This window comes from Microcoleus sp. Pol8_D6 (assembly GCF_036700965.1).
Lineage (GTDB): Bacteria > Cyanobacteriota > Cyanobacteriia > Cyanobacteriales > Microcoleaceae > Microcoleus.
The window spans coordinates 1-42,981 of sequence record NZ_JAUBPW010000063.1 but is presented as its reverse complement, the minus strand read 5'-3'; the positions used below and the strand labels follow the sequence as shown (position 1 = coordinate 42,981).

The window sequence follows — 42,981 nt, the reverse complement described above, 5'->3', positions numbered from 1 at the left end:
GTCGTGGGGGTAAATGTCCAGTTACCATCGGCATCCGCTGTGGCAGTACCTAGTGCAGTCGTGCCTTGTAAGATGTTAACTGTACTGTTCGGTTCTGCCTTACCCGCCAGAGTGCCTTTGGTAGTCCCAGAAGTTGTGATCGTGGGGGCTGTGGATGCTGTGGCATCTACGATGAGATTAACTGGAGTTGAAGCCTCAGAAACATTACCCGCAGCATCGGCGGCTGTAGCAGTGAAGGCATAAGTGCCATCGGCTAAAGCTGTCGTGGGGGTAAATGTCCAGTTACCATCGGCATCCGCTGTGGCAGTACCTAGTGCAGTCGTGCCTTGTAAGATGTTCACGGTACTGTTCGGTTCTGCCGTACCCGCCAGAGTGCCTTTGGTACTCCCAGAAGTTGTGATCGTGGGTGTTGTGGGTGCTGTGGTATCTATGTCGGTGTTGGTGACAGCTACATCGGCAGGTTTGAGATTTTTGTAGTTGGTATCTGTGGTAGTTGTATCAGCAGCGGTGATGATTTGGTAGGCTTGATTGCCGTCAGCAATTGAGTCATCTACTCCTGTAACTGTGACTGTTTGGGGAGTATTCCAGTTAGCAGAAGTGAAGGTTAAACTGGATTTATCTACAGTACCTTCGGTAGTTTTGCTGCTGGTTAATGGAATGGTGACATCGGCTGTTGGTTGCGTATTTAACTTGACGGTGAATGTAGCAGTTCCACCCGCTTCTGTGGTAGTTAAAGGTGTCGTAGGTGTGATGGTTACTCCCGCAGTATCATTGTCAGTAATCGTCACACTTTGGTTAGTAGTAGTTCCTAATGATATGCCTGTTGACGGCTTGCTAATTGTTAAAGTAGCTGTTTCCGTACCTTCGATAAAATTATCATCATTAACTGTGACAGTTACTTGTCCCGTACTACTCCCATCTGCTATAGTTATTTGAGCGGGGATAGTACCAGTAAAATCAGCAGCACTAGCAGTACCAGTTAATGCTAAATCAATGGTTTGAGCGCCGACGACATTACCTTCGGCAGTGGCGGTAAAGGTAATAGCTGTTGTCCCGGCTTCGCTGGCAGTAGTTGTGCTGGCAGTGAGGTTAACTTTCGGTACGGGAATGGTAATATTAAATGATGTGGCTGGGCTGGAAGTGTCAACACCACCATTCGCTATGCCGCCGTTATCTTGGAGTTGCACGTTAACGGTGGCGGTACCGGGTTTACCACTGGGAGTGTAGGTCAATGTGCCATTGGCTGCTACACTTGGTTGAGTTGTAAATAAGGTGTTGTCGTTGTTAGTAACGGTGTAGTTGCTAACTGTTTGAGTGGCTTCATTTGCGGGACCGAAGATAACAGTATTTGCCCAGTTGCTAACTGTTTGAATTGTGTTTGTCCAAGCTGTTAGGGTTTGATTTCCTAAGTTACTGAAACTGGGTTTATCATTGACGGGGTTAACGGTAATGGTGAAGGTTTGGGTAGTCGAGGTATCGACGCCGGGGGTGCCACCGCTGTCTTGGACTCTTACATCGAAGGTGGATGTGCCGAAGGCGTCAGGGGCGGGTGTGTAAGTGAGGTTGCCACTGGCATTTACGGCAGGTAATGTGGCAAATAAGCTGGGGGTGCCGATGTTGCTGACGGTGTAGGTGGCAGTTTGGCCGACTTCGTTGGCTGCGCCGGGGTTGAAGGTAGCCCAAGTCGTTAATGTTTGCGCCCCGCTGTCTTCGTTGACAGAGGCTGGGTTGGTGGCGGTGAAACTGGGAATGTCGTTGACAGGGGTGACGGTGATGGCTGCGGTGTCGGTGGCAGTGCTGAAGGCAGTGGAGCCGCCGTTGGTAGTGGTGTCCCCAGTCCCACCATTAGCACCCGCCGTTTGATCCCAGGCGCGGAAGGTGATAGCGTTGGTGACGGGGCCGTTGTAGTTGGCGCTTGGTCGGAAGTAAATACGGGTATTGGCATCGGCGGCGAGTAGGCGAGCGTTGGTATTGGATACTGCGCCCAAGGCATTCCAATTAGTACCGCCATTTGTGGTGTAAAACCAACTGCCGTTGGTTGTGTCGGCGGCGGTGATGGCTACACCTGCTACTGCGCCAGTGTCGAGGTCGGTGATGTTATTTGGCCCCGTGCCGATGGTAGCAATAGAAGAGATGAGGGTACCGACAGCGCTAGTGGGTGCAACCGCATCTTCTAGGACAGAATTGAGGGTGACGACAACCGTATCGTTGAGGATGGGGGCGATAGTAGGGGTCTCGTAAATGAGATTGCGGATTTCGTGAATATTTGTAGCAGCTCCCGTTGAGCCGGCAAAGCCAAATTTGAAGGTAGTTGGTACAGCGCCATTGCTAGTAGTAATGTCGAAGGGAGCGATAATGGTTTCACCCGCATCAGCAAAGCTGCCATTGTTATTAAAATCCATCGCTACCGACAGGCGATTTGGCTGGGCTGCGTTACTGGGCGTTAAGATAATCTGCGCCCGTCTTAAGGCGGCGTTGCGGTTAGCTACACTCCCAGCATCTATACCACCTTGACCAGCCACACTCACGGATTGTAAAAGAGGGTTGGCAGTGCCTGTAGATCCGCGAACCGCTACTGAATCTCGTCCGGTGCTGCTAAAACTGCCAAACTCATCGAAACCGATTCCTACATAGCCACCACTCAAATTGGTGTAACCAAGACCCGCTCCATTGCTTCCAGCCGAAGTCGGGTTAGCTGTCCCATCAACTAGGAAGAAGCTGAGCCCATCCCCCGGCGAGCCAAAGGCAGCGATACCATTGTAGGCAAAGAAGTCAAAGGTAACTTTAACGCCTGCGGTGGAAGTAATCGGGGTGTTGTAAAGAACAAAGCCGGCTTGAGTTGTGCTGGCTGAAGTTAATCGCAAAGCACCATTACCCGCCGTATCTAGGTTCAAATTTTGCAGGGGGGTGTTAGAACCAGGGCCAGCAGTTAAACCAGGGGGGTTGGAAGCACCAGTCACCGCCCAAATCCAAGACCCAGTAACGCTCGACCCTGTAAAAGTTTCGCTAACAAGAATAGGGAGGGTAGACTGGTAATCTTTCAGCACCGTTGACTCAAAGGCTAAGGGGCTTTCAATTTTTCCGGTGCTGTATTCCAAATTCCAGTCGCCGCCTAGTGCCGCAGAACCCGTTAAGTTGTTGGAAGCTGCTACATCTGCGCCAGTGAGTTCGCTCAATCGCTTGACAAAATTCTTGCCAGTTTCTCCGGCGGCTACATCGCATCCATAAAGTAGGATATCGCCATTTGCTGTCAGGGCATTTCCCCACTGTTTTAGCTGAGTGTTGAAATTTTCGATGTCATTCCCATTGAGTACGTCTGCACCGAGTTTTAAAGTGCCTTGGTTGCCGTGAGAAACTACATGAACAGCTTGAATGCCACTTTCACTAGCCAGTGCTTGGGTAATTTGTTCAATGCCACTACGCTTGTCATTTAAAATGACTATTTTGGCGTTAGCATCTGCGCCCTCTATCAGGTTTTGATAATCTTGTACAGAAGAGTCTACGAAAATAATTTGCTTGTTCATGGTTGGTACGTTCATAATTGCTGAAATTCTTTATATTGATCGTTTACATCCAAGTCCGGCAGCGGTTGAAACCGCCGCGATTAAGTCCTCGCTATGAGGACTGAAGAATTTATTAGTCCTATTGCTCAAATCTATCGGGCGGTAAAATTGTTAGCCCGTTCCGCTAAAGCAGTAAATAACCTGGAAACATCAAAGGCATTGCGCCGAATTAGTAGCTCGATGCTGTCCATAATCCAAGCGAGGTTTCTGACACAGCAGATAACTTTGGCTTCGGGAAATAGTTCCCGAATTAATGGCAATTTGCTGCATCACAGGCGATTGGTGTCGGAGATCACTTCTCGATCAGTTGGCGGGTGGTAATAAGCTGTGCCCGTTTTTGTTCAGGGGAAATGAACACGGAAAACTCATTGTCTTCGCTCACGGTTTCCAGCATTTGATCGACTTGCGCCCCCAACAGGGGAAGTCATAGCGCTGTAAAACCGGGGGTTTTGTCGTAGTAGTGCAGCCAGTAAAGTAGAGCCTGAGCGGGGTAGTCCTGATATGAAGTAGGCTTTCACTGGCCTGGCGTGGGAATGAATGTTTATACCTTAGATACAACTTTAATGTATCCCCCTAAAGACATATCTTTTATAGCATATTTTTATTTAACATTTCGCAACACAACATCCAGGTTTACGATCTCTTTACAATCTAGACATCGTGGGTTGGCTTTCCCTATCTCTAATCATTGCTTCGGGCCCCTGCCTCTGTAAAGTCGGAAAAGTCGGATCGTAAAGTCGGAAAAGTCGGATCGTAAAGTCGGAAAAGTCGGATCTTTGTCTTTGTGATGAGTAGATAATAAGGTTTACGATATCTTTACAATCTAGATACCGCTGGGTTAATTACTTAGGTATTTAAACCGGATATCTCAGGAGATATACGCGGATATAGGCAGATGAAGAGATGTTATTTGATGAGTTCTTCGAGGGATGGAAAAAGCAATTTTTCTGCGCTCACTTTTTCGCAATCACAAGGCTGTTGACTGGCGGATATTGCTGATACTTTTCCTAGCAGCAATTGAATGCTTTCGATTAGTAATGGTAGAGTTAATAAAATTATTGATGCCGACACCAGCAAGCTAATTAAGCCGTCAGCCCAATTCCAGTGTAGCCACGCTACGGCGATCGCCGCTAAAATTACTCCAGCCGATGAAAAAATGTCGGCGACTGCGTGCAGAAACGCGCTTTTGAGGTTCAAGTCGCCGTGACAGCAGGAATGCAAGCAACAAGCATTAATCGAGTTGATGCTTAAACCGACTATGGCGGTAATTAACATCGGGAGCCCTTCTACTTCGGGAGTTGGGGACTGCAAACGGGCGATCGACTCAGCAGCAATCCACAGGGCGATCGCAACTAAACTGATACTATTAATTAAAGCAGCAATGATTTCTCCTCGTTCAGGGATTGACGATTGTGCGATCGCACAATCTACGGATTGACTTTTGCGTTTGACTGAGGAGTACCAAGTCGCTGTCAAAGTTATTGCTAAAGCTGCTACATCTGAAAAAACGTGACCCGCATCTGCTAATAGAGACAAACTATGAGAATTAAGTGCAGCGATTAACTCTGCTACAAAAAAGCTGCTAAGCAATACCAATGCTGTTTGTAAAAGTCGCACTTTGGCAATTCTGGGATTTATATTCTCGCATTGTGCGGTATCCTTGGCGTTTTCAGAGTCAAAATTTTCCTTAACTAGAAATGTCATGCAGCAGCCCTTAAGGTTAAACTCGATTTTAAATTAAACATTAAATTAACTATCAATGACCGATTATATACCAAATCCGAACCAAGATCCGGAAAATTTGATCGAAAATTCCCCAAATTCGGGAATAAACGATCGTCCAATTAGCGACAATCACGCAAATATTTTAACAGGGGAATCTTTGGTTGATTTGCGGAAGTACGATCAATCAAAGTTCGATCGAGGAAAGCCTACTTGGCTAATTTTGCTTTGGTGGTTCGTCCAGGCGATCGCATTTCCTCTCACTCCACACCCTTTTAACGGCATCAGAAGCGGCTTGCTGCGGTTATTTGGAGCGAAAATAGGTTGTGGTGTGATTATCCGCCCTACGGCTCGTTTTACCTATCCTTGGAAAATTGCAATCGGAGACTACAGTTGGATCGGAGATGATGTTGTATTGTACAGTCTCGATCGAATTGCGATCGGCAAACACTGCGTCATTTCTCAAAAAAGCTACCTCTGCACCGGCACTCATGACCTTCAAGACCCAGCCTTTGGCTTAATCACAGCACCTGTGGTCATTAATAACGGCGTTTGGATTGCCGCCGACTGCTTCGTTGGCCCTGGTGTAGAAATCGGTGCTAACGCCTTAATCGGAGCTCGCAGTAGCGTATTTAAACATATGCCCGCTAGCTTTGTTTGCACGGGAACACCTTGTCGTCCCCGCTATCGGCGAGAAATTAACCAAAGTTCATAAGAGACATTGCATCGGGAAACTAAGCAGCTTGAATAGCTTGTGGCCGAATTGGAATTTCAATGACGAATTCTATTCCCTTTCCTTCTGTAGGCTGGCAGTATAATCTGCCCCCATGCTTTTCAACGATAATTTGGTAACTGATAGATAACCCCAACCCAGTTCCCTTACCGATAGGTTTGGTGGTAAAAAAAGGGTCAAATAGTTTCGGTTGTAAACTTTCGCAAACTCCCCGACCGTTGTCACTAATATGAATAGCAACCCAATTATCGTGAATTACTTTTGTAGAAATTTGAATGCGGTTCGGGTGTTGTTTGATTTCTGCAAACGAACGCTGCTGATTAGATTCATCCAAAGCATCAATGGCATTGGAAATAATATTCATGAACACTTGATTTAATTGTCCAGCATGGCATTCTACTGGTGGAATGTGGCCGTAATTTTTTATTATTTCAATCTCAGGATGCTCTGGTTTTGATTTTAAACGATGATGCAGGATGGTGAGTGTACTATCAATTCCTTCATGAATATTTACTGCTTTCACGTCTGCCTCATCTAGGCGAGAAAAGATTCGCATAGACTTGACAATCTCCTGAATGCGCTGCGTTCCTAAGTTGATTGAGTTAAGAACTTTTATAAAATCTTCCTCCACAAATTCTAGTTCTATTTCATCCATAGCTGCTTGAATTCGAGGGGTGGGATTTACATAATCTTCTTGATATATGTGTATAATTTTTAGTAAGTTATGAGCGTACTCTTGGGCATAACCCAGATTGCCAGAGATGAAATTTATAGGGTTATTTATTTCATGAGCAATCCCAGCCGCCATTTGCCCTAAGCCGGACATTTTTTCGCTTTGGATTAACTTAAGTTGCATTTGTTGTAAATCCTCGTAGGCTTGGCTGACTTCTCTAACTTTTTCCTCCAATAATATGTTTTTTTCTTCTAATTTATCAGCAAGAACATGAAGCTTTAAATGCAGCTTGACGCGAGCTAATACTTCCTCCTGTTGGAAGGGTTTAGTAATATAATCTACAGCCCCAAGCTGAAAACCTTCAACTTTATTTGCCGTATCCGAGAGGGCAGTCATAAATATAATGGGAATCTGTTTAGTTTCTGGATTAGCCTGTAATCGACGACAGGTTTCAAATCCATCAATCTCTGGCATCATGACATCTAACAAGATTAGATCTGGGAGAGCATATTTGACTCGCTCTAGTGCCATCTTTCCAGATTTCGCGACCCGAACTTCAAATCCTTCCTGACTTAAGGCATCAGATAAGACACCCAAGTTGGCTGAATTGTCATCAACTATAAGAATTGTACCATTTGCTTTAATCTCTGAATTCATAAACCTTACTTGTAGGACTGAATAAACGTTAAAATCTCTTCGTCTTGAAAGTCCTTTGCCATCTGATGCAATCTTTTAGCAAAGGGAATATATTGGGGATCTATTTCTTCAAGTAATACCGCCTGCTTAACTATTTCTAGGAAATTTCCTTTCATAGCCAGTTCGTATAGAATTTCCATTTCTTTAGCTGGCGGGGCAATTAGCTCATCGGTGTCTGAGCCGATCGCCAGGGGATCTTCATTAGCTTCATAAACCCATTCTAAATCAAGATACTGTTGTAATTTTTGCAGGAGTTCCGTGGCTTGAACAGGTTTGGGAATAAAAGTGTTGCCTCCTGCTTCTAAACTTCTGTATTGATCGGCTTCAAATACGCTGGCAGAAGAGACAATAATGATGATGTCTTTGAAGTTTTCCGATTCTCTAACCCGCTTAATTAGCTCGAAGCCATCTAGTTCGGGCATTAATAAGTCGGTAACGATTAAATCTGGCTGTACCTCCAGAATTTTTTCCCAGCCTTCCTGCCCATCGTTTGCTTCAGACACCTCAAAGCCGAGCGGACTGAGCAAATTGCTAACTACCGAACGGTTAGCCCATTTGTCATCAATAACCACAATCTTAGGTTGGCGGTCTTTGATGCCGATAATCTGCCCGTGATGGTCGATTTGAGACGTTTTCACCCATTCATCGGCTTGAGGCAGACTAACATCAAACCAGAAAATACTGCCAACATTCATCTCACTTTGAACCTGAATGGTACTGCCCATTAGTTCTACAATCCTTTGGCTAATTGCCAATCCTAGCCCAGTACCCTCCGTCTGCCGTTTGCGATCTCCAACCTGCTCGAAGGGCTGAAAGATAGCTTGGAGTTGCTCTTGGGCAATGCCGGTACCTGTATCGCGTACTTCAAAGCGAATTTTTCCTTCTGTTGCAAAACTGACTATAAAAGTAACACTGCCCTGATCCGTAAATTTAATAGCGTTGCTCAAAAGATTAAATAACACTTGTCGCAAGCGTTTTTCATCCGCACGAATACCGATTGGCAGTTCGGGGCTTGATGGAAAATGAAAGTGAATTCCCTTAATTTCAGCTCGGATGCGACACATTTCTGCGACACCTTGCAGGAACGCCGGGAAATGAAAATCCGTGGGCATGAGTTCCACTTTCTGTGCTTCAATCTTCGACAAGTCGAGAATATCATTGATTAAGGTCAGTAAATGCGAACCGCACTGATAAATGACATCAATGCGCGATCGCTCTTCTTCATTCAAGACTTTGGAACGCTGAAGAATCTGGGCGTATCCCATAATCCCATTAAGCGGAGTCCGCAACTCGTGGCTCATGTTAGCAAGGAATTCACTTTTGGCCCGACTAGCTGCTTCTGCTGCTTCCCTGGCTTTTGCCTGTACGAATTCTGCTTGTTTGCGATCGTGGATATCGGTGCAAGTGCCAACCCACTCCCGGATGCTGCCATCTTCATTAAGAATGGGTACGCCTCTAACTTGAAAATAACGATAATTTCCATCCGCTGCGCGGATTTGGTATTCTATGTCATACAGGGTTTTCGTTTGCGCTGCTTCCATCCACACCTGAGCGGTTCGTTCGCGATCGTCCGGGTGAATTGCATCTAACCAGCCCAAACCAATTACCTCAGTTTCGGTTTGTCCGGTGTAAGCTCTCCAACTCGGTAGATCCGGGCATCTTCCTTCACCATCCGCTGTCCATACAATTTGGGACGTAGCAGCGATTAGCGAACGATAGCGTTCTTCGCTTTGTTTTATAGCATCTTCGGCTTGTTTGCGATCGTGGATATCGGTGCAAGTGCCAACCCACTCCCGGATGCTGCCATCTTCATTCAGAATAGGTACGCCCCTACCTTGGAAATAACGATAGTTTCCATCCGCTCCCCGGATTCGATATTCTATGTCATACAGGCTTTTCGTTTGCACTGCTTCCATCCACGCCTGAGCGGTTGATTCGCGATCGTCCGGGTGAATTGCATCTAACCAGCCAAAACCAACCACCTCCTCTACGGTTTGTCCAGTGTAAGCTCTCAGAGTCGGCATATCCGGGCATCGCCCCTCAGAATCCCCTGTCCAGACAATTTGGGACGTAGCAAGGATTAGCGAGCGATAGCGTTCTTCGCTTTGTTTGATCGCATCTTCCGCTTGTTTGCGATCAGTAATATCTCGCACCACAGATAACGCATACAGCTTGTCATCCTGCCAATAGGGGGTTGCTGTAACTTCCACATCAATGCACTTGTTATCCTTGTGGACATCAATGGCATGACAGAAGAACTGCTTACCTGCCTTCACAGTTTCTAAGAAGTCCACAAATAGGTGGTAACTATCTGGGTGTATGAAGCCTCCAGGTGGTAGTTGAGCGAACTCCTCATAAGTGTAGCCGTGGATTCTGGCTTGCGCCGGATTGATGGCGACTACTTTTCCGGTTTCTAGTTCTGTGATAATAATGCCATCGTTCACCGACTCAAAAATACTGCGATACTGAGTTTCTTTATGTCGCAACGCTTCTTCCGCTTGTTTGCGATCGGTAATATCTCGCGTTGTGGCGATGAGGCCGAGGATATTGCCATTAGCATCCCGCCAAGGAGCTTTTGTAGTTAAAAAGGTCCTTGGGGTTTCATCACGAGAGATATCTTCCTCGTAACTCTCAGTGATTCCTGTTGCCATGATTTGACGATCTTTTGCCATCATTTCACGGGCAGCGTTAGGCAGTAATTCCCAATCATCTTTGCCGATGATTTCCTCACTTGGCTTGCCCAAGAAGTTTGCCAAATTGGAGTTAATGGCAACATAACGCCCTTCTCGATCTTTAACGACAATGAAGTCGGGTGTACTTTCCAAAATAGAGTTTAGCAGTGCATTACGATCGCGCAGAGCTTCTTCAGCTTGTTTGCGATCGGTAATATCTCGTGCTATGGCGATCATGCCGAGAATATTGCCCTGAGCGTCCCGCCAAGGGGCTTTTGTCGTTAAAAAAGAAGTGGTGATCTTACCATTAGAAACATCTTCTTCGTAGGTTTCAGTAGTGCCTGCTTCCATGATCTCGCGGTCTTTTGCCATTATTGGAACGGCAGCAGCAGGGGGAAGGAGTTCCGAATCATCTTTACCCAGGATCTCCTCAATGGGTTTACCGTAAAAGGAGGTTGCCCCATTGGAATTAAGGGCAACATATCGGCCTTCCCGGTCTTTAACAACTATTATGTCTGGCGTACTTTCCAAGATAGAGCTCAGCAAGACGTTGCGATCGCGCAGCACAGCTTGCTGTTCGCGCAGAGCTTCTTCAGCTTGTTTGCGATCGGTAATATCTGTATTAGCTCCAATCCATTCGCGAATTGAACCATCCGCGTTCAGAATTGGTACACCACGACAACTCATGTACCGATATTCGCCGTCATACCGGCGCATACGTAATTCATCTTCATAGAGCGAGCGATTTGCCACGGCAGCCGACCATATACTACCAACATGAGCGCGATCATCTGGGTGCATGGCATCTAGCCAGCCCCATCCTTTATACTCCTCAAATGTCTGTCCTGTAAATGCACCTAAAGTAGGTTGTTCGCTGGCCAATTCGCCATCAGCATTACCGATCCAAATAATTTGAGCGGTAGCTTCGATTAAAGAACGAAATCGTTCTTCATTTTGTTTGAGGACATCTTCTGCGTTTTTGCGATCGCGAATATCCCGCGTAATAGTGGCAATCCCTACCGGTTCATTAGTCTCTGGATGTCTAATCAAAAATAGGGTGTAATCTACCAGGATGGGTTGACCTGTCTGGAAATGTCTGAAGCGGAAATCACTCCGCCAACTTCCCTCTTGCATCAGCGCAGGCAGAATAGACTGCTGTACAAAGTCCAAATCTTCTGCCATAAAGAAGTCGGTAATCTTTTTGGTTCTGGCTTCCCCCAAACTACTGAGTCCCACTAAATCCAGACCCGCTTGATTCACTAGCATCGGGCGACCATCCATTGAGGCCACGCCAATAAAGTCACGGCTATTCTCGATCGTGGTAGCGAGCAATTGCCGTTCTTCCTCTGCTTTTTTGCGATCGCTAATATCCCGCGCAATAGTGGAAATAAACTCGACTTCACCCGCTTCGGTTTTGTGGACGATCAAAACCTGGGAGACTGGAATTTCTTCCCCATCGCGTGACAAAAACAGGGTTTCACCAGCCCACCTACCCTCTCGCAAGGCGGTGGGAATTATTTCGTTGTGGAACTTTGCTTTAGCCGAGGGAGTTAATACAGAATCTATAGTAAACGGCGATCGTGCTTCTTCTGGGGAGAACCCCAGCATTTCCTGTCCGGCTTGGTTGAGATAGACGCTATGCCCAGCCGCATCACAAACTCCTACTAAGTCGGAAGTTGCTTCCAAAATTGCCGTCAGTCGTGCCTGCTTTTGTTCTGCCCGCTTGCGATCGGTAATTTCAATTACAATCCCACCAATACCAAAAACGATACCATTTTCATCCAACAAAGGATAGTAAGATGCTTGCCAGTAGCGCAGGATGCCCGGTTCTTTCGGCGTTTCACCTACTAATTCATAGTCGAGAATGGGCTTGCCTGTATCCAGAATGCCTTGCAGCATCGGTTCCACAGTCGGAGCCAATTCTGGCAGCACTTCACGCACTGACCTACCAATATGGTCTGCCACACAAACGCCATTGGTCTGGGCCAAAACTTCGTTAATTTGGACATACCGGAGTTGGCGGTCAAAAATCAGCATTCCGGCGTTGGCACCTGCAAAAAAAGCGTCGAAGTGAGCCTGTCGCAATGCCTGTGCTGTTGTGCTCTCTTGCTGTGGCGGTTGGGTTTTCTTTGGTGGGAATTTGCTCATGTTGGCTCGTGCATTTCAGCTATAATTCTAGAACTTCTTTCCAATTACGGGTTCGTAAGGTTTTCGTTTTCTCCTATTTTGGTACTGAATAAAACGTTCAGTAGGGCGACAATTAGGTTTTCAATCGGCGATATATGTATCCCTTGCGACAATATTTCCGTTAATTCTTCAGATGTATCGCCAAGCAGTTCTATTGCTCATTAATTCTATTCCTAATCAATCCTATCGGTAGAACATTGGTAACACCATAAGCTAGGGAAGCATTTGTCAATCAGCAATTATGCTCATAATTTACTCAGATTTTTGGGGGGAAACTAAGATTTGGGCGATCGAGCAATCATGGCGATCGCCATATTTATGACCACCTACCCCCAAATCGCCAATTTTCCACTCCTCAACAAGCAGTATTTTAAGTAAAATTACGGATTGACAAATGCGATTAAATTATAGTTTTCCCCCATGTCAGTAGAATGCCAAGTATTCTTGGAACGTTATCAATTTTAGCTAGATGCGTTAAATTTTGACTTAGATATACAGAAGAGGGACGCAACTGGCAGAGTAATAGCAATATCTCTCCCACCAGTCTAAATCATTGTAATACTTGGATATTTGACTTGTCCACTTAAATAGTCATTGAATAATCTCTGCTTAAGTTGATAACGGGACTTCAAAAAAAAATAGTGGAGAGTATGATAAACTCGAATCGAGTTAATGTTGACTAAAGTTAGTAGAGCGATCGCTTTAACAATAGATGAGTCGGCTCTCGGATCGCGAAAAAGTGGCACACTAACCACAGGCCTGCGAAGACCAGGTATCCGAAAAATTGGCAAGAGGGATAACAGCGTATTATGAGGAACCACATCTATCTAACGACTTCACTTTTTTACTCTAAAAACAGGTTAAAATTTATGATAACGCTCTCAGTATTGTATTTTGACATTGGGTACTGAGAACTTTATTTCTTACTACTTTTCTTAAAAAATGACCACACAAAAAACCTTCTTCCCTGAATTTAAATTGAATACAATCCCCGAAGAAGTATTGACACAGATATCGCAAATATTTACAGCTACCCTATTTAAAATAGGTGAAAATCCAGTATCGTTGCAGTCACTGGTGGAACTGATTATATTGTTTATGGCTATCCTTGTCATAGCACGCTCTTTTACAAACTTTCTTAAGGAACGCTTGCTAGTCAGACTAGGAATTGACGAGGGAAACCGGGAAGCGATCGCAGTAATTATTGGGTATTTGATAGTAGCTTTGGGGGTGATAGTCGCCATCCAAAGCATCGGTTTCAACCTCGCTTCTTTTGCAGTAGTTGCGGGGGGATTGGGAGTCGGAATTGGCTTCGGAATCCAAGATTTAACAACTAATTTTGTCAGCGGCTTAACGCTGCTTTTAGACAGACCTGTGAAAGTCGGAGACTTTGTGGAATTAGAAGGATTAATGGGAATCGTCAAAAAAATATCGATTCGATCTACCATCCTCCAAACCACTGAGGACTCAAGCGTCATAGTTCCCAACAGCAAAATGATTAGCAACAAAATTGTTAACTGGAGTTACGAAAACTCCCTACTCTGTCTGCGAGTTCCCGTAGAAGTAGCCGAGAATAGTAACCCGCTGTTAGTGACAGAAACTCTGTTAAATATTGCTTACAAAGAAGCAGGAGTTTTGTACGAACCGAATCCGAAAGTATTGTTTGTCGAGTTTGGTGATGATAGTTTTAAATTTGAACTTTTGGTTTGGACGGACAAGCCGACTGAAAGAGAAATAATTAAAAGTTCTTTAAATTTTGCAATTGAATACAATTTCCGCCACCAAAAGATAGAATTTCCGTTCAATGACAGAGAAATTTATTTGCAAAACCCCGAAGTTCTGTTGTCAATGTTCAACAAAAAAGAAACTGCAATTGACCTCCCGAACAGTTACTCGGAAAATGAGCAAAAACAGCCAATTTTTGCAGAGAAACTGAAAAAGCCATCGTCGCTTAGCTGTTTGCTGCGAGAGGTGGAATACTTTGAAAATCTGACTGATCTTGAATTGCGGCAATTGATTGAAGTTGGATACCGCAAACGGCTGCGACCGCAAGAATATTTGTTTCACGAAAACGACCCCGGAGATGCTTTTTACATGATTCTTTCAGGTTCAGTAGAAGTTTTTGTAGAAGCTATTGACAAACATCTGAATAACCTCGGTACTGGTCAGTTTTTCGGGGAACTTTCTTTGATGTTGGGAATCCCCAGAACTGCTTCGGTGAGAGCTTTGGAAGAAACAATTTTGTTTGCCATCAATAAAGAAGGTTTCCAAAAAGTTTTAACGGAACGACCGGATTTATCTGAACAGATTATTCAAGAAATAGTCAAACACAAAGAAGAACTCCGCGAGAGACAGCAATTATTGCGAGAAATGGAATTGGTAGATGCAGCAGAAGAGGAGGAAAATCCTGTAGAATGGGTGAGAAAACGGCTAAAAAATCTATTTAGCGTTTGAAATTATTTCTAGGACGCGATTTATTCACGATCTCTTTGCCAAAGAATTTGTGGAAGAGTTGCTGTCCCCGATTGGAACGGTGAATATCGGCTGCGATGTGGCTTCCGAAGTTCGAGAAATCGATGTTTACTTCACTCCCAGCACCGCAATTCCCGAATACTCAGAAACCCTGGGATTGTTGGGAAAAATGGCAAGCACAACTGCAATTTTTGAACCGTTTCGCAATCCGGCAAACGTCAGAGAAATTTGTAGCTGTCTGGGCAAGTTATTGGACGTGCGAGGTGAATTGGAGCGAAAATTCAGGAGAGAAAATACTCGCTATGATGACGCTCAGTTACCCAAACTGTGGATTTTGATGCCCACAGCATCGAAAGCATTGGTAGATAGCTTTAATGCGATACCAGACACAGAGAATTGGATGCAGGGAATTTATTTTTTGGGGGAATCTTTGCGAACTGCAATTGTGGCGATTCACCAGTTGCCAGAAACTCCAGAAACCCTGTGGTTGAGGATGTTGGGCAAAGGGGGAGTGCAGCAAAGGGCTATTTCCCAATTGAGCGCTTTAGCAACAGACGATCCGTTGCGGACGATCGCGCTAGAATTGCTGTATCGGTTACAGTCAAATTTAGTAACCGATGCGCCACAAGAATTAGAGCCAGAAGAGCGGGAGTTAATTATGGCCATTGCACCACTTTTTCAACAACAAATACAAGCAGCACAGCAACAAGCTAGAGAAGAAGGACTAGAAGAAGGACTCGAACAAGGCCTAGAACGAGGGCTAGAACAAGGGCTAGAACAAGGGCTAGAACGAGGCAGACAAGAACAACAGCGCTTAATCTTAGAAAACTTCCTGCGAGTTAGATTTGGAGAATTAAGTCCAAAAATGACAGTTTTTCTATCCCCAATATCCAAGTTGGCGGCGGCGGAATTTACAGTGCTGTTGCTGGCAATATCGATGCTGACCGTCGATGAATCGGGGCGGGAAGCAGCGGTTAAATTGTTAGCTGAAAGTGCGTTGCAAATACGATCGCCTGAATTGGGCGCTATTCTGCCTACAGCCGTTACTAATTTATTGGTATTGCCTGTGACAGAATTGGCATTGTTTGTAGAACAACTGCCGCAGTTATCGGCTGAGGAATTGAGGGACAGGTTAGGAAAAACATCTGACTAAAACCTGCGATCGCAGCCATAAAGCGATCTCGCTCTTTATGGCTGCGATCGTTCTCAAATAAAATTCCTAAATTCTGTCGATCGCACTTAGGAATTAGACTGCGGGGATAAAATCAAGTGAAGCAGACCGTCGATCAGTCGATCGCGCTCCATTGGGATAATCTCTTTACCGTGCATCATATGCTGCATTAACTGAAAATATACCAAAGCTCCGATAAAAATCCGCGCAGTTGCCTCGGGATCAGGCAATTTTAACTCTGGATGCGATGCCAAATATTCCGCTAGCCGCTCGATACCCGGTTTAGCTAAGTTTTTCACAAAAGTCTGCGCTAGCTGGGGAAAACGCCCTGATTCGGCAATCACTAACCTCACAAAATTGAGATATTCTGGTTCCTGGGTCGCCTGATCCAATATAGTTGTGGCAGCGAATCGCAGCGCTACGGCCGGTTCTTCATCCAGAACTGTAAAATGGACTTTTTCTCGCGCCAGCCGCTGTACCAAAGCCGCGAATAATCCTTCTTTATCTGCAAAATAGCTGTAAACCGTGGCTTTGGAAACTCCGCCCGTCTTCGCTACCTTGTCCATACTCGTCCCCGCGTAGCCGTGGGCTAAAAATTCTTGCATCGCACCTCGCAGGATTTGCTCGCTCTTGTCCCCTCCTGCTGCGTCTGCTTCGATCGGTTTTGTCCTTGCCATACCTTGCTTCTGTAATTTTTATTTGGGATCTTGACATTATTATACTGAACGGTTTAGTATTAAAACATATCGGAACTAAACCGTTTAGTTTTATCTTCTCACAAAGAGGTATGTCATGGTACACCAACCAACAGCAGACGGCTTATCCTCAAATCCATCCCTAGTTAAACAACTCCTAGTTGTGGCAGCAGTAGTAACCCTGGGGGCAGCAGGAACCACAGGCTACACGATCTGGCGATCGCGCATACCCGATCCCAACGCAGTAGCCGCAGCAGCATCTGTGGCAGCATCCCAATTAACCACAGTTACAGCCTTGGGGCGACTCGAACCCAGAGGAGAAGTAATTAAAGTCTCCGCCTCCGGTGCGACGGAAGGAAACCGGATCGATCGACTTTTGGTAAAAGAGGGAGACAGGGTGAAAACAGGTCAGGCGATCGCAATTTTGGACAGCCGCGATCGCCTGCAAGCGGCCCTCGACCAAGCTCAAGAACAAGTGCGCGTCGCCGAGGCAAACCTAGCAAAAGTCAAAGCTGGAGCCAAAAACGGCGAAATTCAAGCCCAGAAAGCCACTATTGCCCGCTTACAAGCCGATCGCAGCAACGAAATCACAGCGCAACAGGCGATCGTGGCGCGTCTAGAAATCGATCGCAGCACCGAAATTGCAGCGCAACAAGCCACAATTGCCCGCATCAGGGCCGAACAACAAGGGGAAATTCAAACCCAACAAGCCACAATTGCCCGTCTCCAAGCCGAACTCCGCAACGCCATAAGCGAGGATCAGCGCTACTCCCAACTGTATGAACAAGGAGCAATTTCCGCTTCAACTAGCGACAGCAAAAGCCTCGCCGCCGAAACCGCCCAACAGCAAATCAACGAAGGAAAGGCAAAACTGAATCAAATTCGCCAATCGCGCCAACAACAAATTAACGAAGCCCAAGCAAAACTAAATCAAATTCAACAATCCCGCCAACAGCAGATTAACGAAGCGCAAGCCAAACTCAGCCAAGTTGAGCAATCTCGACAACAGCAAATCGACGAAGCCAAAGCAAATCTCGATCGCATCGCCGAAGTGCGTCCCGTTGACATAGCAGCAGCCGCCGCCGAAGTCAGTTCCGCTGCTTCAGCAGCCAAACAAGCCAAAGCCAATCTGGATCTAGCTTACATCCGTGCTCCCAGAGACGCCCAAGTCCTGAAAATTCACACGCATCCGGGGGAAAGGGTAGGAAACGACGGCATTGTCGAACTCGGACAAACTCGCGAGATGCTGGCTGTTGCGGAAATCTACGAAAGCGATGTGGACAAAGTACGCCTCGGACAAACCGCCAAAATTACTAGCGATGCTTTGACCGGCGAATTGCGCGGAACTGTCGAACATATTGGTTTACAAGTGCAGCGGCAAAACATTGTTAACACCGATCCTTCTGCGAATATTGATAGTCGAATTGTGGAAGTAAAAGTGCGCTTAGATGAAGCTTCCAGCCAGAAAGTAGCGGGATTAACCAATTTGCAAGTCAAAGTGGCGATCGGCGAAATTAAAGATTAAGAAGACTTAAACCGCCGGGTAGCTTTCTTCAATCCAAAATCACCAATCTAAAATCTAAAATCATATGCTTGGACTCATCCAACCCTTACAACAATTAAGACGCAGAACTTCCCTCGGATGGCTGCAACTGAGTCACGACAAAGGGCGAATGCTCGTTGCAGTAGCAGGAATTGCCTTTGCTGACGTTTTGATGTTCATGCAGTTAGGCTTTCAAAATGCGCTTTACACCAGCAATACGCGGCTGCACCAAGCCTTGCAAACAGACTTAGTTTTGATTCACCCCCAAGCGCGAAATTTGATTAATTTGTCTTCCTTCCCTAGGCGCAGATTGTATCAAGCAATGAACGTACCGGGCGTGAAATCAGCCGAACCGCTTTACGTGAAAATTGCTAACTGGAAAAATCCCGAAACTCGGCGCGAAACGTCGCTGATGGTGGTGGGTTTCAATCCGAATCACCCTGCGTTTGCGCTTCCAGAAGTCAACCAAAACTTGAGCGCGATTAAATTGCCGGATACTGTGTTGTTCGATCGAGCTTCTAGGGGAGATTACCAAAGAACGATCGCGCAAATCGATCGAGGAAAAGCCGTTAAAGCTGAGGTCGAGCGGCGCACGATTAACGTCAGCGGTTTATTCACAGTTGGAGCATCTTTTGCCGCCGACGGTATTTTGATGACTAGCGATCAAAATTACCTGCGCCTGTTTCCCAGACAAAACGCCGCGAGTGTTAATGCCGGATTAATTCAACTGCAACCGGGTGCTGACCCCGTGGAAGTTCAACAAGTTTTAAAAGCATATTTGCCGCCGGATGTCAAGGTACTAACCAAACAAGAATTTATCGATTTTGAGAAAAACTATTGGGCTAAGAATACTGCGATCGGCTTTGTATTTAATTTAGGCGTCGCGATGGGTTTTGTAGTTGGTGTGATTATTGTTTATCAAGTTCTCTCAACCGATGTCAGCGACCACATGGGAGAATACGCTACTTTCAAAGCAATGGGCTACCGCAATGTTTATTTACTCGGCATCGTTTTTGAAGAAGCTCTAATTCTTTCCGTCCTCGGTTTTTTGCCAGGAGTAGGAGTCTCTCTCGGACTCTACTCTTTAACTCGCAAAGCTACAAACTTACCCCTTTATATGACGCTGCTTAGAGCATTTATAGTCTTACTTTTGAACGTAATTATGTGCACTATTTCTGGAGCAATTGCCACTCGTAAACTGCAAGCTGCCGATCCAGCAGATATGTTTTAATGGAAAAGGAATCAGAGAGTATGAAAGACTAAAGCTCTGAATAAAAACATATTTTGATAATCCTTCTCTTCTTTTTCCTCTGCCTTATTGGCGACAAAAGCGGTTTATTAGACTTGAAGTGCAAAATTTCCCAATATTGAAATCCATCTGCGTTCATCTGCGTTCATCTGCGGTTTGCCTCTTAATCACATATTTAGGCAATCTTGTCTCTTAATTAAATCTCCAACCTCAAACCAATAACATATGAATTCTACTACTCTCTACCCAACAACCAACGCATTACAGATTCCTGCACCTGTAATTTCCGCGCACCAACTCGACCACTACTTCGGTCAAGGTCAACTGCGAAAACAGGTACTTTTTGACATTAATCTCGACATTGAGGCAGGTGAAATCGTGCTGATGACAGGGCCTTCCGGTTCGGGAAAAACTACGCTTTTAACTTTGATTGGCGGACTGAGATCCGGTCAATCGGGAAGTCTCAAAATTCTCGGTCAAGAGATGTGCAAAGCAAGTTCAGACCAATTGGTAAAGGCGCGGCGCAAAATTGGCTATATTTTTCAGGCGCACAATTTACACCGCAGTTTGACGGCGCTGCAAAACGTGCAGATGGGTTTGGAAGTTCACGGGAATTTGTCGCGTTCCCAAATGCGCGATCGCTCTGCAAAAATGCTAGAGTTAGTAGGACTGGAACAGCGGCTTAACTATTATCCAGATGATTTGTCGGGAGGACAGAAACAAAGAGTTGCGATCGCCCGCGCTTTGGTAAGTCAACCGCAAATTGTTCTAGCTGATGAACCGACAGCCGCCCTGGACAGCAAATCCGGTCGCGAAGTGGTGAATTTGATGCAGCAACTAGCCAAAGAACAGGGTTGTACTATTCTGTTAGTAACCCACGATAACCGTATTTTGGATATTGCCGATCGCATCCTTCACATGGAAGATGGAAAATTAGCCTAATTTTTAAATTTCCGAAGAATAGACATCACCCCTAACTCCCTCATTTTCAATTTTGGAGGTCAAAATTTAATCCAAAATTACCAAACCCCAATCTAAACTCGTCCGGGGACTATTCACTAATTTCTAACAACCAATCCTTGCCGGTAAATCCCCAAATTTTGCAGGTACATTGCTTCGAGTTTGGGCATCGACGATTCTACAGAACCGCCATAACGCCGAAAAGAAGGCCAGATGTAAGCGAGTTTTATGACTGCTGACTCCAATCGCCCCGCTTCTATATCTTCTAAGGCACCTTTTTCTCGGATTAACTCTATAGCCATCAAATCTTGATTTTCTGGGCTGAAATCGCGGACGCCAAATTTTTTAGCAAATCTGTCCCAAGTTGTGCTGAGAAACTGATATCGCCCCGCTGCGTCGGAACAGAGTTTTTTGCCGTAGCGACGGCCGCACCTCATTTCTCTGGGATGATCTTGAAAGCTGACAAATTTCGTGCCGGTGTACTGGGTGCGGTAGCCGTCGGGGCTAGCAGTTCCTTCGGCGGCGGCAATCGTGTCGAGAAAGGCTTTGACTCGACGTTCGGGGCTGATGCTATCGAGTCTGCTATCCTGTCTGGGATATGGTGAATTCAGGGTTGCAGTTTTGGGCGATTGATCGCGATCGATGTTATCCTCTCGTTTGTCTGGTGAATCGAGCGCCGCCACTTCCGGCAGGCGTTTCGGGGCGGGCGAGCTTCCTGCCGAGACCGATTGTCCCCACAGCAGCCTCGGCGTCATTCGACCTAAGAAAAAGCACAAACAGATTAAGAAACCCCAAGAGAGTTGAAAACGAAGGAGTTTGGAGTGATTCCGGCGCAGAACCGGCCACCGGTGAAGGGGGAGTGTTGCGGGCAAAATTTTCGTTTGCTGGCCGAAGGCGAACAGCGATTTCAGCGCTAGCAAGGTTTGCTGGTAGAAACGCGGTGGAAGTTTCCGAGCTCTCATCGCTGCGGCGAAAGTCTCCACATCTGTCAGAGTAACTTGTGCCAGCGGTTTTGCGACAAACACTCGAAAATGGTTGGCCGCCTGCCAGCTAAAGCGCCGGTTGCGGGGGGATTTGCGGTTTACCCACAGGCGAATTAGCTCCATGTCTGACATAGGGAGCAGGTGGCTTCCCAGATGTTTTGATGCGTACAAAAGTACCTCCTGATATCAGTTCAGGTTGAAATATCCCAGTTTGTGGACTTGAGATTGGTTTCACCGTTGAAATTGGGGACTGGCAAGGAAACAAATCTCTTTCGGGGCGATCGCAAACTTCAACTTTTTCGGTCATCACCGAAGGGCAGCGATAGGGATCAAGATAAACTGGTTTCAACCATATCCAGTGATACTACTAAGTGTTCGCCCGGTCAAGTTCACGGGCAGATTTGGCGATGGGTTGAGTCTAAAATTTAGTGATTCGACAGGCCTCGCCGTCCCAACTGACATAGGTTTCAAGGTACTGGCATCCGGCTGGCTCAAAAGCGAGCGATCGCATTTTTTTGTATCTAATATTAAGAATTCTACCGGTGTTTGGGCCCGGAGGATTCCTCAGCTTGAATGCTGAGCAAATTTTTGCGTTTTGCCAGCATCAGGGAACCGTAGCGGTTAGCCCAAACTTGAGTAAACTCAGCACCTAAGAAGAGAATCTGAGCCGAATAATTGATCCAAAGTAAGATAATCACGAACGAGCCAGCAGCACCGTAGGTAGAGGCAATACCGCTACCACCTAGGTAAACTCCAATTAAGGATTTGCCGATCGTAAATAGCACTGAGGTGATGGCGGCGCCGATCCAAACATCATTCCAGGCAAGATTGACATCGGGCAAAAGTTTGTAAATTAAGGCAAAAAGCAGCGTAACTACGCCAAAGGAGAGAGCAAAGTCCACAATCTGCCAAATGCCGACTGGTAAGTGCAGCAAGCCGTTCAACCAATAGCTAACGGCGGCTAAAATGGCACTAATTACTAAAGATACTAGCAGTAGAAAGCCTATGCCTAAAATCATTGCAAAAGACAATACGCGATCTTGCAGAAATCCCCAGATCCCGCGTCCGGGAGGCGGTGAAACATTCCAAATAGTATTGAGGGCTTCTTTGAGATTAGTAAAAACATTGGAAGCCCCCCACAAAAGTGTAGCGATACCGACTAAAGTAGCAATCATTCCCGACTTTGGTTCGGAGGCTTTGAGGATTAGTTCTTGGACGGTTTCGGCGCCATCTTTGCCGATTAAGCTTTGGAGTTGGGCGACGATTTGACCTTGGGCTGCGTCTGCACCAAAGACTAAACCGGCGATCGCAATCACGATAATTAGCAGCGGGGCGAGGGAGAAGACTGTGTAATAGGCTAGGGCGGCGGCTAAGGTTGGCGCTTTATCTTCTTGCCATTCAGTAAAAGTTTGTTTTAGCAGTGATATGACTGTTTTTAAGTTCACGACGTTTGGTTTCCTTATATTTAGCGTTTACCCAGGGATTTTAAGAGGTTAGGAGTTTTTTAGCGTCGGCCACAAGATAGATTTATCGATTACCAAATTCGGGAAATTACTTTTATGTCTGATTCCAACACAACTGTTAACAACACCGATGTAACATTGTCCCAAAAAGCAATTTATTGGGCTAAATTAAGCGCCTTAGTAGCGCTGGTTAATTTCTGGCTGGTACTTTTCCATTTCAGTTATCTTCAGTTGCGCCCTGTTTATCAGAGCTATTTTCCGGGTTTAGTTAAAATTTATGACCCGATTAAAGGCATTAATTCAAGTTTGCCAAATCCCGAATATTTGAAAAGTGCTGACCAGTTTTGGCGAATTGATGCGTTGTTTATCGGTTTTTTCGGGGCGGAATTTTTGATTAAAAGTCTGTTCCACACCCGCCGTAAACCGGGGGTAACTTGGTTTAATTTTGTGCTGAGGCGCTGGTACGAAGTGTTTCTGGTGATCCCGATTTGGCAGGGGTGGCGGATTCTGCCGGTATTGGTGCGGCTGCACAAGTCGGGTTTGGTAAATCTCGATCGCGTAGTTGCTCAAGTTACCTACGAACCGGTGGCTTATTTAGCCAATACGATGTCGGAATACATGATGGTGCGGTTTATCAATCAAGCTAAAAGTTCGATCAAACAGGGCGACGCGGCGCAGATGTTGCTGGCGCAGCAGCCGTACCTTCACGTCAATCAGGAAAATACGATCGAACAAATTACCAAGCGGATTTTGGATCTGACAATTTACAAAGTTTTGCCACAGGTGCAACCGGATTTGGAAGAATTGCTGCACCACAATTTGGAAACAACAATCAAACAGTCGGATTTCTATCAAATCCTGCAAACTTTCTCTCCGATTAACATTTTGCCGACAGAGATGACGGAACAACTAGCGAATTATTTGGCTCAAACTGCTGTTGATGTGGTAGCTACTACTTATGAAGACGATAAAGGTCGAAAAATTCTCGATAATTTCAGCCAAGAATTTAATCAAAGTTTGCGACGGGAATTGCAAGATGAGAAAACTCTTGGGGAATTGCAGTCGCTGCTGTCGGATTTGTTAGAAGAAGTGAAGTTGAATTACATTCAAGGCGGGTTGAAGTCCGATCCGGTGCAGACTTTTACGGAAATTAATTCGATCCGGGGAGTAAGGGAGAGTTGATACAGCAATGAGTTCCGGTGTTGTGAATTAGATTCTTTGTTTAACTCACATCTTGCACCATTGTCAAGAACAGGCTTTTCGGCCTGTTCCACAAAAAAAATCATCTCTTGTGGAACAGGCCAAAAAGCCTGTTCCTAAACAAGTAATTGAGAATCGTGCAATATCTCAGTTAAAACGAACCACGAAGACGCCAAGGGCGCGAAGGAAGAGAGGAAAGAGTTCACAAGTTCTACGGATAAGGTGTGCCTCGGCGCACCTACGAATAAGGGTAGTGGGGATATCCGAAATATCGGGGGATAAACCTATCTGAATCCCAAGCTAAAATAAAAGAATTAACCTAAAACCTCTATCATATTAGATATCTATCTTGAACAACCTTACTTGCCTGGAAATAGAAGTCGCTCAAACAACGCTGAGATTAGCAATGTTGGTGGGCTTAACACTTTTAATCGCCTTTTTTGTGGCGTCAGAACTAGCATTAGTATCAGCCGATCGCCATCAAATCCGCCAACTTACCCACTTGGACGATCGCCCAACCGCCAAAACCGCCGAACTCGTCCACCAAGCTCAGAACAACATACCGCATTACCTGTCTGTCACTCAAACTGGCACAACAGCAGGGAGTTTGCTGTTGGGTTGGTTGGGTGAGGGAGCGACTGTACACTGGATCGAACCGTGGATTGACAAATTGCCGATCGGTCATTTTCCCGCTATGCTGACTGCTCATTCGATCGCAGTTCCCGTAGCTTTTATCTTAGTAACTTACGTAGAAATAGTCTTAGGAGAACTCATCCCCAAAGTATTAGCAACCCACGCCCCAGAACGCACCGCTTTGCTACTGATGCCGGCCCTCGAAATCTGCTCAAAATTACTGTGGCCACTGCTAGCAATTCTCAACGGTACTGTCCGGCTACTGACTGGTTGGATTACCAGTAAAGAGTCTCAACCCCTGCTGTTACCTTCCGAGGCAACTCTCGTTCAAAAAGATGCTCATTCGGCACTAATTTCTGGCCTATGGGAAGTGACAGCAGTTAACGAAAAACTTGGGTTAAATCTGCCGACTAACCAAGCTTACCAAACAATCGCCGGGTTCGTGATCCACAATTTGGGTAAAATGCCCAATCAAGGCGATCGGCTATTGTGGGGTGAGCTGGAAATAGAAGCAGAAAATGTAGTAGAAGGCAGTTTAGAAACAGTGCTGCTGCGTCAGGTAACTCGCCCCTTGTTTGAGACTCAGCAGCCAGAACTTGTGTTAAATTGAATTACTACCGCTAGGGAAAATGATTTCTCCAATCTTTCTCTTTCCTTCTATTCTCTTCCTTCGTGTCATAAGCGTCTTCGCGGTTCGTTTCCATCCTGAAATTTGAGATTAGCAACTAATCCCAAATCTCAAAACCTGCGCCTTTCATCACCCAACAGCCACCTTAACCGCACCCCCAGCCAACTGCTCGTAATCCTCCAATAACCACGGAGGCAAACAAGTATTCGCATCCTGAACCCGCAACTGTCCAGCGCGACAATACAGCATCGCCGCCAACAAATTATTCACAGCTTGAGGCGTTCCAAACCCTTTACTCAACTCAACAACCAAGGACTTAAAAAACGCGCGCTCGCTCTCATTCTGCGGCTCGTTAATAAACCCGCTGCCCAAGAGTGCTTTGTAACCCTTGCCAAAATTGCTCCGGTACAAAACTTCTACTTGTTCGCCGGAAACGCTCAGCCACACATCGGCAATTTGCTTACGAATTTGTCGCAAATCTGCTATTACCAATTCAGCCGTAGGGTCAATTTCATAGAGATTGACGGCAGCAGTTAATTCATTGAGAAACTGCGGCATATAATCTTGTTTGACCACTGTTTGTTCTGTGGTCGCAAACGCGCTGTCAAACACCTTTTCATAATCTTCAAGCAACCACTGCGGCAAGCGGGTACGAGCATCGGGAACCCGCATTTTACCAGGAACAAAATACAGCATCGCCCCCAGCAGAGCATTGATAGCTTGAGGCTGCACCAACCCTTTGCTCATTTCAGTCAATTTGTGCAAAAACTGCTGTTCGACTTCAGTCATCGATTCTGCTTGCAAGCCACAGCTAAGAATTGCTTGATATCCCTTGCGAACTTGTCCTCGGTAAAAATTTTCTAGTTTCTCTGAAGGAACAGTCAGCCAAAAATCAGCCATTTGTTTTCTGATTTGGCGGAGTTCCAAAACTACCGATTCGTCTGACGGATCGATGCGGTAAAGATTGACGCATCCTAACAGTTGATTCACAAATTGCGGGGATTGAATGTATTGGGCGAGCAAGTCAGAAGTTGAATCATACTTGACGGCGGCTTCACTCTCAAAAACTTGTTCGTAATCCCCAATTAACCAGTGCGGCAAACGGTTTCGAGCGTCGGGAATTCGCATAGTTTCCGGCGGGAAATACAGCATCGCGGCAAGCAAGGCGTTGACAGCTTTGGGATGGACTAATCCTTTGCTAATCTGGGTTAATTGCTGCAAAAACATTTGTTCGCTTTCCATCATCGGTTGACGTTGGAAATCGCTCTTTAGCAGAATTTGATAGCTGTTACCTGAAGCACTTTTGTAGGCGGTTTCGAGATTTTCCGTGGGAACGTTCAGCCAAAAATCAGCGATTTGTTTGCGGATTTGACGCAGTTCGGATATTGCTGAGATGTTTGATGAGTTTCGTTGGTAAAGCTTGAGGGCATTCGAGAGCATCTCGCCCAAATCTGTCTGCTTGGGAATGCTATCCTGTAAGCTGCGGGATGCTTCCAGGTGGCTAGTTTGCCATTTGCCAAAGAGTTCTTGGAATAATTTGCCGATCGCCCCAGAGTATGCCACACTGTCAAAACAAGCCGGATTAGCTTGCATTTTTTGCTGAATTTCCTGCCGTTTTTGCTGACGCAATTGCGGGTTAGTGCCGAGACTAACGGCTAGCTGAATGTAAGATGCTTCGCTATTGGCAATTAAATCAGGTATTGAGAGCGATCGTACCACCGCCGCCCCCATTCTCGATCGCAAAGTATCGCCATCCCTAACCACCGTTGGAAGTCCCACCTCTAACGGATCTACAAGAGAAGTAGTCCCCGCATAGGGATAGGAATCCAAATAAACATCCCCCAACTTCAGAACTTCTTTAACATCCGCACGGTTAGGAAAACTCTTCAACACCCGCAAACGATTACTCTCAATGCCATACTTAGCAAAAACGGCTTTCATATTATTTACAAAAGCCCCCCCAGGATAATGATTAGTCCAGCTAGGGCCGAAGGGCATTAAAAACAGCACCGAATTAGGAACAGCAGCAATAATCTTTGCCCATGTTTCCCTTAACTCCGGCAGTAGCTTATACAAATTAGCACTCGAAATAAAGACAACCGATTCCTCGGAAATGCCGATACTATTTCTGGTGAAATTAATGTTAGGAGTGTAAGGTTCGAGGGTATAGCTAAAACAGCAGCCAGGCCCGTCAATAGTTGCTAATTCCTCGCGATAATGCTCCTGTCCTTCAGGTACAGGTTCCATCAACTTACCAGCAATGTAATAGTCAATGTGTCGAATTCCTGTGGTAACGGGAGAATTAAAACAGGTAGTTTGTACCCGCGCCAATCGATGCAATGCTAGTAAACTAATCGGATGAGTAACCGCAGTAATATTGGTAGCAATCAGCAGAATATCTAAGTCATCAGCGCGGATTGCCTGAACTTGACTTGGCAAGTCATTAGACAGTTTAACCAGTCTGTCAGCGCGACTCTGACAATACTGTTCTAGTTTATTCCCGTCGAGATTGAGAGCGTATAAAATAATTTCAAATTGCTCTCGATTCAGATATTCAAAAGCGGGTAACGTGGCGAAAGTTTCCGTCATCGCCCCAAAATGTTTAGTCAGGACACCGAGGCGAATTTTCTGCCTGTTTGCAGATCGAGCCGGAAAAATGCAATCAATCGCAGCCCCACGATTTTTCACAGCATATTCAATAATATCTGCCCGCTTTGTGTAGATATCCTTGAGATTTCTACTATTGAAGTACAGAGGAATAAAGTTAGCAATTTGAGTGAAAAACCAAGCGATGTCCTGCCACACTTGTGAGTTTGGGTTCTTGAAGATATTGCTATGCAAATAACTGACCCATCCCTGGACATACTGGCAATAATTGTCAGCCTCTCCTATTTCTTGAAAGAGAGTAGGCGCAGCAAACATAAATTTGAGATAGTCGTTGACAAACCAATTAGGTATAGCTGCATTTTCATACTTCAGCAGTAACTGATCTGCACGACGATAGAGGGCGGCTGCCAGTAAGTAGTTAATATCTTTGGGAGTTTTAATTCCCTGGGAAAGATGTGCTGTTAGGCGATCGATAACAATCTTTTCGGCATCTGTCAGCGCTTCATCTTTGATGTTACTTTTGAGCAGTAGCTGATGCGCCTTACCTGCATCACCGCCATAGGCATTTGCCAGTTGTTCTGCGGGCAGATTCAGCCAATAATTGGCAAGTTGCTGGCGGGATTGGCGGATGTTAGCGAGGTTTACTTCATTAGCTTGGTCTTTTTGATACTCTCCCACATATTGGGACAGCAAAGTTAAAAATTGTTCGGGTTTGCTAAATTCAACTAACTCATTAGCTATTAAATTGCCGTGTTGCTGCAAAATCTGCTGTGACCAACGCACTTCTTCGGGTTTGTAAAGTTGAGAGTGGAGGTGAATAATTGTGGCTCTCATTAAGTCTAATTTTGGGCGATCGCCTGCCATTTTTTGGGTTCTGCTAGAGCCGTCGCCGTGCTGCCTGTAATAGAGATAAGGCTTAGGTAATCGATCGCCTAACCACCCTTTTTCATAGGCAGAAACCCAAAATTCCCAATCTTCGCATCCCAGCTTCATCACTTTTTTCAAGCCGCCTACTTGCTCGTAAATCTCCCTTCTAAATAGGGAAGTAGCGGGGGCTTGATTGTCTCTCAAAAACCGATTGGCATCAAAGTCACCGTGAACAACTAAATCGCAGTTGGATCCGAAGTGCTGCACATCTGTATAGACAAAACCAACATTCGGTTTTGCTAATAAAATTTCGACGCACTCCTCTAGAAATTTGGGATGAAGTTTATCATCAGCATCTAGGAATAAAATAAACTTTCCTGACGACTGCTCAACGCCAAGATTTCTCGAATCAGCCGGCCCGGTGTTGGGTTTATCTATGAGGCGAAGCGATTTTTGAGGATACAGTTTAATTAAATATTTTCCGAAGTTGCTGGTATCATCCGTGCTGCCATCATTGACAATTATGCACTCCCAGTTTGAATAAGTTTGACTGACAACACTTTCAACAGCTTCTCTGAGTAAAGTTGCGTGGTTGTAGCAGGGAATGATTACGCTGACGAGTGTTTCTGCGGAGGTGCGGTAGGGCATGGCATTTAGCTGTGATGGAGAGATTGAAACAGGTAATGTAGTGGCTGGTTTTACACCTCGGCGGGCGATCCCATATTCATCCCATATTTGCCGAGTTTCTTGCTGCGATATTGGCGATGAATGTTCCAAACCTTGTGGATTTTCGCAGTACAAGCCGAGAATTTCTGGCAAGTGCACAATATTTTCGCTTTTGCCAATCCGCAGCCAAAATTCGTAATCGCCAGCAGCAGTAAATTCTGTTCGGAAATAGCCGTATTTTTCGTGCAGCGATTTTTTCCACATCGGCTGGGGGCCAATAATGCAGCGCCGTTCGAGTTCGCTGTAGTCAAATGCTGGCCAATTCCAGCGCTTTTCGGCTTGGGTTGTGGCAAAAGTATCGTTAGCTGTGTTGGTAATTAATTGGTCAGCATACACCAGACTTACTGTGGAGTTTTCGTCCAAGTATTTCGCCATGATTTCTAGGGCATCGGGGCGGTGTCTGTCATCGGTGTTAGCATTAGTTATGTAAGCTCCGTGCGACATCTTAATGCCTCGATTCCAGGCTGCATATAATGTCTCGCGATCCGAAGTGCGATCGTACACAATATTCGGATATTTCGCTTGAAATTCCCGCACAACAGACTGTTCATTTTCTTGGGAACCGCTGTCAATTACTATGATTTCGAGTTGACCTTGTTTGTACAGCATTTGCTCTACCAAGTCCTGCAAGCAGCCGCGGATAAATTTTTCGGAATTGTAAGTAGAAACGATCGCAGATACTTTAAAAGCGGAGGGGACAGGCTGGGAGTTCTCAGCATTCCCGAATTCCCCCTGCAAGCCTGGATCAGTTGGCTGTTGAACGGAAGCATTCTCCGAATGTGCGCGCTCAGCTACTTGAAGCAAAAGTGAGCTAACAGTGGCAGCCATTTTCGACCAAGAAAACTTATTAGCTTGCTCTAACCCCGCCGCAATTAATGAGTTGCGGATATTTGGCTTCTGTATTTCCCGCAAAGCATTGACAAGCCCAATAACATCATCCCCGTTTACATAAACCGCTGCTTGTCCTGCTACTTCTGGAATCGAACCGTTTGGAGAGGTGATGACTGGACAACCGCAAGCCATTGCCTCAAGGACTGGCAACCCAAAGCCTTCATATTTCGACGGATAAACTAACACGGAAGCACCAGAATAAGCAGCTCTCAGTTCGCTGTCGCTTAGTTGCAGCGTGTGGACAGTATTCCCAGAACAGTACAATTCCAGCTCTGGTTCTAATATAGGTTTGCCACCTGCACAGACTATATCAAAGTCAAACTTGTTGGCAAGTTGAGAAAAGGCTTTGAAGAATAATATCCCGTTCTTGTAACCATGCCAGCCTACCCTTTCGCCTACCAAAAGAAAATAGGGCTTGGTAATGCTGTATTTTGACTTAAAGCCTGAAATTTCTTCTCTATCGGCTGGCGAAAAATTGGCATCAATGCCACAGTGCGCTACAGCGACAGAACTTGAAGGAATATGAGGAAAAACCTTAACTAAATCGCGGGCTGTATTTTCGGAAATGGTGATGTAAGCCCAGGCATGGCGGATACCGTTATGCTTTTCTCTCCACTCGGGATGACCAATATTTTGTCCCATCAACTCTGGGATCATGTCATAAGCCATGAATACCGATGGCGTTGAAATTGGTGTCGTGTAGTAAGTAGAAATAAATAAATCGGCTTTTTCTTCATCGCAGATTTGTTGGAGCATCGCGCGATCGCGATCGGTATCACCATAATCGTAAAGGGGAATAGTTCGATAACGGATACCGGGAATTTTTGGGGCAGTTCCGTTTCGATCTAAAATGATAATATTTTGAGCAAAGTTCGTATTAGCCCATTCTTGCCACAGGGATTTCCAAACGCGAGCAATGCCTGTATTATTATGTTGAAAAAATACACCATCAATGAGAATTGTCGGAGATTTTTGACTCGGTTTAACAGCAAGTGCAGGTAAAGGAGACACCGTTGTTTTAAATTGCCACCTTTTTGTATTAATATCTCGTTGTGCAAGGGGTTCTAATCCACAAGCAATCGCGCTATTGACTTGACTCTCATCATTAACCCAATCAAAGTATTGACGCAATAACACAGGAAATTGAGTCTGTTGTTGCAGATTCAACCATTGGGAAGTCGCATTTTTATAACCATAATATTGCTCTTTAAAGCGCAATTGATTCGGGGTAACGTAGGCAAAATGTTGGAAAACCAACCCCTCTTTTTCGGTTTCTTGATGTCGAAAAGGATTAACAAACGCGACATCACGCCATTTACCGTTAGGTAAGGGTTCCGCTAATCTGGGCGGTTCATGGGTTGCCCATACCATACCTGGTTTAAAACGCCAAGTGCGTAGCCATTCATATTGAGGATTATTTGCATAACAATTACGAGTGCTAATAACTAAATTTTCCCCAACAAAATACCAACACCAATAAAAAGCCGCTGTTTTTTCAGGATGTTCAATAAACATCTGTCGAGTTTGGCAAATCTGCTCAAAAGTCCAGAGCTCATCTACATCAATTTGCCACAATAAACACTCTTCAGAAATCCGGGAAAGAGGAGCATTTATCATTTCTCGTTTCCCTTCCCAAAATTCGCCTTCTGGCTTACGATAAATACTAATATTTTGGGGATAAAGACGAGCCAGTTCATCTAAATATTCGGTAGTCCCATCCAGGCTGCGTCCGTCGCGATGAACATCATCAGAAATGTTACCGCCCAGATTGACACTCCAAGCCGTATCATGTTTTAAATCTGCCACCCCCTCGACAATATGCCAGTGCCATCGAAAGGGTAATTTTTTCAAGACATCAATATGATAACGGATGAACGGTTCACCATTGAGAACGATGGTAAAGAAATGAAGGGGAAGTGATGGAAACGCAATATAATTTTCATAGAAAGCCTTAGAGTTGACAACTGCTCCACCAATCGCACCCGTTTTTTCTATACAATGACACTCATAACCATTAGCCATGAGTAAATCAAAAGTTTCTTTGGCGGTGTGCTGCATTCCCTCTAACATTTTTTGAGATATTTCAAACTGAATAAACTCAATTGCTTTTCTTGCTAAAAGATTCAGGCAACCATTAAGAACATCACTTTCAGCTCCTTCTACATCGATTTTTAAGTAATCAATTTTCTCAATATTATGTTTTTGACAAAATGAATCAACTGTAATCGCGCTAACGGTTTCGCTTTTTACAATAGGTACATATTCCTGGGGATTTTCGGGATTTTTCATCTGCGGTCTGCCGATGCTGTTCCAAACCGAAAACTCATCAGGAAATTCATTAAATTGAATCAGTTTATTCTCGGAAAATACTGCATTCTGAAACACGAAAATATTCTGATTATTTTCTGTTCGTCCTTTAAGTGTATTAAAAGTAGTTGAAGTCGGCTCAAATGAATATACTTTTCCTTCACGTCCGACTAAATTACTAAACAAAAGAGAATAGTTACCAATATTTGCTCCAATATCGAAAACAGTCATCCCTTGACGAACTAATCTTTGTACAAGCCGTTGTTCGATTTGTTCTTCATTAAAAGCAAATTTTTCTTGCTGGAAAATGGCATAACCATTTCGCAGATGAAGATTATGCAATAAGAGTTTATAATTAGGATCTTTGAGAAGTCTATGGTAATTTTTATGGTTTTTAAAGGTATGAATATCATCTAGCAATATAAATTTAGCCCCATAGACTTCATCTAATTCAGCTTCCCCGGTAAATTCCGAACCATCTATTAAGACAACATCAAAAAAAATGATTTTATTTTCTGATTTTATTTGCTTAATTCCTGCCTGAGACACTCTAGAATCTTGGAGATATTTTAGGTCTTGTCGGAGCCACTCTAAAACTCGTTCTAGGGGGTATTGGTTCAGTGCAGTTTGGTAAGAATTATAAAAATCAATAACTTCTTTTTCTCGAGCAAATTTATTAATTCCTACTGACGAGACATTATAACATTTTACAAAGCCGTCCTTAGCATATCTGTTTTGTAATGCGGTAAATCTTGCCTGGGAAATTTCCATGCAAAAAAGTTGAGGATGATGGGGATTTTCTCTAATTCCTGTGACAAATGCTTCTGTACTTCCCTCGCCGGAAGATGACCCTATTTCTAAAATGGTTTGGATATCTTCTTCTTTCGCTATTTGTTTAATAGCCTGATAAAATTGATCGTACTTAATTTCTGCGGGAATAATTTGATTGATTTCTGAAGTCATGATCGAATGTTCTCCTTAATTCATTGTGCTATTAATCTGGGAATGCGTTTTCTCAAAAAAACCTTGAAGTCAAATTTAGTTACGAAAGAAAGCTGGTTTTTGAGCTCAGACTATTGAGGTAAATGACGATTTTTGGTAAACGCACTTGGTTTCTGGGTCAGTCCTACTTTACCTTACTTAAGAGTTTAAGAGAACTTACGCGTCACTACCAAAGAAACCGGATTTTTCACTCCAATTAAAGACTCAAGTGCAGTATTTCCGTCAACAAACCCGGTTTCTGCATGGCTATTTAACCGAAAAAGGGATTAACGCGATCGCCACCACTTTTGAAAATCTTGACAAATTCTGTCTTATAGTGTATGAGGAAACGCAAAAATTAGGACAGCACCCGCATCTCCCGACGAAGCCCAGGGCAGTTCCGTTCCCGCGACCTCAGACCGCCGCAGCATGGCCGGGATTCCTCACCACACAAAAACAAGTTACAATTACGTTAAGATTGATGAACATAAATAAAAATTCCCAAATCACAGGGACTAAAAATTAGGAGGATCGACCTCGGTGAATAAACGGTGGAGAAACGCTGGCCTGTACGCACTGCTGGCTATTGTAGTCATTGCCTTAGCAACGGCTTTTTTTGACAAACAGCCCCCAAGCCGGGAAGTCTGGAAGTATAGTCAATTCATTCAGGAAGTCGAAGGCAAGAGAGTAGACAAAATAAATATCAGTTCCGATCGCAGCAAAGCCCTGGTCACAGCCCAGGACGGCAACAAGGTACTCGTTAACCTGCCGAACGACCCCGAACTGATCAACATCCTGACCAAAAATAACGTAGATATTTCAGTTCTGCCCCAAAGCGACGAAGGCTTCTGGGTAAAAGCCCTCAGCAGCCTGTTCTTCCCGATTCTGCTTTTGGTCGGACTGTTTTTCCTGGTGCGGCGCGCCCAAAACGGGCCCGGCAACCAAGCCATGAACTTCGGCAAATCCAAAGCTAGAGTCCAAATGGAGCCACAAACTCAGGTGACTTTCGGCGACGTGGCAGGCATCGAACAAGCCAAGCTAGAGCTAGCAGAAGTCGTGGACTTCCTGAAAAATGCAGACCGCTTCACCGCAGTCGGAGCAAAAATCCCCAAAGGCGTGCTGCTGGTCGGCCCTCCCGGAACTGGCAAAACCCTGCTGGCAAAAGCAGTGGCTGGAGAAGCAGGCGTTCCCTTCTTCTCGATTTCCGGTTCAGAATTTGTGGAAATGTTCGTGGGTGTCGGTGCTTCCCGCGTCCGCGACTTGTTTGAACAAGCTAAATCTAACGCTCCTTGTATCGTATTTATCGATGAAATTGACGCGGTAGGCCGCCAGCGTGGCGCTGGTTTGGGCGGTGGTAACGACGAACGGGAACAAACCCTGAACCAGTTGCTGACCGAAATGGACGGCTTTGAGGGTAATACTGGCATCATTTTGATTGCTGCCACCAACCGCCCCGATGTGCTCGATGCGGCGCTGCTGCGTCCGGGTCGCTTCGATCGCCAAGTTGTGGTCGATCGCCCCGACTTCGGAGGCCGCCTAGAAATTCTCAACGTTCACGCCCGCGGCAAAACTTTGTCGAAAGACGTGGACTTGGAAAAAATCGCCCGCCGGACACCCGGTTTCACCGGTGCGGATTTGTCCAACCTACTCAACGAAGCAGCAATTTTAGCCGCCCGCCGCAACTTGACCGAAGTCTCGATGGATGAAGTCAACGATGCCATCGACCGCGTGCTCGCAGGCCCGGAAAAGAAAGACCGCGTGATGAGCGAAAAGCGCAAAACTTTGGTAGCTTACCACGAAGCAGGTCACGCTTTAGTCGGTGCGCTGATGCCCGATTATGACCCCGTGCAGAAAATTAGCATTATCCCCCGCGGCCGCGCTGGCGGTTTGACTTGGTTCACACCAAGCGAAGATCGGATGGATTCTGGCTTGTATTCTCGGTCTTACTTGCAAAATCAAATGGCCGTAGCTTTGGGCGGCCGCATTGCTGAAGAAATTGTCTTCGGCGAAGAAGAAGTAACAACCGGTGCGTCGAACGACTTGCAGCAAGTGGCAAGAGTAGCACGCCAAATGGTGACTCGCTTCGGAATGAGCGATCGGCTAGGCCCTGTAGCTCTGGGTCGCCAACAAGGCAATATGTTCATGGGTCGCGATATCATGGCTGAACGCGATTTCTCTGAAGAAACCGCAGCGACGATCGACGATGAAGTGCGTTTGTTGGTAGAGCAAGCTTACCGTCGCGCTAAAGATGTACTCGTCGGCAACCGCCACGTCCTTAATGCTTTGGCAGATATGCTAGTTGAAAAGGAAACGGTGGATGCGGATGAATTGCAAAATTTGTTAGCTAATAGCGATGTGAAAATGGCGACGATCGCCTAATCGATTTTACAATTTAGATTTGGGATTTTAGATTTAATCTAAAATTTGAAATCGATAATTGGGGTGATTCTGGGATTGTCTGGAATCGCCCCGATTTTTTTGTGGGCACACAGGAAGCAGCCAAAAAAAGCATTGGAGTAGCAAACCATGATCGTCACTGAAGATAGAGCGCGTGAACTTGCACTTGATTGGGTTGAAGCTTGGAATACTCATAACCTCGATCGAATCATGTCCCATTACGCAGAAGATGTAATTCTGATATCGCCTGTCGCAGCGCAACTGCTAAACGAACCATCTGGGACAGTGACAGGCAAAGAAGCGCTACGAAACTACTTCAAAAAGGGGCTGGAAGTTTATCCTGACCTCAAGTTTGAGTTGCTTGATATGATGTGGGGACTTTCCAGTGTTGTCCTTTACTACATCAACCAAAAAGGCACGAAGGCAGGTGAGTTTATGGAAGTCAGTTCAACCGGAAAAGTGACTAAAGTTGTTGCTCATTACAACGGGTAGAGCGAGGTTATCCAAATGGCGGTAATATGGATGCACAACCGAGCGATGCTGAGGCTTTACTTACTCTAGCTAGCGAGTCAAACGCAGTCCACTCGCCTGTGGTGTAAAGAAAATAACGCAATTTTAACCGCCCCCTCGGAAACCCACGGAGGTGGGTTTTGCTTGTATATACGCGGTTTCAACCGCTCGGTCTTCCGATATGAACTGTATTGAATTATCTGGGGGCAAAATCAGTTAGCATGAATCATCAATCTTGGTTGACACTACTAAAAAAACATCGGGCGATCGCAGTCATCCGTTCCTCAGAAAAGCAACTTGCTTGGCAGATGGCATCAGCGGTAGCAGCAGGCGGAATCCAGTTTATTGAAATTACTTGGAATACCCACAAAGTCGCTGAATTAATTGCGGAACTCCGGTCTGAATTCCCTACTTTTAGTATTGGCACCGGCACTTTATTAAACTTAGAAGAGTTGCAACAAGCAATAGACTGCGGCGCTCAATTTCTATTTACGCCGCACACCGATTTAACTATGATTAAAACAGCAGTTGATGCCGGAGTGCCGATCGTCCCTGGTGCTTTTTCTCCCACGGAAATTCTAACCGCATGGCAAGCAGGCGCTACCTGCGTTAAAGTGTTTCCGATATCCGCTTTGGGAGGCGCCACCTACCTGAAAAGCCTGCAAGGCCCCCTGGGAAATATTCCTTTAATTCCCACTGGCGGGGTGACGCTGGAAAATGCGAAAGTATTTATAGACGCCGGGGCGATCGCCGTGGGTTTAGCCGGAGACTTATTTCCTAAACACTTAGTGGAAAATCGCGATTGGCGAGCGATCGTCCAAATTGCCCAAACTCTCGCCCAAAACTTAACAACTTGTTAAGTCCAGTTTCCAAATCCAACATTTCAAATCTAAAATCTAAAATAGGACAAGCCAATCTAAAGTCTAAAATCTAAAATCTAAAATCTAAAATAGTACGAGGTGTGAGAAATGAACAGCATTATCAACTCAACTTACTTCCGTCGCGCGGGAACTTTCTTTGCCGGCTGCGCCCTCACTTTTGCTACATTCTGCGGTGGTTCAATGACCGCATTTGCCAGCGAACAGCACAACATAATTGCCAATAAAATTATGTTGTTGCAGCAATCCAGCGAACGGTGGATTGAAATAGATTTGTCAAGACAAAGGTTAATAGCTTGGGAAGGAAATACACCCGTTTACGCGGTGATTATTTCCAGCGGCAAATCATCGACTCCCACCCGCACGGGAACCTTTGCCGTTGAAACCAAACACCGCGTTACTAGAATGACTGGGCCGGACTACGACGTGCCCGACGTTCCCTATACAATGTATTACGACGGAGGCATGGCAATTCACGGCGCTTACTGGCACAATTTGTTTGGCAATCCCGTTACTCACGGCTGCACAAATGTAGCTGTCAATCACGCTAAATGGCTATTTGAATGGGCCTCGGTGGGGACGCCGGTGGTGGTGCACAAATCTCAGGTTTAGCGCATTGGGAATTGGGCATCGGGCATCGGGCATAGTCGAACATTATTAGAACTTATGCACCGGTGGTCAGAAACCGGTTTTTTTTGCGAAATACAGAGGTTACAGCCCGCAGATTCGGTAAAAAACCCGGTTTCTTTATTCGGAGTGCATAAGTCCTTGTTTGCTTAGGCGTGCTTGATTAACTGCTGCTTTTAATAACAATCCCAATTGTATAACACCTTACTAAAATCTAATTTTTTGAGGGCTGTTTCATCAATAAAAAAATTACCTATACCAGTGTCTCCCCACATAATATTTACTGTATCATTGCTGTCAATATCCATTTGTAATAAAAGAATTTTTGGCATGATTTCTCCCTCGCCGTTAGTAGCATATTCTCTGACATCGGCTTGTGTAAAATCCGGATAACCACCTATTTTATGACCAAAGGAAGGCGATATTTGTAGGTATTCATCCTCAATTTCAGGGTTCGTAAATAACTCATTAAATTCCTCGCCTAAAAGTTCGGTAAATTTGTAGTCACTGGTACTAATCGGCGCATATTTTTTAGTAAATTGCAAGCTGCAACAGCCATCAACAGGAAAAGCTTCAGGTTTCGGCAAAAAATCATAATTGGTAATGATTTTTTCAATTTGGAAGTCGGGCTGAGGAAAATAGATTATTTTGAATTGGTCTTCGATTGTATGATTATCTGCATTGGCAGAATTGTCCAAATTTAAACCATATAGGTCATCGTCAGCTATATAGAACTGTAAGATACCCCGATGGGGAAAACCATCTAAAGGCGGTATTTCATCAAAGTTGAGTTGCGCTAGCAAAAATAAATATTTACCGTCACAAGTTTTGGGATATTCAAAGCCTTTAGGTAAATAAGGCAATCCCCCAAATTTACTCTGCCACCAATTAACGTCATCATTATTCTGGGTTTGAATTTCGATATAAGGTTTAATGGTAGCTTCGATTCGGTCGCGATACTTGTCTAGTTCTGGAGAGAGTGGACATTCTAGTTTGTAGTTCATCTGCTTTTAACAATCAATTTGTTTTGAAGACAATCCGTAGGGTGCGCCGAAGCGCACCTTACCTGTAAAGTCTATCCTTAACTTAGCTGCACCACGGTTTTATCCTCTAACAATGTTTGATTTGTCAGCAAATCTTCCACGGTAATTCGCAAAAAGCGCTGTTCGTCAACGCGGAACAAAACTTTTATGCGATCGCTCCCCGGATACCCAGGCGGCGTCAATTGCGCGATGCTGCGGGCTCCTTCTTTATCATTTAAGGGCTGTACCGATGTTTGGCCCGCGAGTTGGCGAGTAATTAGCCTGTCGCCGTCAAAATATATCTCCGTGCCGCCAGTTTCCGCTCCCAATTCGCCGATAATTAATTCTATACTTGGCTGACTTTCTAAAGAAGCTCCCAAGACTAATTCTACCGGTTCGCTCATCGGATAAGACTGGCCGGATTTGATTAAACTGTGCCAACTGTGGCAATTGTCGCGGCGGTTCCAATAGCGAATTCCGTAACTGTGATAGAGAAAATCTTTGATTTCTAGCCCTTGACTCAGTTGCAGAGCACCTTGGGCGATCGCCTCAAAGGGTTTGTCACAGCGAATTTTTGCTGGATCGAAATATTGCTGCACCCAACGCCCGACAGCGGGAATTTGTACAGTACCGCCAACTAGCAAAACTGCATCGATATCGCCAATTTCTAAGCCTTGGCGTCGCGCTTGCTGCAATACTTGATTCATGCAGTCGTCTAGTTTATCAAAAAACTGATGTTCCGCGAGGATAGATTCAAAACGATTTCTGCCTAATTCTAATTCGTAACTCTCAAAATTTTCGTCATCAAAATAAACCTCAACAGCCTGATTTACTAAAGACAACTGAATCTTTAACCGTTCTGCTAATCTCGTTGTAATCGGAGATTTTGCCAGCCCTTTTGTTTGAACAAAATAATCAACTAGCCAATTATCAATATCAGAACCGCCTAAATTTTGTCCGGCTTTAGCCAAAACCCGGGCAACTTTTGTTTTTTGCGCTGAAGATTCAGCTAATAACTTTTCGCCCCACTTAAGAATAAAACCGAGGGGCTTTTTGTCGGCGGAAGCGTCCAAACGCACTAAAGAAAGGTCTAGAGTGCCACCCCCGAAATCAATGACTAACAGATTTTCGCGATCGGCTAAACCGTAACCTAAAGCAGCCGCCGTCGGTTCGTCCAACATTCGCACCTGTTCTACTTGCAGAGATTGTGACACTTTGCCCAACCAATGGCGGTAAGCTTCAAAACTATCTACCGGCACAGTAAAAATCAAAGAGTCGATCGGCAAAGGCAGTTCGCGAATTGAGTTTACAATTTGGCTCAAATACCACTCACCTACTTGTTCAAAAGTAATAAGTTGCTCGTCAAGTTCCGGCACAAAACCCTGAACTGAAGTGCCAATTCCCCGCTTAAAATTGCGAAAAAACCGAGAATCTCCACTCAAATCCAGGCCTTTGTCGCGGACTTGCTGACCGAGTATGACTTTACTTTGAGCAGCGTCCTCAACGTAGAGTAAACTGGGAATTAGGGGCGGATTTTGAGCCGAGATTGCCGACAATCCCGGTAATTTCAAAGTTTCGGGCTGCTGGAGGACTTGATTCCAGCGAGCGACGACGGTGTTGCTAGTTCCAAAATCAATTGCGATCGTCATTCAGCCAAAATACACAGCTACTAGGGATTAGATTATATTATGGTATTTAGAGCCACAAATGCAAATAGATTCTCAAATTGTCCTTGAATAAAGATTTTGTTACAACCGGAACAGATTTCGCGGCGGAGTCTTCAATTTTGTGCAAATGCATATTTTTATTTGCAACAAATAAGCGCCACTTTTATAAACGGCACAAAACTCATACCCTTCTAGATTTTATATTAAAAACTTGAGAATGACTAACTGCATAAGGGTTGGGAATTTGGGCATACAGTTGCATTGTTTCTTGAAAATGGTATAATCTCTCCGCCGTCGCAATTTTTTACCTTTGGTATTAATCCAATTTTGTAATGAAGCGTAAAAAATGTTGGACATGGGCGATCGCAACTCAGCACTATTGGCTTTAACACTGCTTGTCCCTGCCGCTAGTATCGGTATCATAGCAGCCTTGTATATTGCCCCTGGAAGCTGGGGACAAACACTGTCAGTCTTTTGTCAAGTTTGGTTGTTGGTTTTTCCGATCGCCTGGTCTGTTTTTGTCGATCGCGAAAAGCTCAGTTTATCCCTACCCAAGTGCCAAGAATTGCTGGCTGGATCTATTTGGGGAATATTCATGTTTGCGGTAATTCTGGGTATCTATAGCCTTTTCGGTCAGCAGTCGATCGATCCTGTAGTTGCTAAAGAAAAATCGTACCAATTAGGTATTAGCAGCCCTACTATTTACTTGATTGTAGAAGCATATTTTGTGCTACTTAACTCGCTGATTGAAGAATTTACTTGGCGGTGGTTTGTCTGCAACAAGTGCCAGATTCTCATACCGGGCACAAAAGCAATATTTCTGAGTTCGCTATTTTTCACCCTCCACCACATTTTTGTAATAGCAGCTTACAGCGACTGGCAGGCTGTGCTATTAGGTTCATTAGCTGTCTTCGCCGCCGGGATAATTTGGTCGCACTCTTATGTGACTTACCGTTCACTTTGGTCGAGTTATATCAGCCACGCGATCGCAGATTTAGCCCTAGCAACTATTGGTTGGCAAATTCTTTTTAACTAGCTGCTTTTTCAGCGACAATCGCAGGCAATTCTACAGTAAAAATTGACTTTTTGCCCAACTCACTCTCCAGATCAATCTCTCCCCCCATCATCCGGGCGGCGTGCCATGCCGCGGGCGATAATGTACCCTGATAAATTTTAAGATTTGGCAAGGTATATGTGGCTATAGCTGCGGTTGATGCCAACTAGCAGCGACAAGTGTTTGCTGGCATTGATATTGATGCTGATTGTACTGAGTTCTTGACTGATGCTGTGCAATAATCGACCGTTCATATCTTCCCACCGGAAGATGCTTTTCGTTAAGGCATCTGGTTTTAATTCTAGGTTGGGTTTTGCTGGCGATCTCATAATTTTAGCTGCTTGAAAACTGGCCAACATATCGCTACAATCATCGGCGGCAGGGCCCCAACAGCACACCGATTTTCATCTGGAATTGCAAACTTAGGAAAAATGATCTTTTCATAACATGAAATTTTTTGTACGCGAAATCGTTTGATAAATACCACGAAGTTGCTGCTACTGCTTAGGAGTCAAGGTTTGCACGATATAGGCGGCTCAACCTTGAGTATTCCTTTGATCTTTCTAGGATAATTTGATAATTTGCGTAGGATTTTTTTTACGGTAATTACTTATACAGAACTTGGTCAAGGACGCTACATATACTTTGCCCCGAAGTGGCAGTCTCTTTTGGGAACTTTTTCATGTGATCGCCTTTTATTAACAAATTTAAAACTCAGGCAGCTAATTAAATTTATATCGGTGAAACTCTATGTTCTGTAGCACGATTGGGAAACCTATTTTTTCAAACAGTGGGCGCCTCAACCAGGTTTTTTCAGGAACATACGGCAACTGAGGGCTAGGGATATCGCTTGAAAAACAGGGTTTATCCCCTCATTCGCGCGTTCACAACGGTGATTCGCGCGATAGCGCCCCTGCTGGTATCTGAGAAAACTACCATCTCTGAATCTTGACCAAATAGGATATTGTATCAAGCAATACCGACAGCACAGTTACCAAAAAACCACAGCCAATGATTGGTATTTACCTCTGTTGGTTCAATGAGGCAATCAACATTCTCAAGGTAAGAATTCCCCTTTTGAATCGAGTATAAAATTTTGCCAAAGGCGATGTCTATCTACTGCATATTGGGTAGTGGCCAAGAAGTAATGATGGTAAGATAGTAGCCTTGATAAGTTTTTTGTGAACTATGCCGAATTGTCCCG

The 42,981-nt window shown here is 45.1% G+C and carries 26 protein-coding genes; 13 read left to right on the top strand and 13 right to left on the bottom strand.

Annotated elements, in window-relative coordinates; translation table 11 throughout:
* From QUA10_RS22205 to QUA10_RS22190, 4 genes are all read right to left on the bottom strand, one after another.
* Nucleotides 1-3,539: DUF4347 domain-containing protein (locus QUA10_RS22205; protein ID WP_333086371.1), on the bottom strand; the 3,539-nt coding region annotated here is incomplete at its 3' end.
* Between the two features lie 116 nt (nt 3,540-3,655).
* A complete protein-coding gene (locus QUA10_RS22200; protein ID WP_333084688.1) occupies nt 3,656-3,823 on the bottom strand; it encodes a hypothetical protein in 168 nt (55 codons plus the stop codon).
* 105 nt (nt 3,824-3,928) lie between these two features.
* The gene (locus tag QUA10_RS22195; RefSeq protein WP_333074486.1) at nt 3,929-4,081 is read right to left on the bottom strand and encodes a sulfotransferase; all 153 of its coding nucleotides are present in this window, start codon (nt 4,079-4,081) and stop codon (nt 3,929-3,931) included.
* A 388-nt stretch (nt 4,082-4,469) separates the two neighbouring features.
* Nucleotides 4,470-5,267 (bottom strand): cation diffusion facilitator family transporter, encoded by a 798-nt coding sequence (locus QUA10_RS22190; protein ID WP_333084690.1) that lies wholly within the window; start codon nt 5,265-5,267, stop codon nt 4,470-4,472.
* Between the two features lie 55 nt (nt 5,268-5,322).
* Between QUA10_RS22190 and hpsU the strand changes: the two genes are divergently transcribed.
* The gene (gene hpsU, locus QUA10_RS22185) at nt 5,323-6,000 is read left to right on the top strand and encodes a hormogonium polysaccharide biosynthesis acetyltransferase HpsU (RefSeq protein ID WP_333084691.1); all 678 of its coding nucleotides are present in this window, start codon (nt 5,323-5,325) and stop codon (nt 5,998-6,000) included.
* A gap of 19 nt (nt 6,001-6,019) precedes the next feature.
* On the opposite strand, the gene QUA10_RS22180 is transcribed toward hpsU, so the two are convergent.
* Entirely contained in the window at nt 6,020-7,348 is a 1,329-nt protein-coding gene (locus tag QUA10_RS22180; protein ID WP_333084693.1) for a response regulator, read from the bottom strand.
* Between the two features lie 5 nt (nt 7,349-7,353).
* A complete protein-coding gene (locus tag QUA10_RS22175; RefSeq protein WP_333084694.1) occupies nt 7,354-12,207 on the bottom strand; it encodes a PAS domain S-box protein in 4,854 nt (1,617 codons plus the stop codon).
* A gap of 981 nt (nt 12,208-13,188) precedes the next feature.
* Here QUA10_RS22175 and QUA10_RS22170 point away from each other — a divergent pair.
* Entirely contained in the window at nt 13,189-14,700 is a 1,512-nt protein-coding gene (locus QUA10_RS22170) for a mechanosensitive ion channel domain-containing protein (RefSeq protein WP_333084695.1), read from the top strand.
* A gap of 49 nt (nt 14,701-14,749) precedes the next feature.
* On the top strand, nt 14,750-15,871 hold the full coding sequence (locus tag QUA10_RS22165; protein WP_333084696.1) for a flagellar assembly protein H: 1,122 nt from the start codon (nt 14,750-14,752) through the stop codon (nt 15,869-15,871).
* Between the two features lie 86 nt (nt 15,872-15,957).
* Here the strand turns inward: QUA10_RS22165 and QUA10_RS22160 are convergent, their stop codons facing one another.
* A complete protein-coding gene (locus QUA10_RS22160; RefSeq protein ID WP_333084697.1) occupies nt 15,958-16,566 on the bottom strand; it encodes a TetR/AcrR family transcriptional regulator in 609 nt (202 codons plus the stop codon).
* Between the two features lie 115 nt (nt 16,567-16,681).
* Here QUA10_RS22160 and QUA10_RS22155 point away from each other — a divergent pair, with 115 nt between their 5' ends.
* From QUA10_RS22155 to QUA10_RS22145, 3 genes are all read left to right on the top strand, one after another.
* A complete protein-coding gene (locus tag QUA10_RS22155) occupies nt 16,682-18,109 on the top strand; it encodes an HlyD family efflux transporter periplasmic adaptor subunit (protein WP_333084698.1) in 1,428 nt (475 codons plus the stop codon).
* A gap of 64 nt (nt 18,110-18,173) precedes the next feature.
* The gene (devC, locus tag QUA10_RS22150; protein WP_333084699.1) at nt 18,174-19,358 is read left to right on the top strand and encodes an ABC transporter permease DevC; all 1,185 of its coding nucleotides are present in this window, start codon (nt 18,174-18,176) and stop codon (nt 19,356-19,358) included.
* Between the two features lie 243 nt (nt 19,359-19,601).
* Complete coding sequence (locus tag QUA10_RS22145) at nt 19,602-20,318, top strand: DevA family ABC transporter ATP-binding protein (RefSeq protein ID WP_333084700.1); 717 nt, start codon at nt 19,602-19,604, stop codon at nt 20,316-20,318.
* A gap of 116 nt (nt 20,319-20,434) precedes the next feature.
* Here the strand turns inward: QUA10_RS22145 and QUA10_RS22140 are convergent, their stop codons facing one another.
* Both QUA10_RS22140 and QUA10_RS22135 read right to left on the bottom strand, forming a co-directional pair.
* Complete coding sequence (locus QUA10_RS22140) at nt 20,435-21,451, bottom strand: glycoside hydrolase family 104 protein (RefSeq protein ID WP_333084701.1); 1,017 nt, start codon at nt 21,449-21,451, stop codon at nt 20,435-20,437.
* Nucleotides 21,452-21,855: 404 nt separating this feature from the next.
* Nucleotides 21,856-22,764: a YihY/virulence factor BrkB family protein gene (locus QUA10_RS22135; RefSeq protein ID WP_333084702.1), complete on the bottom strand. Its 909-nt coding sequence runs from the start codon at nt 22,762-22,764 to the stop codon at nt 21,856-21,858.
* A gap of 114 nt (nt 22,765-22,878) precedes the next feature.
* On the opposite strand from QUA10_RS22135, the gene QUA10_RS22130 reads away from it, so the two are divergent.
* Complete coding sequence (locus QUA10_RS22130; protein WP_333084703.1) at nt 22,879-23,964, top strand: hypothetical protein; 1,086 nt, start codon at nt 22,879-22,881, stop codon at nt 23,962-23,964.
* Nucleotides 23,965-24,331: 367 nt separating this feature from the next.
* Nucleotides 24,332-25,225: a CNNM domain-containing protein gene (locus tag QUA10_RS22125; RefSeq protein ID WP_333084704.1), complete on the top strand. Its 894-nt coding sequence runs from the start codon at nt 24,332-24,334 to the stop codon at nt 25,223-25,225.
* 147 nt (nt 25,226-25,372) lie between these two features.
* Here QUA10_RS22125 and QUA10_RS22120 read toward each other — a convergent pair whose 3' ends face one another.
* The gene (locus QUA10_RS22120) at nt 25,373-33,604 is read right to left on the bottom strand and encodes an FkbM family methyltransferase (protein ID WP_333084705.1); all 8,232 of its coding nucleotides are present in this window, start codon (nt 33,602-33,604) and stop codon (nt 25,373-25,375) included.
* Nucleotides 33,605-34,162: 558 nt separating this feature from the next.
* On the opposite strand from QUA10_RS22120, the gene ftsH3 reads away from it, so the two are divergent.
* From ftsH3 to QUA10_RS22100, 4 genes are all read left to right on the top strand, one after another.
* Nucleotides 34,163-36,001 carry an ATP-dependent zinc metalloprotease FtsH3 gene (gene ftsH3, locus QUA10_RS22115; RefSeq protein WP_006633639.1) on the top strand — a complete coding sequence of 613 codons (1,839 nt, stop codon included), beginning with the start codon at nt 34,163-34,165 and terminating at the stop codon, nt 35,999-36,001.
* A gap of 147 nt (nt 36,002-36,148) precedes the next feature.
* Entirely contained in the window at nt 36,149-36,511 is a 363-nt protein-coding gene (locus QUA10_RS22110) for a nuclear transport factor 2 family protein (protein ID WP_333084707.1), read from the top strand.
* A 239-nt stretch (nt 36,512-36,750) separates the two neighbouring features.
* The gene (locus QUA10_RS22105) at nt 36,751-37,389 is read left to right on the top strand and encodes a bifunctional 4-hydroxy-2-oxoglutarate aldolase/2-dehydro-3-deoxy-phosphogluconate aldolase (RefSeq protein ID WP_333084708.1); all 639 of its coding nucleotides are present in this window, start codon (nt 36,751-36,753) and stop codon (nt 37,387-37,389) included.
* A 108-nt stretch (nt 37,390-37,497) separates the two neighbouring features.
* Nucleotides 37,498-38,019 (top strand): L,D-transpeptidase, encoded by a 522-nt coding sequence (locus QUA10_RS22100; RefSeq protein WP_333084709.1) that lies wholly within the window; start codon nt 37,498-37,500, stop codon nt 38,017-38,019.
* 191 nt (nt 38,020-38,210) lie between these two features.
* On the opposite strand, the gene QUA10_RS22095 is transcribed toward QUA10_RS22100, so the two are convergent.
* The gene (locus tag QUA10_RS22095) at nt 38,211-39,038 is read right to left on the bottom strand and encodes a YwqG family protein (protein WP_333084710.1); all 828 of its coding nucleotides are present in this window, start codon (nt 39,036-39,038) and stop codon (nt 38,211-38,213) included.
* A gap of 77 nt (nt 39,039-39,115) precedes the next feature.
* On the bottom strand, nt 39,116-40,705 hold the full coding sequence (locus tag QUA10_RS22090) for an Hsp70 family protein (RefSeq protein WP_333084711.1): 1,590 nt from the start codon (nt 40,703-40,705) through the stop codon (nt 39,116-39,118).
* Between the two features lie 364 nt (nt 40,706-41,069).
* Here QUA10_RS22090 and QUA10_RS22085 point away from each other — a divergent pair, with 364 nt between their 5' ends.
* The gene (locus QUA10_RS22085; RefSeq protein WP_333084712.1) at nt 41,070-41,759 is read left to right on the top strand and encodes a type II CAAX endopeptidase family protein; all 690 of its coding nucleotides are present in this window, start codon (nt 41,070-41,072) and stop codon (nt 41,757-41,759) included.
* A 137-nt stretch (nt 41,760-41,896) separates the two neighbouring features.
* On the opposite strand, the gene QUA10_RS22080 is transcribed toward QUA10_RS22085, so the two are convergent.
* Entirely contained in the window at nt 41,897-42,106 is a 210-nt protein-coding gene (locus tag QUA10_RS22080) for a hypothetical protein (protein WP_333084713.1), read from the bottom strand.
* Nucleotides 42,107-42,981 lie beyond the last annotated feature (875 nt).

Coding starts and splice junctions, on each gene's coding strand:
- QUA10_RS22190 (WP_333084690.1), bottom strand. CDS start 5,267: ATGACATTTCTAGTTAAGGAAAATTTTGACTCTGAAAACGCCAAGGAT.
- hpsU (WP_333084691.1), top strand. CDS start 5,323: ATGACCGATTATATACCAAATCCGAACCAAGATCCGGAAAATTTGATC.
- QUA10_RS22180 (WP_333084693.1), bottom strand. CDS start 7,348: ATGAATTCAGAGATTAAAGCAAATGGTACAATTCTTATAGTTGATGAC.
- QUA10_RS22175 (WP_333084694.1), bottom strand. CDS start 12,207: ATGAGCAAATTCCCACCAAAGAAAACCCAACCGCCACAGCAAGAGAGC.
- QUA10_RS22170 (WP_333084695.1), top strand. CDS start 13,189: ATGACCACACAAAAAACCTTCTTCCCTGAATTTAAATTGAATACAATC.
- QUA10_RS22160 (WP_333084697.1), bottom strand. CDS start 16,566: ATGGCAAGGACAAAACCGATCGAAGCAGACGCAGCAGGAGGGGACAAG.
- QUA10_RS22155 (WP_333084698.1), top strand. CDS start 16,682: ATGGTACACCAACCAACAGCAGACGGCTTATCCTCAAATCCATCCCTA.
- devC (WP_333084699.1), top strand. CDS start 18,174: ATGCTTGGACTCATCCAACCCTTACAACAATTAAGACGCAGAACTTCC.
- QUA10_RS22145 (WP_333084700.1), top strand. CDS start 19,602: ATGAATTCTACTACTCTCTACCCAACAACCAACGCATTACAGATTCCT.
- QUA10_RS22140 (WP_333084701.1), bottom strand. CDS start 21,451: ATGTCAGACATGGAGCTAATTCGCCTGTGGGTAAACCGCAAATCCCCC.
- QUA10_RS22130 (WP_333084703.1), top strand. CDS start 22,879: ATGTCTGATTCCAACACAACTGTTAACAACACCGATGTAACATTGTCC.
- QUA10_RS22120 (WP_333084705.1), bottom strand. CDS start 33,604: ATGACTTCAGAAATCAATCAAATTATTCCCGCAGAAATTAAGTACGAT.
- QUA10_RS22110 (WP_333084707.1), top strand. CDS start 36,149: ATGATCGTCACTGAAGATAGAGCGCGTGAACTTGCACTTGATTGGGTT.
- QUA10_RS22105 (WP_333084708.1), top strand. CDS start 36,751: ATGAATCATCAATCTTGGTTGACACTACTAAAAAAACATCGGGCGATC.
- QUA10_RS22100 (WP_333084709.1), top strand. CDS start 37,498: ATGAACAGCATTATCAACTCAACTTACTTCCGTCGCGCGGGAACTTTC.
- QUA10_RS22095 (WP_333084710.1), bottom strand. CDS start 39,038: ATGAACTACAAACTAGAATGTCCACTCTCTCCAGAACTAGACAAGTAT.
- QUA10_RS22090 (WP_333084711.1), bottom strand. CDS start 40,705: ATGACGATCGCAATTGATTTTGGAACTAGCAACACCGTCGTCGCTCGC.
- QUA10_RS22085 (WP_333084712.1), top strand. CDS start 41,070: ATGTTGGACATGGGCGATCGCAACTCAGCACTATTGGCTTTAACACTG.
- QUA10_RS22080 (WP_333084713.1), bottom strand. CDS start 42,106: ATGAGATCGCCAGCAAAACCCAACCTAGAATTAAAACCAGATGCCTTA.